This window comes from Stenotrophomonas sp. PFBMAA-4 (assembly GCF_030053215.1).
In the GTDB taxonomy this organism is placed as follows: Bacteria; Pseudomonadota; Gammaproteobacteria; order Xanthomonadales; family Xanthomonadaceae; genus Stenotrophomonas.
The window spans coordinates 1-56,363 of sequence record NZ_JASGBW010000024.1; the positions used below are offsets into that span (position 1 = coordinate 1).

47 protein-coding genes and 2 pseudogenes (1 of these 49 running past the window's edge) are annotated in these 56,363 nt (G+C 68.1%); 17 read left to right on the top strand and 32 right to left on the bottom strand.

Annotated elements, in window-relative coordinates:
• Positions 1-358: 358 nt before the first annotated feature.
• From QMZ26_RS14890 to QMZ26_RS14905, 4 genes are all read left to right on the top strand, one after another.
• A complete protein-coding gene (locus tag QMZ26_RS14890; protein WP_283221912.1) occupies positions 359-2,023 on the top strand; it encodes a diguanylate cyclase in 1,665 nt (554 codons plus the stop codon).
• A 34-nt stretch (positions 2,024-2,057) separates the two neighbouring features.
• Positions 2,058-2,780, top strand: a complete 723-nt coding sequence (locus QMZ26_RS14895) for a pseudouridine synthase (RefSeq protein ID WP_079221222.1) — start codon at positions 2,058-2,060, stop codon at positions 2,778-2,780.
• Positions 2,781-2,868: 88 nt separating this feature from the next.
• Positions 2,869-3,939 (top strand): sensor domain-containing diguanylate cyclase, encoded by a 1,071-nt coding sequence (locus tag QMZ26_RS14900; protein ID WP_283221913.1) that lies wholly within the window; start codon positions 2,869-2,871, stop codon positions 3,937-3,939.
• 120 nt (positions 3,940-4,059) lie between these two features.
• The gene (locus QMZ26_RS14905) at positions 4,060-5,220 is read left to right on the top strand and encodes an AAA family ATPase (protein ID WP_283221914.1); all 1,161 of its coding nucleotides are present in this window, start codon (positions 4,060-4,062) and stop codon (positions 5,218-5,220) included.
• A 9-nt stretch (positions 5,221-5,229) separates the two neighbouring features.
• Here QMZ26_RS14905 and QMZ26_RS14910 read toward each other — a convergent pair whose 3' ends face one another.
• On the bottom strand, positions 5,230-6,177 hold the full coding sequence (locus tag QMZ26_RS14910) for a DMT family transporter (protein ID WP_108746275.1): 948 nt from the start codon (positions 6,175-6,177) through the stop codon (positions 5,230-5,232).
• A 79-nt stretch (positions 6,178-6,256) separates the two neighbouring features.
• Here QMZ26_RS14910 and QMZ26_RS14915 point away from each other — a divergent pair, with 79 nt between their 5' ends.
• Positions 6,257-6,871, top strand: a complete 615-nt coding sequence (locus tag QMZ26_RS14915) for a Pr6Pr family membrane protein (RefSeq protein WP_283221915.1) — start codon at positions 6,257-6,259, stop codon at positions 6,869-6,871.
• Here QMZ26_RS14915 and QMZ26_RS14920 read toward each other — a convergent pair.
• Both QMZ26_RS14920 and QMZ26_RS14925 read right to left on the bottom strand, forming a co-directional pair.
• Positions 6,792-7,655, bottom strand: coding sequence for a DUF72 domain-containing protein (locus QMZ26_RS14920; protein ID WP_283221916.1), 864 nt, complete (start codon positions 7,653-7,655; stop codon positions 6,792-6,794). The genes QMZ26_RS14915 and QMZ26_RS14920 overlap by 80 nt on opposite strands.
• Positions 7,652-8,095 (bottom strand): VOC family protein, encoded by a 444-nt coding sequence (locus QMZ26_RS14925; protein ID WP_283221917.1) that lies wholly within the window; start codon positions 8,093-8,095, stop codon positions 7,652-7,654. Before QMZ26_RS14925 ends, QMZ26_RS14920 begins: the two co-directional genes overlap by 4 nt.
• 110 nt (positions 8,096-8,205) lie before the next feature.
• On the opposite strand from QMZ26_RS14925, the gene QMZ26_RS14930 reads away from it, so the two are divergent.
• From QMZ26_RS14930 to agp, 3 genes are all read left to right on the top strand, one after another.
• Positions 8,206-9,780, top strand: a complete 1,575-nt coding sequence (locus tag QMZ26_RS14930; protein ID WP_283221918.1) for a serine hydrolase — start codon at positions 8,206-8,208, stop codon at positions 9,778-9,780.
• A gap of 84 nt (positions 9,781-9,864) precedes the next feature.
• Positions 9,865-11,697, top strand: a complete 1,833-nt coding sequence (gene smrA / locus QMZ26_RS14935; RefSeq protein WP_200734325.1) for a multidrug efflux ABC transporter SmrA — start codon at positions 9,865-9,867, stop codon at positions 11,695-11,697.
• 65 nt (positions 11,698-11,762) lie between these two features.
• Entirely contained in the window at positions 11,763-12,983 is a 1,221-nt protein-coding gene (gene agp, locus QMZ26_RS14940; protein ID WP_283221919.1) for a bifunctional glucose-1-phosphatase/inositol phosphatase, read from the top strand.
• A 392-nt stretch (positions 12,984-13,375) separates the two neighbouring features.
• Here the strand turns inward: agp and QMZ26_RS14945 are convergent, their stop codons facing one another.
• Complete coding sequence (locus QMZ26_RS14945) at positions 13,376-15,184, bottom strand: DUF885 domain-containing protein (RefSeq protein WP_283221920.1); 1,809 nt, start codon at positions 15,182-15,184, stop codon at positions 13,376-13,378.
• 159 nt (positions 15,185-15,343) lie between these two features.
• On the opposite strand from QMZ26_RS14945, the gene QMZ26_RS14950 reads away from it, so the two are divergent.
• Positions 15,344-16,138: a DUF4349 domain-containing protein gene (locus tag QMZ26_RS14950; RefSeq protein WP_283221921.1), complete on the top strand. Its 795-nt coding sequence runs from the start codon at positions 15,344-15,346 to the stop codon at positions 16,136-16,138.
• Positions 16,139-16,194: 56 nt separating this feature from the next.
• Here the strand turns inward: QMZ26_RS14950 and QMZ26_RS14955 are convergent, their stop codons facing one another.
• Both QMZ26_RS14955 and QMZ26_RS14960 read right to left on the bottom strand, forming a co-directional pair.
• Positions 16,195-16,488: a hypothetical protein gene (locus QMZ26_RS14955; protein WP_200732357.1), complete on the bottom strand. Its 294-nt coding sequence runs from the start codon at positions 16,486-16,488 to the stop codon at positions 16,195-16,197.
• Positions 16,489-16,556: 68 nt separating this feature from the next.
• On the bottom strand, positions 16,557-17,501 hold the full coding sequence (locus QMZ26_RS14960) for a LysR substrate-binding domain-containing protein (RefSeq protein ID WP_200732356.1): 945 nt from the start codon (positions 17,499-17,501) through the stop codon (positions 16,557-16,559).
• A 115-nt stretch (positions 17,502-17,616) separates the two neighbouring features.
• On the opposite strand from QMZ26_RS14960, the gene QMZ26_RS14965 reads away from it, so the two are divergent.
• Positions 17,617-18,489 (top strand): DMT family transporter, encoded by an 873-nt coding sequence (locus tag QMZ26_RS14965; protein WP_108746284.1) that lies wholly within the window; start codon positions 17,617-17,619, stop codon positions 18,487-18,489.
• Positions 18,490-18,556: 67 nt separating this feature from the next.
• On the opposite strand, the gene QMZ26_RS14970 is transcribed toward QMZ26_RS14965, so the two are convergent.
• Positions 18,557-19,459, bottom strand: a complete 903-nt coding sequence (locus QMZ26_RS14970) for a peptidylprolyl isomerase (RefSeq protein WP_283221922.1) — start codon at positions 19,457-19,459, stop codon at positions 18,557-18,559.
• 136 nt (positions 19,460-19,595) lie between these two features.
• Between QMZ26_RS14970 and QMZ26_RS14975 the strand changes: the two genes are divergently transcribed.
• Both QMZ26_RS14975 and QMZ26_RS14980 read left to right on the top strand, forming a co-directional pair.
• Complete coding sequence (locus tag QMZ26_RS14975) at positions 19,596-19,961, top strand: PadR family transcriptional regulator (RefSeq protein WP_079221238.1); 366 nt, start codon at positions 19,596-19,598, stop codon at positions 19,959-19,961.
• Positions 19,958-20,935, top strand: a complete 978-nt coding sequence (locus tag QMZ26_RS14980) for a sensor domain-containing protein (RefSeq protein ID WP_108746287.1) — start codon at positions 19,958-19,960, stop codon at positions 20,933-20,935. The genes QMZ26_RS14975 and QMZ26_RS14980 overlap by 4 nt, the downstream gene beginning before the upstream one ends.
• 109 nt (positions 20,936-21,044) lie before the next feature.
• Here the strand turns inward: QMZ26_RS14980 and phaZ are convergent, their stop codons facing one another.
• Both phaZ and QMZ26_RS14990 read right to left on the bottom strand, forming a co-directional pair.
• Positions 21,045-22,352, bottom strand: coding sequence for a polyhydroxyalkanoate depolymerase (gene phaZ, locus QMZ26_RS14985; protein WP_283221923.1), 1,308 nt, complete (start codon positions 22,350-22,352; stop codon positions 21,045-21,047).
• A 93-nt stretch (positions 22,353-22,445) separates the two neighbouring features.
• Positions 22,446-23,036, bottom strand: a complete 591-nt coding sequence (locus tag QMZ26_RS14990) for a class I SAM-dependent methyltransferase (RefSeq protein WP_079221241.1) — start codon at positions 23,034-23,036, stop codon at positions 22,446-22,448.
• 375 nt (positions 23,037-23,411) lie between these two features.
• On the opposite strand from QMZ26_RS14990, the gene QMZ26_RS14995 reads away from it, so the two are divergent.
• The gene (locus QMZ26_RS14995; RefSeq protein WP_079221242.1) at positions 23,412-23,867 is read left to right on the top strand and encodes a CopD family protein; all 456 of its coding nucleotides are present in this window, start codon (positions 23,412-23,414) and stop codon (positions 23,865-23,867) included.
• 133 nt (positions 23,868-24,000) lie between these two features.
• Here QMZ26_RS14995 and QMZ26_RS15000 read toward each other — a convergent pair whose 3' ends face one another.
• The 23 genes and pseudogenes from QMZ26_RS15000 to QMZ26_RS15110 form a co-directional block, all read right to left on the bottom strand.
• Positions 24,001-24,960 (bottom strand): acetyl-CoA carboxylase carboxyltransferase subunit alpha, encoded by a 960-nt coding sequence (locus QMZ26_RS15000; protein WP_283221924.1) that lies wholly within the window; start codon positions 24,958-24,960, stop codon positions 24,001-24,003.
• 131 nt (positions 24,961-25,091) lie between these two features.
• The gene (gene dnaE / locus QMZ26_RS15005) at positions 25,092-28,691 is read right to left on the bottom strand and encodes a DNA polymerase III subunit alpha (RefSeq protein WP_200732352.1); all 3,600 of its coding nucleotides are present in this window, start codon (positions 28,689-28,691) and stop codon (positions 25,092-25,094) included.
• A 238-nt stretch (positions 28,692-28,929) separates the two neighbouring features.
• Positions 28,930-29,592, bottom strand: a complete 663-nt coding sequence (locus tag QMZ26_RS15010) for a ribonuclease HII (RefSeq protein ID WP_283221925.1) — start codon at positions 29,590-29,592, stop codon at positions 28,930-28,932.
• Positions 29,589-30,752: pseudogene (gene lpxB / locus QMZ26_RS15015) on the bottom strand (lipid-A-disaccharide synthase); the annotation flags it as partial. The pseudogene lpxB and the gene QMZ26_RS15010, both read right to left, overlap by 4 nt.
• A 92-nt stretch (positions 30,753-30,844) precedes the next feature.
• Complete coding sequence (lpxA, locus tag QMZ26_RS15020; protein ID WP_200732349.1) at positions 30,845-31,636, bottom strand: acyl-ACP--UDP-N-acetylglucosamine O-acyltransferase; 792 nt, start codon at positions 31,634-31,636, stop codon at positions 30,845-30,847.
• 19 nt (positions 31,637-31,655) lie between these two features.
• On the bottom strand, positions 31,656-32,111 hold the full coding sequence (fabZ, locus tag QMZ26_RS15025; RefSeq protein ID WP_200732348.1) for a 3-hydroxyacyl-ACP dehydratase FabZ: 456 nt from the start codon (positions 32,109-32,111) through the stop codon (positions 31,656-31,658).
• Positions 32,108-33,130, bottom strand: a complete 1,023-nt coding sequence (lpxD, locus tag QMZ26_RS15030) for a UDP-3-O-(3-hydroxymyristoyl)glucosamine N-acyltransferase (RefSeq protein ID WP_283221926.1) — start codon at positions 33,128-33,130, stop codon at positions 32,108-32,110. Before lpxD ends, fabZ begins: the two co-directional genes overlap by 4 nt.
• A 394-nt stretch (positions 33,131-33,524) precedes the next feature.
• Positions 33,525-35,927, bottom strand: a pseudogene (gene bamA, locus QMZ26_RS15035) (outer membrane protein assembly factor BamA); the annotation flags it as partial.
• 74 nt (positions 35,928-36,001) lie between these two features.
• Positions 36,002-37,360 carry an RIP metalloprotease RseP gene (rseP, locus tag QMZ26_RS15040; RefSeq protein ID WP_200732346.1) on the bottom strand — a complete coding sequence of 453 codons (1,359 nt, stop codon included), beginning with the start codon at positions 37,358-37,360 and terminating at the stop codon, positions 36,002-36,004.
• A gap of 55 nt (positions 37,361-37,415) precedes the next feature.
• Positions 37,416-38,606 carry a 1-deoxy-D-xylulose-5-phosphate reductoisomerase gene (locus QMZ26_RS15045; protein WP_283221927.1) on the bottom strand — a complete coding sequence of 397 codons (1,191 nt, stop codon included), beginning with the start codon at positions 38,604-38,606 and terminating at the stop codon, positions 37,416-37,418.
• 2 nt (positions 38,607-38,608) lie between these two features.
• Positions 38,609-39,445: a phosphatidate cytidylyltransferase gene (locus QMZ26_RS15050; RefSeq protein WP_283221928.1), complete on the bottom strand. Its 837-nt coding sequence runs from the start codon at positions 39,443-39,445 to the stop codon at positions 38,609-38,611.
• Positions 39,442-40,209 (bottom strand): polyprenyl diphosphate synthase, encoded by a 768-nt coding sequence (gene uppS / locus QMZ26_RS15055; protein WP_079221254.1) that lies wholly within the window; start codon positions 40,207-40,209, stop codon positions 39,442-39,444. Before uppS ends, QMZ26_RS15050 begins: the two co-directional genes overlap by 4 nt.
• A 5-nt stretch (positions 40,210-40,214) precedes the next feature.
• Positions 40,215-40,769, bottom strand: a complete 555-nt coding sequence (frr, locus tag QMZ26_RS15060; RefSeq protein WP_053449214.1) for a ribosome recycling factor — start codon at positions 40,767-40,769, stop codon at positions 40,215-40,217.
• A gap of 97 nt (positions 40,770-40,866) precedes the next feature.
• On the bottom strand, positions 40,867-41,595 hold the full coding sequence (pyrH, locus tag QMZ26_RS15065; RefSeq protein ID WP_079221256.1) for a UMP kinase: 729 nt from the start codon (positions 41,593-41,595) through the stop codon (positions 40,867-40,869).
• A 119-nt stretch (positions 41,596-41,714) separates the two neighbouring features.
• Positions 41,715-43,253 (bottom strand): GGDEF domain-containing protein, encoded by a 1,539-nt coding sequence (locus tag QMZ26_RS15070; protein WP_079221257.1) that lies wholly within the window; start codon positions 43,251-43,253, stop codon positions 41,715-41,717.
• A gap of 321 nt (positions 43,254-43,574) precedes the next feature.
• Entirely contained in the window at positions 43,575-44,450 is an 876-nt protein-coding gene (gene tsf / locus QMZ26_RS15075; protein ID WP_108760042.1) for a translation elongation factor Ts, read from the bottom strand.
• 126 nt (positions 44,451-44,576) lie between these two features.
• On the bottom strand, positions 44,577-45,383 hold the full coding sequence (gene rpsB / locus QMZ26_RS15080; protein ID WP_079221259.1) for a 30S ribosomal protein S2: 807 nt from the start codon (positions 45,381-45,383) through the stop codon (positions 44,577-44,579).
• Between the two features lie 219 nt (positions 45,384-45,602).
• On the bottom strand, positions 45,603-46,319 hold the full coding sequence (locus QMZ26_RS15085; protein WP_283221929.1) for a fimbria/pilus periplasmic chaperone: 717 nt from the start codon (positions 46,317-46,319) through the stop codon (positions 45,603-45,605).
• Positions 46,319-46,594 carry a hypothetical protein gene (locus QMZ26_RS15090; protein WP_283221930.1) on the bottom strand — a complete coding sequence of 92 codons (276 nt, stop codon included), beginning with the start codon at positions 46,592-46,594 and terminating at the stop codon, positions 46,319-46,321. Before QMZ26_RS15090 ends, QMZ26_RS15085 begins: the two co-directional genes overlap by 1 nt.
• Positions 46,595-46,661: 67 nt before the next feature.
• Positions 46,662-47,678 (bottom strand): spore coat U domain-containing protein, encoded by a 1,017-nt coding sequence (locus QMZ26_RS15095; RefSeq protein WP_283221931.1) that lies wholly within the window; start codon positions 47,676-47,678, stop codon positions 46,662-46,664.
• Positions 47,675-50,020 carry a fimbria/pilus outer membrane usher protein gene (locus QMZ26_RS15100; RefSeq protein ID WP_283221932.1) on the bottom strand — a complete coding sequence of 782 codons (2,346 nt, stop codon included), beginning with the start codon at positions 50,018-50,020 and terminating at the stop codon, positions 47,675-47,677. The genes QMZ26_RS15095 and QMZ26_RS15100 overlap by 4 nt, the downstream gene beginning before the upstream one ends.
• Before the next feature lie 28 nt (positions 50,021-50,048).
• Positions 50,049-50,783 carry a molecular chaperone gene (locus tag QMZ26_RS15105; protein ID WP_283221933.1) on the bottom strand — a complete coding sequence of 245 codons (735 nt, stop codon included), beginning with the start codon at positions 50,781-50,783 and terminating at the stop codon, positions 50,049-50,051.
• A 10-nt stretch (positions 50,784-50,793) separates the two neighbouring features.
• The gene (locus QMZ26_RS15110; protein WP_108746297.1) at positions 50,794-51,321 is read right to left on the bottom strand and encodes a spore coat U domain-containing protein; all 528 of its coding nucleotides are present in this window, start codon (positions 51,319-51,321) and stop codon (positions 50,794-50,796) included.
• A 239-nt stretch (positions 51,322-51,560) separates the two neighbouring features.
• Between QMZ26_RS15110 and map the strand changes: the two genes are divergently transcribed.
• The 4 genes in view from map to QMZ26_RS15130 are tightly spaced (at most 2 nt apart) and all read left to right on the top strand, a layout consistent with a single transcriptional unit that may run on beyond the window.
• Complete coding sequence (map, locus tag QMZ26_RS15115) at positions 51,561-52,337, top strand: type I methionyl aminopeptidase (protein ID WP_108747792.1); 777 nt, start codon at positions 51,561-51,563, stop codon at positions 52,335-52,337.
• 2 nt (positions 52,338-52,339) lie between these two features.
• Positions 52,340-54,967 (top strand): [protein-PII] uridylyltransferase, encoded by a 2,628-nt coding sequence (locus QMZ26_RS15120; RefSeq protein ID WP_079221261.1) that lies wholly within the window; start codon positions 52,340-52,342, stop codon positions 54,965-54,967.
• Positions 54,967-56,016, top strand: coding sequence for a 2,3,4,5-tetrahydropyridine-2,6-dicarboxylate N-succinyltransferase (dapD, locus tag QMZ26_RS15125; RefSeq protein ID WP_200732340.1), 1,050 nt, complete (start codon positions 54,967-54,969; stop codon positions 56,014-56,016). The genes QMZ26_RS15120 and dapD overlap by 1 nt, the downstream gene beginning before the upstream one ends.
• A gap of 2 nt (positions 56,017-56,018) precedes the next feature.
• A protein-coding gene (locus QMZ26_RS15130; RefSeq protein ID WP_283221934.1) for a hypothetical protein crosses the window boundary here: on the top strand, positions 56,019-56,363 show its start. It continues 522 nt past the right edge of the window; only the first 345 of its 867 coding nucleotides appear in the window; it begins with the start codon at positions 56,019-56,021; the stop codon falls past the right edge of the window.

The window sequence follows — 56,363 nt, forward strand, 5'->3', positions numbered from 1 at the left end:
CATGACGTCTGCCGTGCCGACCAACGGTCGGCACCCACCAACAGCAGCGGGTGCCAACAGCCGCGTGAACCTGTCGAAGGCGGGGTGGGTCCGGTTGAGGGGGTGTGAGCGGCATGGATGCCGCGACCAAGCCTACATGGACGTATTTACGGCGTCCCCCTCAACCGGACCCACCCCGCCATCCCACGGATAGCGCGCTTTTGCTGTTGCTTCCGCAGGTGCAGGGCTGCAAGCCCTGCCAACCAACACCCCCCACCTACCACCATTGGCCTACACATTCCTGGCGCATTCCGCTGCGATAATGCCCGCCAGGGGCGACGCGCAGCGGGCGCGGGCGTGAGCAGAAACAGGATGTAGCGTGGTCGGCAGGCAGTGGCGTTACGGAACGGGGGCGGTGCTGGTCGTCCTGCTGATGGTGCTCGCCGCACCCTGGCTCGGCCATGCGCGCACGGTCGAGAACGGCCGCGATTACCTGCTGGTCGGTGCCGCCACCGATGAACCCACCCCCCATCGTGCCTGCACGCCGCAGATGCTGTCCGGCGACCGCCAGCAGGTCACCGTCGAAGCGCCGCCCGGAGGGTGGTCCGGCGAGCCGCAGGCGCTGGACGTGTTCAACGTGTTTGCCGGCGAAGTGCGCCTCAAGCACGGCGACCGCGAGATCTGCGGCAACATGCATGACGCGCGGACCCGGGATTCGCGCTTCCGCGCCGGCATCGGCATGGTCGCCGTGCCGCCGGCCGGCAGCCATGAACCGTTCGTGGTGTCCTGGCAGCGGCCATTGAAGGCACGCTGGGTGCCGACGCTGCTGCTGGGCGCGCCCAGCCCCGTGCAGCAGAACGACACCGCGCGCCTGCTGGTGCGCGCGGCCTGCATCGCGGTGGCCATCGCCCTGGCACTGTCGGCGCTGATGGCCTACCTGACCACGCGTGATCGCAGTTTCCTGTTCTACATCGCCGCCACCGTGGTGCTGGTGCTGTGGCAGTCCATCCTCGGCGGCCTCAGTGGCTACCCCGAGCCGTGGTTGCCGGTTGGCCAGCGCGGCCCGTGGTGGTTGCTGTCGCTGACCGCGGCCACCCTGGCGCTGGTGTTGCCGGCGCTGTGGCGGCTCAACGGCGGTGACCGCGTGCTGCCACGCTCGCGGCTGGCCCAGCAGCTGCTGCTGTGGGGCCTGATGGGCGTGGCCGTGATGGTGCCCTGGCTGGAGCGGGAGACCCTGGCGCCGGTAGCGCGGGTGCTGCAGGCCTGCTTCATCGGTGGCTGCCTGCTGTCGCTGGCCATGGGCGTGTGGGCGCGCCTGCGCGGGGACGCCTGGGCCGTGGCCGGGCTGGCGTCGCTGTCGCCGATGCTGGTGCTGGTGGTGGCCGATGCGACCCGCGCGCAATGGCTGTTCGAGTACCGTGTGGAGGCACTGCAGCTGGCGGTCACCTGGCTGCTGATGATGGCCGCCTACGCGCTCAACCTGCGCCTGGGCCGGCTGCGCCAGCAGCGGGACGAGATGCGCCAGCTGGCCGAGACGGACATGCTGACCGGCCTGCCCAACCGCCGCGCCGGCCTGCAGCAGCTCGCCCAGCAGCTGGAACGGGTGCAGCGCGACGGCGGCCCGCTGGTGATCGGCTTCCTCGACATCGATCTGTTCAAGGACATCAACGACCGCCACGGCCATGCGGTCGGGGACCAGGTGCTGGTGGCCGTGGCCCAGGCCCTGCGCGCGGCCGTGCGCAACCAGGACGAAGTGGTGCGCATGGGCGGGGAGGAGTTCCTGCTGCTGCTGCCGGGCATGCCGCGCGACGCGGCCGCCGCCCGCCTGGAGCAGCTGCGCCAGCGCATCACCCAGCTCTGCCAGGACCTGCAGGTGCCGGGCCTGGAGGTGACCGCCAGCATCGGCCTGGCGCAGTGGCGCCCGGGCGAGGACGACCTGGCCGCGCTGCTGCGGCGGGCCGACCATGCCATGTACGTGGCCAAGCGCAGCGGCCGCAACCGGGTCTTCGACGGCGAAACCGTCGATCCATTGCTGCCGGCGTGACCCGGGCGGGGCGGGGATGGCCGATAATGGGGCCATGACCACCCGACTCAACAAATACATCGCCGAAACCGGCTTCTGCTCCCGCCGCGAGGCCGATCGCCTGATCGCCGCCCGCCGGGTCACCGTCAACGGCCACCCCGGCGGTACCGGCGCCGTCGTCGGCGAGGGCGATACCGTCCTGGTCGACGGCCAGCCGCTGCAGGTGCGCGTGGCCCGCAAGCCGGGCGCCCGCCGCCACGTCTACATCGTGCTCAACAAGCCGGTGGGCGTGACCTGCACCACCGAAAGCTCGGTCAAGGGCAACATCGTCGACTTCGTCGGCCACGAGCAGCGCATCTTCCCGATCGGCCGCCTGGACAAGGATTCCGAGGGCCTGATCCTGATGACCAGCAACGGCGACATCGTCAACCAGATCCTGCGTGCCGAGAACGGCCACCAGAAGGAGTACCTGGTGGCGGTCAACAAGCCGGTCACCGATGAATTCCTGCGCGGCATGGCCCGCGGCGTGCGCGTCCACGACCAGATGACCCTGCCGTGCCGCACCTCGCGCATCGCCAAGTTCGGCTTCCGCATCACCCTGGAGCAGGGCCTGAACCGGCAGATCCGCCTGATGGCCGCCGCGTTCGATTACCGCGTCACCCAGCTGCGCCGCGTGCGCATCGACAACATCAAGATCGGTGCGCTGAAGCCGGGCCAGTGGCGCAACCTGACCGAGCAGGAACTGCGCGGGCTGCTGCCCAAGCAGCAGGACTGGTAAGCGACGCCTGTAGAGCCGAGCCCATGCTCGGCTGGCGGGCGGCATCATCGGCTAGACTCGGCAGTGACCTGCCGGAACATGACGCTGCATGATCAAGCCCGACAAGCCTGCCAACGAGGCCCAGCGCCTGGACGCGCTGTACCGCTACCGCATCCTCGATTCGGAGCGCGAGAAGTCCTTCGATGACCTGGTGGTCATCGCCAAGGCGGTGTGCGGCACGTCGATGGCCGCCGTCACCCTGATCGACGTTGAACGGCAGTGGTTCAAGTCGATCCAGGGCATCGATGCCGCCGAGAACCTGCGCAGCGAATCGATGTGTGGCCACGCCATCCTGCAGCCGCGCGAGCTCATGGTGGTGGAGGATGCGCGGCAGGACATCCGCTTCCACGACAACCCGGTGGTGACCGGCGATCCGCACGTGCGTTTCTACGCCGGTGCGCCGCTGATCAGCAGCGACGGCCTGCCGCTGGGCACGCTGTGCGTGTTCGATCCCACCCCGCAGCACCTGGCCCCGGACAAGGCCGAGGCGCTGGCCGCGCTGTCACGCCAGGTCATGCTGGTGATGGAACTGCGCCGCTTCGCGCTGGATATCCAGAGCCACATGGTGCAGCGCGATGACTACGAGCGCCTGCTGTCGGAGTACCACGACGTGCTGCTGGCGCAGAACGCCGACCTGACCGAACAGAGCCGCACCGATGCGCTGACCGGGCTGCCGAACCGGCGCGCGATGGCCGCTGCCCTGCAGGACGCGGTGGCCAGCGCCGACGGCCAGCCGCGGCAGACCTGCGTGGCCCTGGTGGACATCGACCACTTCAAGCACATCAACGATTTCCAGGGCCATGCCACCGGCGACCGGGTGCTGGCCGAACTGGGCGTGCTGCTGCGTTCGCACTTCGCCGGCCGCGGCCTGGCCGCGCGCTATGGCGGCGAGGAATTCGTGGCGCTGATGCCGGACGTGGACCTGCGCACCGCCGAACTGCAATGCGAGTTCCTGCGCATGGCGGTGGCCGACCTGCCACTGGGCTTCCCGGTGACGGTCAGCATCGGCGTGGCCCAGCATCAGGCCGGCGAAACCACCGACCAGACCCTGGCGCGCGCCGACGCGGCGCTGTACCGGGCCAAGGCCAACGGCCGCGACCGGGTGGAGCTGGCGCCGTAACCCGCTGCGCGGCACGGGGGGGCCATGACCTGACGGGCGCCTGCCTCTGGCGGGCCGTCTCAACCACTGCGATGTCATTGCCACATCATGGCGTCCTCCCCCTCTGCAAGGACGCCGCCCATGCTGCAGACCCTGGCCGTTGCCCACTACCGTTCGTTGCATGACCTGGTACTGCCGCTGCAGCGGTTGAACGTCGTCACCGGGGACAACGGCAGTGGCAAATCCAGCCTGTACCGCGCGTTGCGCCTGCTGGCTGAAAATGCACAGGGAGGCGTGGCCGCCGCGCTTGCCCGCGAAGGCGGGCTGGGTTCGGCACTGTGGGCTGGTCCGGAAAAGATCGATGCGCGCGTGGTGCGCGGTGAAATTCCCTTGCAGGGCACCGCGCGGCAGGAATCGGTCAGCTTGAAGCTGGGCTTTGCCACCGACGAGTTCGGCTACGCCATCGACCTGGGCTACCCGCCGCCCAGCCTGTCCGCGTTCGCGTTGGACCCGCAGATCAAGAGCGAGGCGATCTGGGCCGGCCCGTTTCTGCGCAGTGCCACTCAGCTGGTTGACCGGCGCGGCGTGCTGCTTCGCCGGCGGCGTGGGACAGGGTGGGGCGTGGTTGACGATCGCCTGTCCGTGTTCGACAGCCTGTTCACCCAGGCCGGTGATCCGCAGCGCATGCCTGAGGCCATCGCGTTGCGCGAATACATCCGTCGCTGGCGTTTCTACGATCACTTCCGCAGCGATGCTGAGGCACCCGCGCGGCAGCCGGCGATGGCCACGCGAACGCCGGTACTGCACCACGATGGGCACGATCTTGCCGCCGCCTGGGTGACGATCCTTGAAATCGGCGATCCACAGGCACTTGCCTGTACCGTCGACGATGCGTTCCAGGGCGCGACGGTGAGATTCGAGCAAGGCGATGGAAGGCTGGCCCTGCGCTTCCATCAACCCGGCCTGCTGCGTCCGCTGTCGATGGCCGAACTGTCCGACGGTACGCTGCGCTTCCTGTTGCTGGCCGCTGCGCTGCATACGCCGCGGCCACCGCCGCTGCTGGTACTCAACGAGCCGGAAACCAGCCTCCATCCTGACCTGCTGCCCGCGCTCGCGCGTTTGATCATCGCCGCCAGTGCGCGCAGCCAGGTCTGGGTGGTGTCCCATTCCAGCCGGCTGATCGCAGCCTTGGAGCAGGCGCCGGACTGCCACTCGCTGCACCTCCACAAGGAACAGGGCCGCACGTTGTTGAGTGGTCAGGGGTTGCTTGACGCTCCCGCATGGCATTGGCCGCGGCGTTGACGCCCCGCCTCACTCGGCGATATTGCGCGCCTCGGCCGTGCCCAGGATCTCCGGATGCTGCACCGGCTTGCGGCGGTTCAGCAGCGGATGCAGGAACACTGCACCGACGATGATCGCCACGCCCAGGTAGAACCACGGCGTCACTTCATGCTGCTCACGCAGCAGCACCACCGCCAGCAGCACGGCATAGACCGGCTCCAGGTTGGTCACCAGCTGCACGGTGTAGGCGCTCAGATGGCGCAGCGCGACCAGCGCCAGGGCGAACGGCAGCAGCGTGCAGGCGCCCGCCAGCACCAGCAGCAGGATGCCATCGTGCAGGTCGGGCACCACCCACAGGGGGCTGGCCAGCGCCGGCAGCAGGTACGGCAGCACCGGCGCCAGCAGGGTGAGGGTGAGCGTGCCGGCGCCCAGTTCCAGCGCGGTCACCGTCAGCGGATCGGCATGGCTGACCATGCGCTTGTTGAGCGAGCCGAACACCGCAACCAGCAGCGCCGACAGTGCGCCGACCAGCACGCCCAGGCGCATGCCATCGGGCACGCCGCCGACCACCAGGGCCACGCCCGGCAGCACCGCCAGGCCGAAGGCCAGCTCGCGCACCTGGAAGGGCCGCTTGGCCACCCACGGTTCGATGATGGAGGTGAACACCGGCGCCAGTGCGATGCAGGTGGCGGCCACCGAGGCATTGGCCAGCTTCACCGCGCCATAGAACGTCAGCCAGTGCAGGGCGACCAGTGCACCGATGCCGGCATAACCGGCTACCAGCCGCAGCGGCAGGGTGCGCAGCCCGCGCCAGACCCGCGGCAGCAGGGCCAGCATGGCCACCACCAGCAGCATGCGCCACCACACCAGCGGCAGCGCCGGCAGGGTGATCAGCTTGCCGAGGATGGCGGTGACGCCCCACAACAGGACACAGAAATGGATCTGCCAGAGCGCTTTGCGGGTGTCGGGGGTCGTCATCGGTGTATTGTGCGGCAAGCGCAGGGCGGCCGGCGATGCCGGTGGCCTGCCCGCTGCATCCTGTCCCTGGAGCCCGTGCATGCCTGCCGACCGTTCGCTGCTGCGGGGTTGGGCCGCGCTGACCGCGCTGGTCGCCGCCGCGTCACTGCTGCTGCAGTACCTGTTGCTGGTGACCGGCCCCGGCGGCAGCGCGGGCATTGCCGCGGCGACCCTGCGCTTCTTCGGCTACTTCACCATCCTCAGCAACCTGGCGGTTTGCGTGGGCTGCCTGTGCCTGGCGTCGGGACGAGCGCTGCGGGCGACCCCGGCGGCGGTGCTGGCGCTGTGCATCGGCGTGACCAGCCTGGTCTATGCGGTGGCCCTGCAGGGGCTGTGGCAGCCCACCGGCCTGCAATGGTGGGTCGACATGGGCCTGCACTACGCGGTGCCGCTGCTGTACCTGGGCGGCTGGCTGCTGCTGTTGCCGCACGGGCACCTGCGCTGGCGCGCGCTGGGCAGGGTGCTGCTGGTGCCGGTGGCGTACCTGGGCTGGGCGATGGCGGTGGCCGCCCTGCTCGGCCAGGCGCCGTACCCGTTCCTGGAATGGCAACGGATCGGTGCAGCGGCATTCGCGCTCAACGTGCTGCGGGTGGCCGGCGTGTTCGTGCTGGGCTGGAGCCTGCTGTGGGCGCTGGATCGCTGGCGCCGTCGCTGAGCCGCTGCAGGGCCATCGCTGCCGCCGGGTTGCGTGCCTTGCCCGCGCCGATGCACAGCAGGTAGACCTCGCGTGGCTGCGGCACGGCGGGCTCGGCCAGGCAGGGCAGGTCGTCCACGGGTTCGCCGCGTGACCAGCGCTGCGCGCGTTCAGCCCAGCGTTGTTGCTGCGGTCGCGGCAGGCCCTCGCGCAGGCGCGCCTGGCTGCGCTTGATGCGCGCGTAGACGAAGCCGGCGCTGACATCGCCGTGCAACGGTGCCTCGTCGCTGTCTTCGATCACCAGGGCCACGCCATGGCGGCGCGCGGCGGCCACCAGCTCCGGCCCGTGCACCTGCGCGTTGCGCACTTCCAGCGCGTGCTGCAGCGGTACGCCCTGCAGGGTCTGCGGCAGCGCAGCCATCAGTACTTCCAATGCCACCGCGTCAGCGGGGTGCCTGGGGTCGAACTGCCACAGCAGCGGGCCCAGCCGGTCACCCAGCGCCAGCGCGGCCTGCAGGAAGGGTGTGGCCGCTTCGACGGTGGACGACAGATCGCGGCGCTGCACGAGGTAGCGCGGCGCCTTCATCGAAAAGCGGAAACCGTCCGGCGTCTGGGCAGCCCACTGCGCGCACTGCGCTTCGGTGGGCGTGCGGTAGAAGGTGCCGTTGATCTCGATGCAGCGCAGCGCGTGGCTGGCGTGGGCCAGCTCTTCGCGCTGCGGCAGGCCGTCGGGGTAGAACACCCCGCCGCGCCACGCCGGAAACACCCAGCCGCCAATGCCGCAGCGGATCGCTGCGGCTGTCACTGGCCGTGGTCCGCGCGCCAGGGATCGTAGCTGCCGAACCACCACAGGTAGCCTTCCGGATCGGCGCAGGCGTAGCCCCGGCCGCCGTAGTCCTGGTCGGCGATCTCGATGACGATGCGCGCGCCGGCGGCCTTGGCCCGCGCGTAGTGGGCGTCGGCATCGGGAACGATGACGCACGCGCTCTGCGTCTGCCGCCCGTCGACCTCGTCGGGCATCACCGCCAGCTTCGACCATTCACCGCTGTTGCTGGCCGAGCCGAGCATGACCATGCCCTGGCCGAACACCAGTTGCGCGTGGAAGACCGTTTCGCCTTCGGCATACACCGCCTGCGCATGGAAGCCGAACGCGCGCTGCAGCCAGTCGATGGCGGCCAGTGCGTTGCGGTAGCGCAGGGACGGAATGATGGTGGAACCGGTGCTGGATGGATCGCTGTGGGCCATGACACCCCTCCTATGGCACAGGGCAGGATCGGACGCTGGCCGTTACCATCGCGCGAAACCCCGGTGATGGCCTGCACACGGCCGCAACCCCCGTTCGGAGATGGTGCTGGATGAACAACTGGATTGGAGGCGCCGTGCTGCTGGCCTGCGCGACGATGGCACATGCGGCTGAAACCGCGCCGACCCCGGCGCAGCTGCAGGACCTGGATGCGACCGTCGAGCGCGTGCGCGCGCAGTTCGACGTGCCCGGCGTGGCCGTGGCCGTGGTCAAGGACGGCAAGGTGGTGCTGGAGCGCGGCTGGGGCGTGCGTGAGCTGGGCAAGCCGGCGCCCGTGCAGGCCGACACCCTGTTCGCCATCGCCTCCAACACCAAGGCGTTCACCGCCACCTCGCTGAACCTGCTGGCCGAGGACGGCAAGCTGAAGATGGACGACAAGGTGATCGACCACCTGCCGTCGTTCCGCATGTCCGACCCGTTCGTGACCGGGCAGATGACCCTGCGCGACCTGCTTTCGCACCGCAGCGGCCTGAGCCTGGGGGCCGGCGACCTGCTGTTCTGGCCGACCACGTCCTACAGCAATGCCGAGGTGGTGCAGCGGCTCGGCCAGGTGCCGCTGAAGGGTGGTTTCCGCGAGCGCTACGCCTACGACAACATCCTCTATGCGGTGGCCCAGCAGGTCATCGAGAAGGTGTCGGGCATGAGCTACCAGCAGTTCCTGCAGACGCGCATCTTCGACAAGGTGGGCATGGCCGGCACGCGCTACAACGCCGACCATCTGCAGGCAGGCGACAACGCAGCGGTCGGTCACGCCAAGTACGATTTCAAGGATCTGCGCACCGTTGCGCCGCTGACCTGGTCGAACAACGCCGGTGCCGGTGGCATCTATTCCAGCGCACATGACATGGCGCGCTGGATGCAGGTGCAGCTGGCCGAGGGCACGCTGGCCGACGGTACGCCGCTGTTCAGTGCCAAGACCCAGAAAGAGATGTGGCAGATGATCACGCCGCAGGCCATTGCCGCGCCGAGCGTGCCCGAGCTGGAGCCGGCGCGCGCCAACTTCGCCGGTTACGGCGAGGGCTGGAGCCTGAGCGACTACCGCGGGCAGAAGCTGGTCTGGCACACCGGTGGCTGGCCGGGCATGGTTTCGCGCCTGACCCTGGTGCCGGGGCACAAGCTGGGCGTGGTGGTGCTGACCAACCAGGAAGCGGGCGCGGCATTCAATGCCATCACCCTGAGCGTGCTCGATGCCTACCTGGGCGGCGAAAAGCACGACTGGGTGGACGCCTATGCCAAGGGCGTGGCCAAGGGGCAGGACAAGGCTGATGAAGCCTGGGCCAAGCACCAGGCCGAGCGCGCCAAGGGCAGCACGCCGTCGCTGCCGCTGGTGCGCTATGCCGCCACGTACCGCGACCGCTGGTATGGCGACATGGTGGTGTCTGCAGAGGGCAAGGGCCTGCGCCTGCGTTTTGCCAGAACCGCGCAGCTGACCGGCCGCCTGGAGCACTGGCAGCACGATACGTTCATCGTGCGCTGGGATGACCGCTCGCTCAACGCCGATGCCTTCGTCAACTTCAGCCTGGACCCGGACGGCAAGGTGCGCGAAGTGCGCATGCAGCCGATCTCGGACCTGACCGATTTCAGCTTCGACTTCCAGGACCTGCTGTTCACCCCGGTCAGCCCGTAACGGTAGCGCCGGGCCATGCCCGGCGAACGCCGGGAACACACCGGCCATGGGATAATCCCCGCGCTGATATGGCGAGGGAATGTGATGTTTCGTTGGTTTGAATCCCTGATTCCGGTGTTCCCGCCCGTGGACGGCCGCATGCCGCCGCAGAAGGTGCTGCCGTTCTACCTGCACTACCTGCGCCCGGTGTGGCCGGTGCTGCTGGCCACCCTCATCGCCGGCCTGCTGCTGGCGCTGGTGGAAGTGGCGATGTTCGATTACCTGGGCCGCATCGTCGACATGGTCGCCGAGCAGCCCGGTGCCGGTTTCTTCCAGCGCCACGCCAACGAACTGGGCTGGATGCTGTTCATCACGGTCATCGCGCGGCCGATCCTGGTCGGCCTGCACAACCTGCTGGTCAACCAGGCCATCGTGCCCGGCCTGAGCAACCGCTCGCGCTGGCTGATGCACAACTACGTGGTGCGGCAGAGCCTGAGCTTCTTCCAGAACGACTTTGCCGGCAGCGTCGCCAACCGGGTGATGCAGACCGGTACCTCGCTGCGCGAATCGGCCGTGCAGATGGTCGATTCGCTCTGGTACATCGTGGTCTACACCGGCACCGCGCTCTACCTGTTCGCGCAGGCGGACTGGCGCCTGATGGTGCCGCTGATCCTGTGGCTGCTGGCCTACGCGGTGATCCTGGCCTACTTCGTGCCGCGCGCGAAGGAACGGGCCTGGATTGCGTCGGAGGCACGTTCCAAGGCGATGGGCCGCATCGTCGATGGTTACACCAACATCCCCACGCTGAAGCTGTTCGCCCACGGCGGGCGCGAGCAGGCCTACGTCGCCGAGTCGATCCAGGAGCTGGCGGTCAAGCACCGCGCGCAGACCCGCATCACCACCGGCATGGACCTGACCATCGCCATCGTCAACGGCTTCCTGATTGCCGGTACCTGCGGCCTGGCGCTGTGGCTGTGGAACGGCGGGCACATCACGGTGGGCGCGATCACCCTGGCCACCGGCCTGGTCATCCGCATCCACAACATGTCCGGCTGGATCATGTGGACCATCAACGGCATCTTCGAGGACATCGGCACGGTGCAGGATGGCATCACCACCATCGCCCAGCCGCTGACCGTGCAGGACCGCGAAGACGCCGTGCCGCTGCAGGTGGCCCACGGTGGCGTGCACTTCCAGGACATCCACTTCCACTACGGCAAGAAGGGCGGGGTGATCGCCGGGCTGGACCTGGTGGTGAAGCCCGGCGAAAAGATCGGCCTGGTCGGTCCGTCCGGTGCCGGCAAGTCGACCCTGGTCAACATCCTGCTGCGCCTCTATGACTTGGAAAGCGGACGCATCCTGATCGACGGCCAGGACATCGCCCGCGTCACCCAGGAAAGCCTGCGCCAGCAGATCGGCGTGGTCACCCAGGACACCTCGCTGCTGCATCGTTCGATCCGCGACAACCTGCTGTACGGCCGCCCCGACGCGACCGATGAGCAGCTGCGCGCGGCCGTGGCCAAGGCACGTGCCGAAGCCTTCATCGACACGCTGGTGGACGGGCAGGGGCGCCGCGGGTATGACGCGCATGTCGGCGAGCGCGGCGTGAAGCTGTCCGGTGGCCAGCGCCAGCGCATCGCCATTGCCCGCGTGCTGCTGAAGGACGCGCCGATCCTGGTGCTGGACGAAGCCACCTCGGCGCTGGATTCGGAAGTGGAAGCGGCGATCCAGGACAGCCTGGACGAGCTGATGGGCGGCAAGACGGTCATCGCCATCGCGCACCGCCTGTCGACCATCGCGCGCATGGACCGCCTGGTGGTGATGGACCAGGGCCGTATCGCCGAAACCGGCACCCATGCCGAACTGATCGCCGCCGGTGGGCTGTACGCGCGCCTGTGGGCGCGGCAGACCGGTGGGTTCGTGGCTGCCGACCAATGATGGGATCGGGGTCGGAGCCCTGCCTGCGGGAGGGCTCCGACCCCAGCATGTTTCTGGAGACCCGCATGATCCGTTCTCTACCCCCCCTGGTGCTGGCGCTGGCACTGGTCGCCACGACCGCAGCCGCTGCATCGCCATCCGTGGAAGGCGAAGCCCTCGAGCAGGTCGTCCTGCTCAGCCGCCACAACCTGCGCGCACCGCTGGTCTCTTCGGGCGCGCTGGCCGACGCCACGCCACACGCGTGGGCCACCTGGGACGTTGCCGCTGGCGAGCTGAGTACCAAGGGCGGCGTGCTGGAGATCTACCTGGGCCGCTACCTCGGCCAATGGCTGCGCCAGCAGCAGGTACTGCCGGCAACGGGTTGCCCGCAGGAGGGCGATTTCCACGCGCTGGCCAACAGCCTGCAGCGCACCCAGGCCACCGCGCAGTTCTTCGTTGCCGGGGCGTTTCCAGGCTGCCACGTCACGGTGCAACAGCGCAGGCCGCTGGGCACGATGGACCCGCTGTTCGACCCTGTGATCCACCGCGACGACGCCGGCTTCCAGCGCCGCGCGCTGCGGGCCATGCAGAAGGCCGAATCGCAGGCACGGCTGGGCCCGGACCTGCAGATCGTCGAGGGCGTGGTGGAACACGCATCCTCGCCGGCCTGTGCCGGGCGCAGCCCGTGCGCGCTGCAGGCCGGCGACAGCCGTTTCCGCGTCGAAGCGGGCAGGGAGCCGGGGGCCTCCGGTTCATTGGCGCTGGCCAACGGCATGGTCGATGCGCTGCTGATGCAGGATTACCAGAACGACGGCGGAACACCGGCAGGCTGGGGCCGCCTGCACGGCGACGCCCAGTGGCAGGCCCTGGCGCGGGTCCGCAACGGCTACCAGGACATCCTGTTCGGCACCCCGGAGGTGGCACGCGACGTGGCCGCGCCGCTGCTGTCGCACATTGATGGCCTGTTCGCCGATCCGCAGTCGCCGAAGGTGAGCCTGCTGGTCGGCCACGATTCAAACATCGGCGCCGTGCTGGCGGCATTGGGTGCCGCGGATTACACGCTGCCGGGCCAGCTTGAGAAGACGCCGATCGGCGGCCTGCTGCAGTTCGAGCGCTGGCGCGTGCACAGCGGCGAAGCGCGCTATCGGCTGGTGTATGTCTATCCCACCCGTACGCAGTTGCGTGATGCGCTGCCGTTGAGTGATGCACAGCCGCCCGGACGGGTGGAGCTGGCGCTGCCCGGATGTGGGCAGGACGGATGCAGTGACATGCAATTCAAGCGCCTGCTGCATCGCGCGGTGGATTGAATGCCATCCACGCCATGCGTGGATGGGGGGCAGTAGATCCACGCCATGCGTGGATGAACCCATCCGCAGTGCGGACCAACGGTCCGCACCCACCACCGGGGGCAGTAGATCCACGCCATGCGTGGATGAACCCATCTGCAGTGCGGACCAACGGTCCGCACCCACCACCGGAGTGCAGTAGATCCACGCCATGCGTGGATGAACCTATCCGCAGTGCGGACCAACGGTCCGCACCCACCACCGGGGTGCAGTAGATCCACGCCATGCGTGGATGAACCCATCCGCAGTGCGGACCAACGGTCCGCACCCACCACCGGGGTGCAGTAGATCCACGCCATGCGTGGATGAACCCATCCGCAGTGCGGACCAACGGTCCGCACCCACCTTCCAACTCACTCGATCGGCTGGTCCAGCATCAGCTGCCGTGCGAAGCGCACCGGCGGCGCGCCGTAGGACAGCATCTGGTCGTGATAGGCCTTCAGGTTGAACTTGTCGCCCAGCTTGTCCTGCATCGCCTTGCGGGTGTCGAAGTGTTCCTGTGCACCGACGAAGTAGGTCGGCAGCTGCGCCGAGGTCAGCTGTGCGCGCACCCACTTGCCCGAGGCTTCGCTTTCCTGCTGGAACGCGTCGTGGGTCATCAGGTGCATCGCCTTCTCGCGATCCCAGTTGTCCACGTGCACGCCCTGGTCGAGGATCGCGTTGGAGATCGTGCGCAGGTAGAACTTCAGCTGCACCAGGTGGAACAGCGGGTCGTTGTTGAGGTAACCCTGCTCCTGCATCATGCGCTCGGTGTAGACCGCCCAACCTTCGGCGAACAGGCCCGAACGCAGTACCGCACGCAGGGTCGACGGGAACTTGGCCGAGTGCCAGCCTTCCAGGTAGTGGCCCGGGGTGCCTTCGTGGATGCTCAGCAGGTGGATCATGCGCGAGTTGTACTCACGCAGGAACGAATCGACCTGCTTGTCGCTCCAGTCGTCCGGAATCGGCGAGACGGCGTAGAAGGTCTTCAGGTTCTTGTCCAGCGGGCCCGGCGAATCGCAGTACGCCACGGCCACGCCGCGCTGGAACTCGGGCATCAGGATGATGTCCACCGGCGCATCGGGCAGGGTCATCAGGTCGTGTTCGCGCACGAACGCGGTGGACTGCTCCAGCGCGGCCTTGGCATCGTCGACCACCTTGTCGCGCGCCGGCTTGTCGGCGTACGCCAGCTCCAGCGCGGCCTCGATGGCCTTCTGCTGCTGCTCGTCGGTCGGCTGCGCCGGCATCTCCGGTGCGCCCGGCTTGTCCTTCAGCACGGTCTGCGCGATGCGGTACATGTCCTCGCGCACGCGCTTGAGTTCGGCGCGTGCACGCTCGCCGATCTCCTGGCGCGACAGCGAGGAATTCAGCGCGAACTTCAGCTTCTGGTCGTACTTTTCCGCACCGATGCGGAAGTCACCCTTGGCGTTCGGCACCAGGGTCTTGTCCAGCCAGGCCTGCTGTTCGTCCACGGCCTTCTTCAGGCCGTCGATGGCAGCCTGCAGGCGCTGCTGGTCGGCCTGCGGCAGTTCGCCGATATGCGGGGTGATGAAGGTATCGACGATGCTGAGGATGCCCTTGTTCTGCTTGGCCACCGTCTCGGCGTGGATCTTCGGCACGCGTGCCGGGTCGAGGTTCTCGCGGGCCTGGGCGAAGATCGCCGGCAGCTTTTCCATGCGCGCGGTGGCCGATTTCAGGCGGTCGGGCAGCGGTGCGAACTCGCGGGCCATCAGGCCGTACAGGGCGCTGCCGGCCAGGCCGTTGTAGAGCTGCGGGTCCCACTTGCCGGACTGCAGCACCTCGCTGTTCCAGATTTCCGACTGCAGCTGGTTGCGCAGGATCGCCGCGTCGACCTGGTTCTCGCGGCCCAGCTTGGCCACGTCGATCTTGTCCAGCTCGGCGAGCAGGCCCTTGTACGCGTCCACGGTCTTCTGCTGGCCGGCCGCGCTCAGGTCGTCGATCTCGCTGTCATAGCGGTGGTCGCCGATCTGGGTGGCGCTGACCGGGGACAGCTGCATCCAGGTGTCCAGTGCACGCTTGGACAGGTCGGCGAAGGCGGCATCGACCGCCGCGTCGCCGGCCTGCTGGCTGGCGGCCGGGGTGGAACCGTTGGTCGGGGCGTCAGCCGGCTGGCAACCGGCCAGGGCGGCGACCAGGGCAAGGGCAAGGAGATGCGGGCGCATCGGCGTTCCTGTACTGGGATCAATCCCCGAGCATAGGGCGCGCGGGGCGCTTTGTCCCCCTGCCATAGGATTACCATGGGCGCTGGCAGGAATCCCACGCCCCAGGAGGGCAACGAGATGCAGGTTCAAGGAAGAAGCGTTTTCCCCGGGCGGGGCGCGATGATCGCGCTGTTGGCACTGGTGGTCCTGGCTGGCACCAGCTGCGCCAACAAGGAGCGCGCACCCGGTGGTGGCGCGCCCGCACCCATGGCCGCGATCAAGCAGGGCGAGGGTCAGTTCCTGGCCTACACCCACGAGGTCCGCGTTGAACTGGACGGCGAACGCATCGGCCCGCGCCTGCAGGCCCTGGCCGAGTCCTGCCAGAAAGCCCAGTTTGGTGACTGCACGCTGCTGGAGATGAGCGAAGGCGATTACACGCCACGCCCCGACGCGCTGCGTCACGAGGCGCGCATCCGCGTCCGTCTCGCGCCCGACGGGGTGGGGCCGTTCATTGCACTGGCCGGCCGCGACGGGCACGTTGCCAACCGCTCCACCGATGCCGAAGACCTTGCCGAGCAGGTGGCCGACACCCGCCGCACGCAGGACCGCCTGCAGCGCGAATACGAAAAGCTGTCGGTGATGCAGCAGCGGGCCGACGTCAAGGTGGCCGACCTGCTGGCCATCTCGCAGCGCATGTCGGAAATCGAGGCCGGCCTGGAAGCCGCCAACCGCGAGGCTGCACAGCAGCGCCGCCGCATCGATACGCAGCTGGTGACCGTGCAGCTGGAACCGCCGTCAGGCGAAACCGGGCGCAGCGAGATCGGCGCCGCGGTACGCGACTTCGGCGGCGTGTTCACCAGCAGCGTGGCCTTCGTCATCCGCGCCGTTGCGGCACTGGTGCCCGTAGGCGTGGTGCTGTGGCTGCTGGGTTGGGTGGGGCTGGCGCTGTGGCGCAGGCGGCGCCGCAAGGCGTAAGCGCCGGCAACGGGTAACGGGTAACGGGTGACGCCGGGCCAGGCCCGGCGAAGCCCTCAGCCCTCGTCGGTCTCGTACTCGACGAACACGTCCAGTTCCAGTGCCAGCTCCTGCACCGCATCGCGCACCTTCTGCGCGGTGGTTTCGTTGCCGACTTCCACTTCCAGTTCGTGGATGCCCGGGCCGATGTCATCGGACAGGCCGGCCGAGCTGGAATCATCGTCGTCCATGTGCGGCATCAGGTCGTCGGTTTCTTCGACATGTTCGATGCCTTCCAGGCCCAGCAGCAGGTCGCTGATGGCGCGGGCGTCGTCTTCGGTTCCGGTGATGCGCAGTCGCAGCATTGGCATGGCGGGTACACAGAGTGGGGTTGCCTGCAGCCTAGCCAGCCAAGGGAAAAGACCGGGTGAGGGCGCAGTCAGCCGGCCGTGGGCGGGCGCCCCAGCAGGCTGTCGGGCAGGGCGGGGATGGGCGTGCGCTCGTCCTGCGCCTGGGCCAGCAGCCAGTCGATGAACACGCGTGCGGCCGGGCTGGGCGGCTGCGCTTCGGCATGCACCACGTAGTAGGCGTAGCGCGCCTTCAGGGCCGGGCCGGGCAGTCGCACCACTTCATAGCGCTGCAGGTAGGGCTGGGCGACGTGGGTACGCGCCAGCACCGCGCCCATGCCGTACACCGCCGCGCGCATCGCATCGGTGCTGTCGGCGAAGGTGTGCATGGGCGGCAAGGGCGAGGGCGGCCGCACGCCGGCATGGCGGAACCAGTCGCGCCAGCCCTGCGGCGAGAGATCGGTCAGCAGGGGCAGCTCGGCGATGCGCGCGGGGTCCTGCAGTGCTTCCACGCCGGGCAAGGCGGGCGACGCGACCGGGAACAGGTTGTCGTCCATCAGGTGCTGCGCATGCAGGCCCGGCCACTGGCCCAGCCCGTAGCGGATGCCGACCTCCGGCCCGTTCTCGTCGTAGCGGTCCAGGCCACTGCCGGTGTGCAGTTCGATGCGGATGTGCGGGTGCGCCTGGGTAAAGCGTGGCAGGCGTGGCAGCAGCCAGCAGTACGACAGCGAGCGCAGGGTGGTGATGCGCAGCGGCACGCTGTCCGCATCCGGCTGCAGGTGGTGGGCAACGGCGGCGACATCGGTGAACGCGGCACTGGCGGCGTCGGCCAGCTGCCGGCCCTCGGCGGTCAGGCGCACGCCGCGCGCATGGCGCAGGAACAGGCGAACCTCCAGCACCTCCTCCAGGCGGCGCACGTGGTGGCTGACCGCGCTGGCAGTCAGGTGCAGCTCCTGGGCGGCCTGGGCGAAGTTCTGGTGGCGTGCGGCCACCGCGAACACGGCCAGTGCGGGGAGCAGGGAAGGGCGTAGCTGCATGTCGAGCCTCAAACCATATTTGTGGCTGGCAGCGATACTACGCGCTTGTGCAGCGGGCGTCTGCGGATGATCCTGTCGGCCCAGACACAGCGCAGGCGCAGGACGGAGGCAGGGCATGAACGCGGTACCGCAGGTGGCTGAGCGCGATTGGCGCACCCCATTGGAGCTGACCCTGCTGGGTGCGATCTGGGGCTGCTCGTTCCTGTTCATGCGCGTGGCCGTGCCCTCGTTCGGCCCGTTCGCGCTGGTAGAGGTGCGGCTGGTGCTGGGCGCGCTGGTACTGATGCCGTTCCTGTGGCGTGCCCGCGCGCAGTTCCCGCCGCGCCGCTGGCTGTGGCTGGCGCCGATCGGCCTGATCAACTCGGCGTTGCCGTTCGTGCTGTTCGCCTATTCGGCCGAGCAGGCGCCAGCGGCCATCGGCGCCATCTGCAACGCGATGACGGTGCTGTTTGCCGCGTTGATCGCCTTCCTGTTCTTCGGCGAGAAGATCGGCGTGCGCCGTGCCAGCGCGCTGCTGGTCGGGTTTGCCGGTGTGGTGGTGCTGGCGACGGCCAAGGTGTCGGGCCTGAGCATCGGCATGGCGGTGCTGGCGGGTGCTGCGGCCTCGCTGCTGTACGGGTTGGGCGTGAACCTGGTGAAGCGGCACATGACCGGCCTACCATCGGCCGCTGCCGCTGCAGCGACGCTGGGCTGCGCCTCGCTGTGGATGCTGCCGATGGCGGTGACGCACTGGCCGCAGGCGGCGATTCCGGGCAAGGCCTGGGGCGCAGCGATCGCGCTGGGCGTAGCCTGCACCGGGCTGGCCTTCCTGATGTTCTACCGCCTGATCGGCCGCATCGGCCCCTCGCGTGCGTCGACGGTGACCTACCTGATTCCGCTGTTCGGCGCCGCCTTCGCGTGGCTGTTCCTCGACGAACCGGTGACCCTGCAGATGCTGATTGCCGGCGGCCTGATCCTTGGCAGCGTGGCCGTCAGCCAGAAGGGCTGACGGCTCTGCAGTAGATCCACGCCACGCGTGGATGCTCTCCGCTGCGCTCGCCGGGCATGGCCCGGCGCTACCGCACCGGCACCGGAATATTGCACAGGTCGATATGCCCGGCCGGGCGCTTGTAGAAGTCATCCACGCGGTTGCGGCGTGCTTCCACCGTATCGGCGAAGGTCTTCGAATCGGTGCGCAGCACCTGGATCGGCGTGCGCTCTGCAGCCGGCACATCGCTCGCCCGGCGGATCGAGACGATCGGCGTGCGCAGCTTCGGGTCTTCATAGAAGCCCATCGGCGCCGGCCCGCGCGGGATCGCGCTGAGCAGTTCCATGCCCTTCAGCACGCGGCCGACCAGGGTGATGTTGCGGTCCAGCTGGCGCGGCGACTGCCCGGTCACCACGTACAGTTCGGCGCCGATGCTGCTGTCTTCTTCATTGCTGCGGCCCGCGCCCAGCATGCCGTAGCAGTGCGCCAGCCAGGCCTTGCCGGCCTGCGGGTCCTGGCCCACCGGGAAGCCATCGACGAAACCGGTCTGCGCGGCCCAGCCATCGCGGTCGGGCAGCACGCCTACCTTCAGGCCGGCGCTGGCGCGTTCGAATTCGGCCGGCAGCTTGCGCGCGGCACTGCCGAACGGCTTGGCCTTGGCCGCGTCATCGGCGTCGGCATCGCCGAACTGCACCACGAAATTGTCCTGCGAGCGGTAGATGCTGGTGCCATCCCAGAAGTGCTCATGGGCGAAGGTCTGGATGTTGGCGACATGGCGCGGAGCAAACTGCGGCGCCAGCTCGATGATGACCCGCCCGGCCGGCAGGTCCATGTACAGCAGGTTGGCCGGGTCCGGCGTACGCCAGTCGCTGGCCGCCGACGCATCGAGGATCTGCTGGGGGCTGCGGTACGGCGTGGCCGCGCTGGCCAGGGCCGGCAGCAGACAGGCGAGGGCGAGGGTGGTCAGGGCAAGGCGACGACGGTGCGACATGGAAACCCCGGAACATGAACGAGGCTTCGATTCTGCGCGACCGGCTCGTCCACGCCAACCTGCAGGGTGACTAACGACACATTCGCTATACCGGACTTCACACTACTGTTGACTCCAACATAGTGGAGGGCCGGTCATGACCGAAGACGACGTCCACCTGAAGAAGTTCCAGAAGGAGCTCAGTGCCGGAACGGTGTCGCTGGCCCTGCTGGCGGTGCTGGCCCGGGCGGGGGAGCCGCTGTACGGGTACCTCATCGCCAAGGAGCTGGAGCGCGTGGGTGAGGGCGTGCTGAGCGGCAAGCAGAGCGCGCTGTACCCGGTGCTGCGCAACCTGGAAGGCGCCGGCCTGCTCGAGAGCCATGTCGAGCCGTCCAGCAGCGGGCCACCGCGCCGCTACTACCGCATCAATGAACGTGGCCACGAGGTGCTGGCGCAGTGGCGCCAGGCCTGGCAGGCCACCCGCGATTCCGTCGATTCCGTGTTGGAGGGGGTACCGCAATGAACGAGCAGAACCTGGCAGGCACTGGCCTGCCCACCACGATCACCCAGTACCTGGCGCAGCTGCGTGCGGCGCTGCAGGGCGCCGACGCGGCGATGGTGCAGGACGCCCTGTACGACGCCGAGGAATACCTGCGCTCGGAACTGGCCGCACAGCCGGGCCGCAGCGAGGCCGAGGTGATCGCCGACGTCGCCAGCAGCTACGGCGCACCAGCGGAAGTGGCGGAGATCTACCGCGAAACCGAGGTGACCGTGAACCGCGCGCTGCGCACGCCGCGTGCCGACACCAGCCCGGTGCTGCGCGCCGCCGCCGAAGCCAGCGGCGTGGCACCGGCCGCGCCGACACCCGCACCGGTGCAGCGTTCGCTGGCGGCACGCTTCTTCGGCGTGGTGATGGATCCGCACACCTACGGCGCACTGTTCTACATGCTGCTGTCGCTGGCCACGGGCACCTTCTTCTTCACCTGGGTGGTGACCGGCCTGTCGCTGTCGCTGGGCCTGCTGATCCTGATCATCGGCATACCGCTGACGGTGCTGTTCTTCGGCTCGGTGCGTGGGCTGGCCTTGCTGGAAGGGCGCCTGGTGGAAGCGCTGCTGGGCGAGCGCATGCCGCGCCGGCCGCGCTACACCGACCGCAGCCGCACCTGGCTGCAGCGCATCGGCGACATGTTCACCGACGGCCGCACCTGGCTGACGCTGCTGTATTTCCTGCTGATGCTGCCGCTGGGCGTGGTCTACTTCACGATTGCGGTCACCCTGCTGTCGGTGTCGCTGGCCTTCATCTGGTCGCCGGTGGCGGCGCTGCTCGACTTGAGCGTGCCGAGCATCTACATCGACGGCACCAACGTGCTGCCGCTGGCTGCAACCCCGGTGCTGGCGGTGGTGGGCGCGCTGCTGCTGCTGCTGACGATGCACCTGGCCCGCGGCATCGGCAAGCTGCATGGACTGCTGGCCAAGCACCTGCTGGTGCGGCTGTAACAGCCTGGGGTCGGATCCCTGTTCGCAGAACAGGGCTCTGACCCCGGATTTGATCGCGCTGGGGTCGGAGCCCTTTCCGTTGGAAAGGGATCCGACCCCGGGCGGGGAATCAACCCGCCTTGCGCCGCAACGGGGTGACGTTGCTCTTCTTCTTCGTGGCCTTGGCAGCCGGTGCTTCGGCATGGGCGGCGAAGAAATCGCGCACCTTCGGGTACACCACTTCGCGCCAGCGGCGGCCGCTGAAGATGCCGTAGTGGCCGGCGCCTTCGACGATGAAATGCTCGCGGCGGTCAGCCGCGATGCCGGTGCACAGCGCCTGCGCGGCTTCGGTCTGGCCGAGGCCGGCGATGTCATCCAGCTCGCCTTCGATGCTCAGCAGTGCGGTATCGCGGATGGCCGACGGGTCGACCTTCTCGCCATTGACCACCCACTCGCCACGCGGCAGCAGGAAGTCCTGGAACACCACCGAAATGGTGTCGAGGTAGTACTTGGCCGGCATGTCCAGCACCGCGTTGTACTCGTCGTAGAACGTGCGGTGCGCGTCGGCGTCTTCCAGGTCGCCCTTGACCAGGTCGGTGTAGAAATCCCAGTGCGAACTGAAGTGGCGGCTGGGGTTCATCGACAGGAAGCCGGCGTGCTGCAGGAAGCCCGGATACACGCGGCGGCCGGCGCCGGGGTAGCTGGCCGGCACGGTGTGGATGACGTTGTTTTCGAACCACGACAGCGGGTTCTGCGTGGCCAGGTTGTTCACTGCGGTCGGGCTGCAGCGCGCATCGATCGGGCCACCCATCATCACCAGCGAGCGCGGGGTCGGCTCGCCACGGCTGGCCATCAGCGAAACCGCGGCCAGCACAGGCACCGTCGGCTGGCACACGCTCACCACGTGCAGGCGCTCCACGCCGAGGTGGCGGATGAATTCCTGGATGTAGGCGATGTAGTCGTCCAGCCCGAACTCACCCTCGCTGGCGGGCACCATGCGCGCATCCACCCAGTCGGTGACGTACACGCGGTGGTCGCGCAGCAGCGTGCGCACGGTATCGCGCAGCAGCGTGGCGTGGTGGCCCGACAGGGGCGCCACCACCAGCACGAACGGCTGGTTGAGCATCGTGTGCAGCTGGTCGGCTTCGTTGCTGTGGCGCTTGAAGCGCAGCAGCTTGCAGAACGGCTTGCTCACTTCCTCGTGCACGACGATCGGCACGCGCTCGCCTTCGACCTCGATTTCGTTGATGCCCCATTCGGGCTTCTCGTAATCCTTGCCGATGCGATGGAAGAGTTCATTGACCGCCGCCAGGCGATCAGCGCCCGGCATCTGCGACCACCAGTGGCCCTGGTTGGCGAAGAACTTGGCGTTGGCCTGGGCCTGGTGCACCCAGGGGGCGAGCAGGTTGCGGGTCAGTTCGTGTAGTTGATAGAGCATGACGACCGAATATGTATGGTCATATGTTGCCGCGCAGCATATCCCATCCGGGCGTCCCACAGGTTAAGTGGGGCAAAAATAATGAATCCGGATTCACATCTTTTCCAGCGCGGCGGCCTCGCTGGCCAGGCCCGGGCCCAGCCACAGGTGTGAACCGATGGCCTGCAGGCCCTGGCGGGCCAGCTCACGGCGGTACCAGCGCGCCGGCCGGGCCTGGAAGCCCTCATGGTCGCCGTCGAACGCATCCTCGGCCGCGAAGGTCTCCAGGAAGGCCACCCCGGCGGTCAGCTCGCCCACGCCGGCCAGCCCAGCGCGCAGCTCGCGGTCGGGCACGTAGTGCATCACGTCCGAACACACCAGCAGGTCGACCGGGGCGCAGGGCCGCAGCCAGGCGAAATCGCCGAAGCTGGCCATGTGCAGGTTGCGGGTGCGGCCGTAACGGCGCACAGCGTACTCGCTGCTGTCGAAGCCGAGGTATTGGACCTTCGGACGCAGCTTCAGCAGCGGCGCGCGCCAGGCGCCTTCGCCGCAGCCGATGTCGAGCACGCTGCGCACCGGCCGCTCCAGGTAGTACTCGGCCGTGGCCACGGCCAGGGCGACCTTGCGCGCCAGGCGGGCGCTGCCGCCGATATCGGCCCGGCGGTACCAGCGTTGGAAGTAGGCGGCGTCGTAGGTCTTGTCCATGGGGCAGGGCACGTAGAGGGTGAAAACGGCGCCTATCGTACGGCGTCGCGGCCGTGATGCGGCAATTGGCCGCGGCATCCACCCACGGGGTGGCTCTACTGCGACCGGCGGGCGAACCGGCAGTAGAGCCACGCCATGCGTGGCTGCAATGGTGCGGTAGGCAGCCATCCATGGGATGGCTCTACTGTGGTGCGGCAATTGGCCGCGGCATCCACCCATGGGGTGGCTCTACTGCGACCGGCGGGCAAACCGGCAGTAGAGCCACGCCATGCGTGGCTGCGATGGTGAGTGCGGCAATTGGCCGCGGCATCCACCCATGGGGTGGCTCTACTGCGACAATGGGCGCCCATCCCCGCCAGCCGCCGGAGCGAGCGCATGCAGAGCTACTACTGGGTCAAGACCTTCCACATCGTGTTCGTGGTGGCGTGGATGGCAACCGTGTTCTACCTGCCGCGCATCCTGGTGAACCTGGCCGAGACCGCGGGCCAGCCGGCGGTGGGCGAGCGCCTGCAGCTGATGGGCCTGCGCCTGTACCGTTTCGGCCATTCGATGTTCGGGCTGGCCTTCGTGCTGGGCTTGGTGCTGTGGCTGGGCTACAAGGTCATCCCGGATTTCCCGACCATGGTCGCGCCCGGTGGTGCCGGCTGGCTGCACGCCAAGCTTGGGTTGGTGGTGCTGCTGCTGGTGTATTTCATCTGGACCGGGCGCCTGCTGAAGGGCGTGGCCAAGGGCCGCACGCTGCCGTCCTCGCGCGCGCTGCGCTGGATCAACGAGATTCCGCTGCTGGCTTTCATTCCGATTGTCTGGCTGGTGCTGGCCAAGCCGTTCTGAGGCGTGGATGTCCTCAACGCGCAAACGAAGAGAGCCGGGCATCTGCCCGGCTCTTTCGTATCTGCAATCGCCTGCATGTTGCCGGCCAGCGGCCGGCACTACCGGGTTTGGCCAGCGGCCGGCACTACCGGGCTTACGCGGCTTCGTAGGTGCCGTAGCTGCGCAGGCGCGCGTAGCGGCGCTCCAGCAGCTGCTCGGTGGACAGGCCGTCCAGTGCTTCCAGCTCGTTCAGCAGCACGGCCTTCAGGCGCTTGGCCATCTGGGTCGGATTGCGGTGGGCGCCGCCGGTCGGCTCACGCACCACCTTGTCGACCAGGCCCAGGCTCTTCAGGCGCGGGGCGGTCAGGCCCAGCTGCTCGGCAGCGTCCTTGGCCTTGCCGGCATCCTTCCACAGGATCGAGGCGCAGCCTTCCGGGGTGATGGTCGAGTACACCGCGTATTCCAGCATCATGGTGCGGTCGCCCACGCCCAGCGCCAGCGCGCCACCGGAGCCGCCTTCGCCGATCACCGTGCAGATCACCGGCACCTTCAGCTCGGCCATCTCCATCAGGTTGCGGGCGATCGCTTCGGACTGGCCGCGCGATTCGGCGTCGATGCCCGGCCAGGCACCGGCGGTATCGATCAGGGTCAGCACCGGCAGGCCGAAGCGTTCGGCCATCTTCATCAGGCGCAGGGCCTTGCGATAGCCCTCCGGCTTGGGCATGCCGAAGTTGCGCTTGATCTTTTCCTTGGTGTCGCGGCCCTTCTGGTGGCCGATCACCATCACCGAACGGCCGTTGATGCGGGCCAGGCCACCCATGATGGCCTTGTCGTCGGCGAAGGCGCGGTCACCGGCCAGCTCCTGGAATTCATCGAAGATGATGCGCAGGTAATCGGCGGTGTACGGGCGCGACGGATGGCGGGCCAGCTGCAGCACCTGCCAGGAGGTCAGATTGCGGAAGATCTGCGCGGTGCGCAGGCGCAGCTTGTCCTGCAGGGCGTGAACCTCGGCCTCGACATTGACCGCCGGTCCGGCACTGGCGTTGCGCAGTTCCTGGATCTTGGCTTCCAGGTCGGCGATGGGTTGCTCGAAGTCGAGGTAGTTCGGATTCATCGGAAGCCGTCGTGTAAAGAAGAGGGGAATTCTAGCCGAATGCGCAGCAATGGCCCGTACGCCTTCGTCTGGAAGGCGACGGTACCCCAGCCGGGCAGGGGGCGCCAGTCAGCCCGGGGCGTGGGCCAGCCTCAGTTGGCCCACGGCGGGCTGTAGCGCACTTTCAGCGTGCGCACGGCCGGGTCGGCGCGCAGCGCCTCCATCAGCTTGGAGTCGATGCGCACCGCGCTCTGCCCGGAGACATCGAGCATGCCGGCCACGCCGCCCTGCGGGCCCTTCAGCAGCAGGTCCAGGCGCAGCGGCGTGCGCCCGGGGCGGTGGCGGTCGAGCACGGCATTGACGCGTTCCCAGACCGGCCGCTGCTGGCGCAGGTCCAGGCGCAGCGACAGGCGCGTGGCGTAGTTGGCGCAGACCTCGTCGAAATCCCAGCACTGGCGGATGCGCAGCGCATAGCCGCCGTTGAACTCGTCCTCGCGCAGGCCGCCCTTGACCACCAGGATGCGGTCCTTGGTCATCAGGTGGCCGAACTCGGCCATGGCATCGGAGAACGCGCTGCACTCGACGCGGCCGCGACCGTCCTCGAGCTGGATGAAGATCTGGCTTTCGCCCTTGCGGCGCACGCCGACCACCTGGCCGGCCAGCACGGTCGGCACTTCCGGGCGCCAGCGCTTTTCACCGCCGTTGCCACCGCCGCCACCACTGTTGCTGGAACTCCAGATCTTCTCGACCGAGCCCAGGTCGTTGCCGACCAGGTCGCGCACATCGTCGCGCCACGGATCGAACGGGTGGCCGCTGAGGTAGAAGCCGAGCGTGTCGCGCTCGCCGTTCAGGCGCTGCAGCAGCGGCCATTCCTCGGCTTCGACCAGGTCCAGCTGGATGGTCACCGTGCTCGGGTCGGGGCCGCCGAACAGCGAGTTCTGGCCCGAGGCACGCTCGCGCGCCATCTGCTCGGTGGCCTTGATCACTTCCGGCAGCTGCAGCATCAACGAGGCGCGGTTGTGGCCAAGCTCGTCCAGCGCGCCGCAGTTGATCATCGCTTCCAGCGTGCGCCGGTTGAGCTTGGCCGAACCGACGCGGGTGCAGAAGTCGAGCAGGTCCTTGTAGTCGCCGCCCTTCAGGCGCTCGTCCACCACCGCTTCGCAGGCACCCTGGCCGACGCCCTTGATCGCGCCCAGGCCGTACTGGATGGTGTCCGGCGTGGCCGCTTCGAACATGAAGGCGGACTGGTTCACCTTCGGCGGCAGCACGGTCAGGCCGAGGTTGCGCACCTCGTCCAGGAAGCCGACCACCTTGTCGGTGTTGTCCATGTCCGAAGACAGCGTGGCCGCCATGAACTCGGCCGGGTAATGGCGCTTGAGCCAGGCGGTCTGGTAGCTGACCAGCGCGTAGGCGGCAGCGTGCGACTTGTTGAAGCCGTAGCCGGCGAACTTCTCCATCAGGTCGAAGATCGCGTCGGCCTTGGCCTCGTCGACGCCATCCTTGGCCGCACCTTCGCGGAAGATTTCGCGGTGCTTGGCCATTTCGGCCGGCACCTTCTTGCCCATCGCACGGCGCAGCAGGTCGGCGCCGCCCAGCGAGTAGCCGCCGACGATCTGCGCCATCTGCATCACCTGCTCCTGGTACACCATGATGCCGTAGGTGTCCTTCAGGATCGCTTCGGTGCGCGGGTCGGGATAGATGATCTCCTCCTGGCCGTGCTTACGCGCGTTGAAGGAGGGAATCAGGTCCATCGGGCCGGGTCGGTACAGCGACACCAGCGCGATGAGGTCTTCGAAACGGTCGGGCCGCGCGTCCTTCAGCAGGCGGCGCATGCCCGAGGATTCGAACTGGAACACCGCACCGGTGTTGCCGTTGGCGAAGATGTCCTTGTAGGTGGGCGCATCGTCCAGCGGGATCGCGGCGATATCCACCGGCGGGATGCCGGCGCGCTCGTGGCGCTTGTTGATCGCCTTCACCGCCCAGTCGATGATCGTCAGCGTGCGCAGGCCGAGGAAGTCGAACTTCACCAGGCCGACTTCTTCCACGTCGTTCTTGTCGAACTGGGTGACCGGGTTCTTGCCCAGGCCGTTCTCGTCGTGTTCGGCGTACAGCGGGCAGAACTCGCTCAGCGGCTCGGGCCCGATCACCACGCCACCGGCGTGCTTGCCGGCGTTGCGGGTCAGGTCTTCCAGCTGCAGCGCCAGGTCGATCAGGTCGCGGACATCGTCCTCGGTCTCGTAGCGCTGGATCAGTTCGGCCGAGGCCATTTCCGAGCTCGGGCCTTCCTTGCCCTTGCCCAGCGCATCCTTCAGGTGGATGCCCAGGATGTTCGGGATCAGCTTGGAGACGCCGTCGACCAGGCCGTACGGGAAGCCCAGCACGCGGCCGGAGTCGCGCACCACGGCCTTGGCCGCCATGGTGCCGTAGGTGATGATCTGGCTGACGCGCTCGCGCCCGTACTTGCGCGCGACGTAGTCGATCACTTCATCGCGGCGGTCCATGCAGAAGTCGATGTCGAAGTCGGGCATCGACACGCGTTCCGGGTTCAGGAACCGCTCGAACAGCAGGTTGTACGGCAGCGGGTCCAGGTCGGTGATCTTCAGCGCCCACGCCACCAGCGAACCGGCACCCGAACCACGGCCAGGGCCGATCGGGATGCCTTGGTTCTTGCCCCACTGGATGAAGTCGGCAACGATCAGGAAGTAGCCCGGGAAGCCCATCTTGATGATGGTGTTGAGTTCGAACTCCAGGCGTTCGAAGTACTCCTCGCGGGTCTTGCCCGGCGCCAGCGGATTCTTCTCCAGGCGCTCTTCCAGGCCATCGCGCGACATCTTCTGGATCCAGGTGTCCAGGGTCTCGTCGTCGGGCACCGGGTAGTTGGGCAGGAAGTAGGTGCCCAGCCGCATCTCGATGTTGCAGCGCTCGGCCAGCGCCAGCGTGTTGTCGATGGCATCGGGGATGTCGGCGAACAGCGCGCACATCTCCTCGGCCGACTTCAGGTACTGCTGGTCGCTGTACTCGCGCGGGCGCTTGGGGTCGTCCAGCACGCGGCCGGTGGAAATGCACACGCGCGCTTCGTGTGCGCTGAAATCGGTCGGCGCCAGGAAGCGCACGTCGTTGCTGGCTACCACCGGCAGGCCGCGCTGGCCGGCGGCCATCAGCGCGAAGCGGTTGAAGGTTTCCTCGCCTTCGCGGCCGGTGCGGGTCAGTTCCAGGTGCAGGCCGTCACCGAACGCGCGCTGCCAGTCGGCCAGCTGCTGCTCGGCAAGGTCGTGCTTGCCGTCCAGCGCCAGGCGGCCGGCCAGGCTGTCACGGCCGGCCAGCGCGAACAGGTTGGCATTGCCGGCCTTCAGCCAGTCCGGGTGGATCGCCACGCCGCCTTCGGGCCGGTGGCCTTCCATCCAGGCGCGGGTCAGCAGCCGCGACAGGCTCAGGTAGCCCTCGCGGTCGCGGCACAGCAGGGTCATCCGCCACGGGTCCTGGCCTTCCTCGGCGATCATCACGTCGGCACCGGCGATGGGCTTGATGCCCACGCCTTCGGCGGCCTTGTAGAACTTCACCAGGGCGAACAGGTTGTTGAGGTCGGTTACCGCCAGCGCGGGCAGGCCGAGTTCGACCGAGCGCGACAGCAGGTTGGCCTGCTTGGCCTTCTTCGGGTCGGCCTGGTCCGGCTTGGCCGGCACGCGGATGGTCGAGTCCGCCAGCGAGAACTCGGTGTGGACGTGGAGATGTACGAAGCGGGAGTTGGACATGCCGGACCAGGTTGGAGCGCGCGGGCCCCGGGTGCTGACGGGGAAATCGTCACCGGGGTCGGGAAGCGCTGGAGTGCCCGGTCAGGGTAACGAGGGCAGGGGGTGGCGACAAGCTCTTGACATGCCCGGGAACACAGCCGGGTTCAGCCGTGCCGGAGGCCGCTTCCTGTAGAGCCGAGCCCATGCTCGGCTGCTGCGGACAGCCGAGCATGGGCTCGGCTCTACAACGCCTGCAGGCTCAGGCGATCGCCGCCACAACCTGCGGCGCTTCCAGGCATTCACGCACCGGCGCGAAGCTGCGGCGGTGCTCGTCGCAGGGGCCGTGGCTGCGCAGCGCGGCCAGGTGGGCGGGGGTGCCATAGCCCTTGTGCTGGTCGAAGCCGTACTGCGGGTGCCGCACGTGCAGTTCCTGCATGTAGCGGTCGCGCGAGACCTTGGCCAGGATCGAGGCCGCCATGATCGCGCGGTCGATGCCATCACCGCCCACCAGCGCCTGTGCCGGCAGCACCAGGCCCTTGGGCACGACGTTGCCATCGATGCGGGCGAAGCCGGCCACATGGGCCACGGCCGCCACCACATCGCGCATGCCCTGCAGGGTGGCCTGGTAGATGTTCAGGCGGTCGATGGCGTTCACGTCCACCAGCACCACCTTCCAGGCCAGGGCCCGTTCGATGATGCGGTCGTGCAGCTGCTCGCGGCGCGCGGCGGTCAGCTGCTTGGAATCGTCCAGGCCGTTGATGCGCGGCCGCGACGGGTCGAACACCACCGCGGCCACGGCCACCGGGCCGGCCAGCGGGCCACGGCCGGCCTCGTCGACGCCGGCCACCAGCCGTTCGGGCTCGACCACCGTCGCGCCGTCGAACAGGGCCAGGCTGGCCGCAGCGGCCGCGCGACGGCTCATGCGGTTTCCTGCTTGCTGACCAGCAGCTCGCCCACCGCATCGGCGGCGCGTGCCGAGGCATTGCGGCGCAGGCGCTCGTGCAGGCGCTCGTAGGTGCCCTGCAGGTCGGCGCTGCGCTGCGGGTGGTCGAACCACTGCTGGATGGCCGCGGCCAGCTTGTCCGGCGTGCAGTCGTGCTGCATCAGTTCCGGGGCAAGATCCTGCGCAGCGAGGATGTTGGGCAGGGCGAAGCGGTCGACCTTGATCAGCCCCAGCGCCTTCACCAGGCGGTAGGTCAGCTCGTTGACCCGGTAGCCGACCACCATCGGCCGCTTCACCAGCATCGCTTCCAGCGTGGCCGTGCCGGAGGCCAGCACCACCACGTCGGCGGCGATCATCGCCGTGCGCGCCTGGCCATCGAGAACATGCGAGTACGCCACCGGCAGCGCCGAGCGTGACAGCTGTTCCTCGATCAGGCGGCGGCAGGCGGCGTTGGCCGCCGGCACCACCACGTGCAGGCCGGGGATGCGTTCGGAGACCTGCCAGGCGGCCTCGAAGAACGGTTCGCCCAGGCGTGAGATCTCGCCCAGGCGGCTGCCCGGCAGCACCGCCAGCACCTTGGCTGAGGCGGGCAGGCCGAGCGCGGCGCGGGCCGCATCGCGGTCACCGTGCAGCGGAATGTCATCGGCCATCGGGTGGCCGACAAACCGCGCATCGATGCCGTGCTTGGCATAGATGGGCGGTTCCATCGGGAACAGGCACAGCACCAGGTCGGCACTGCTGCCGATCTTTTCCGCGCGCTTCTCGCGCCAGGCCCAGACCGAGGGGCTGACGTAGTGCACGGTGGGGATGCCGCGCTGCTTCAGCCAGCGCTCGATGCCCAGGTTGAAATCCGGCGCATCGATGCCGATGAAGACATCCGGCTGCCACGCCAGCGCCCGCTCGCGGAACGCCGAGCGCAGCTTGAGCAGGCGCGGCAGGTGGCGCAGGACTTCGGTCAGGCCCATCACCGCCAGCTCGCTGGCATCGTGCCAGGTCTGGCAGCCCGCATTGCGCATGGCGTCGCCGCCGATGCCGGCGAACTCGGCATGCGGGAAGCGCGCCTTCAGCTCACGCACCAGGCCTGCACCGAGCAGGTCGCCGGAGGCTTCGCCCGCCACCAGCGCGATCCGCAACGGGCGCTCGCTGAGCACCCGCTGCGCAGGCACGCTGCCGGCCATCGAGGCCAGCGGGATGACGGCGGCGCCGGCCGGCGCCTGGCCGGTCGTGGCGCTCATCGCAGCAGGTGCCTCTCGGTGTGCTCGATGAAGTCCAGCATGGAGCGGACGTCATCGCTGGCCTGTGCCTGCTCGGCCAGCTGCTGCTTGGCTTCGGCCAGCGGCAGGCCTGCCACGTACAGGGTGCGGTAGGCGCGCTTGATGGCGGTGATGCGTTCGGCATCGAAGCCACGGCGCTTGAGGCCTTCGCTGTTGATGCCGCGCGGGCGGCCCAGCGAATCGGTGCCGACCATGGTGAACGGCGGCACATCGCCATTGGTCAGTGCGCCCATGCCGAGGAAGGCGTGGGCACCGATGCGGCAGAACTGGTGGGCACCGGCGAAGCCGCTGATGATCACGTAGTCGCCGACGGTGACATGCCCGGCCAGGGTGGTGTTGTTGGAGAACACGCAGAAATTGCCGACGTGGCAGTCATGCGCCACGTGCGTGTAGGCCAGCATCCAGTTGTCGTTGCCGATGGTGGTGATGCCACCGCCGCCGCCGGTACCGCGGTTGAGGGTGACGAATTCGCGGAACACGTTGCGGTCGCCGATCACCAGTTCGGTGCGTTCACCGGCGAACTTCTTGTCCTGCGGCTCGCCACCGACCGCGACATGGCCGATGAAACGGTTGTCGCGGCCGATCCGGGTCGGGCCATGGATGCTGCAATGCGGACCGACCTCGGTGCCGGCGCCGATCTCGACGTCGGGCCCGATGATCGTGAACGCGCCCACGCGGACGTCGTCGGCCAGTCGTGCCGACGGATCGATCACGGCGGTGGGATGGATCAGGGGAGCGCTATCGGTCATCTCGGTCCTCCGTACAGGGTCAGTCGCGGGTGCCGGCGCACAGCACCTCGGCGCAGGCGACGACTTCGCCGTCGACCTTGGCCACGCAGTCATACACGGCCATGTTGCGGATCACGCGCTTGATCTCCACGTGCATTTCCAGCACGTCGCCCGGCACCACCTGCTTGGTGAAGCGGGCCTTGTCGACCTTGACCATGTAGAACAGCTTGGACTGTGAATCGCGGCCCAGGGTGAGCTGGGTCAGCACGCCGCCGGCCTGGGCCATGGCTTCGATGATCAGCACGCCCGGCATGATCGGCTGGTTGGGGAAGTGGCCCTGGAAGAACGGCTCGTTGATGCTGACGTTCTTGGTGGCGACGATCTTGCGGGCCTCGTAGTCGATCGACAGAACCTTGTCGACCAGCAGGAACGGGTAGCGGTGCGGCAGCAGCGACTGGATCTGCGCCATGTCCGGCAGGGTCTGGGGCTGGCTCATTCTTTCTCCTTGCTCACAGACAGGATGCGACGGGCCAGTGCATCGAGCTGCTTGAAGCGCGCGGCGTTCTTGCGCCACGTGCGGTTGTCGGTCAGGGGCGTCCCGGACGAGTATTCGCCCGGTTCGGTGATGGAGTTGCGGACCACCGATTTGCCGGTGATCACGACCTTGTCGCAGATTTCCAGATGGCCGACGACGCCGACGGCGCCGCCGAGCAGGCAGTAACGGCCGATCTTGGCGCTGCCGGCGATGCCGGTGCAGCCGGCGATGGCCGAATGGGCGCCGATCTGCACGTTGTGCGCGATCTGCACCAGGTTGTCGAGGCGGACGTCTTCGGCCAGCACGGTGTCTTCCAGCGCACCGCGGTCGACGCAGGTATTGGCGCCGATCTCGCAGTCATCGCCGATGCGGACGCCGCCCAGCTGCGGCACCTTGATCCACTTGCCGGCGTCCATCGCCAGGCCGAAGCCATCGGCGCCGAGCACGGCACCGGGATGGATGCGCACGCGCTTGCCAAGCTTCACGCGGGTGACCAGGGTGACGCGGGCAATCAGCTCGCAGCCGGTGTCCAGGGTGCAGTCTTCGCCGATGATGCTGCCGGCGCCGATGATGCAGTTCTCGCCGACCACGCTGCGCGCACCGATGGTGACGAACGGGCCGATGTGGGCGCTGGCGGCAACCTGGGCCTGCGGGTCGATGACCGCGCTGGGGTGGATGCCCGGCTCACGCACGGGTGCGACGTCGAACAGCGCGGCGATCTTGGCGAAGGTGGTGTAGGGATCCTTGGCGACGAGCGCGGCGCCGGGGGCGGCTTCGGCGTCCTCGGCACGCAGGACCACCAGCGAGGCCTGGCTGTCGGCCAGCTGGGCGCGGTAGCGCGGGTTGGCGAGGAAGGTCAGCTGGCCGGCACCGGCATGGGCGAGGGTAGCCACGCCATGGATGGCGGTGGCGGGGTCGCCATGGACCTGCAGGCCGAACTGATCGGCGAGTTGCTGGGCGGTGTAGGTAGGAGTATTCACGGCGGGAGTTTAACGTGTGACGCCAGTCCGGTCATGCGGGGGCTGAAGCGGCGCCTGCCTGCTATCGCGGGGCGATGGCGCAGGGGGCTGCCCAGGACACGCCGTAAACCCATCCCTGGGGGCTCGATGGCGCCATCCATGGCGCCAACGGTCCTGGTCAGCCCCCTGCGCCATCACCAGATGATTTCACGCGGTGGCGGGAAGAAGCAGCCAGCATCCGTCCTGCAAAACGAAAACGCCGGGCAGAGCCCGGCGCTTCGTAACCCGTCTGGTGGAGAGCCCCCCTTCTGTTAAGGGGGGCGCGCCCCTGGGAATCGCAGGAGCGATTCCCAACGTTGCTACGCAACGGCCCGAAGGGCGCATGCCATGGATGGCATGCGTAACGGCGCGGGGGATAGGTGAACTGCAGGCGCTCGATTTCGTCGCCGTCCTTCTTCTTCAGCGGGAACGCGTAGCTGATCGAGATCGGGCCGACCGGGGCGCGCCACAGCAGGGCCACACCGGTGGATACGCGCAGTTCGTTGGCCTTGAAGTTATCCACGCCGTTGTAGACGTTGCCGAAGTCGACGAAGGCCGACACGCGTGCCGACGGGCTGTCGAACAGGCGCGGGAAGTAGGCTTCCACCGAACCAACGGTCTTCACCGAGCCACCCAGCGGCTGGCCGTTCGGGTAACCCGGAGTTGCCTCGCGCGGACCCAGCGTGTTGTCCTCGAAGCCGCGCACCGAGTTGGTACCGCCGGCGTAGAAGTTCTCGTAGAAGGGCAGGCCGGAGGCCTTGACCGTCTTCTGGTAGTCCGAGGAGTTCGGGTTGCAGTCGACGGTCTGCGTCGGGTTCGGGTTGGCTTCGCTCGGGGCGGTGTAGCACAGGTCGCGGATGTAATCCTTGCCATAGCTGTCGCCGTAGCCGATTTCCGCGCGGGTGTTGATGACCAGCGACGGCATGATCGGCCAGTACTTGCTGATCTGGTAGTTCAGCTTGAAGTACTCGACGGTCGAGCCCGGCAGGGTGGTTTCCAGGCCGATGCGCTGGTAGGTACCGCGGGTCGGCATGAAATAGTCGTTGCGCGAGTCGCGGGCCCAGCCCAGTTCGGTGCGCCAGGCGTGGAACGTTCTGGTGCCCAGGGCATTGATGTAGTCGACGATCGACTGCGGGGTGGACGAATACGTCGAGATCTGGTTGCTGTCGATACCGAACATCAGCGAGACGCTGTCGGTCTCGGTCAGCGGCACGCCGAACACCACCTGCGCAGAACCATTGGTGCTGTTGTACTGCGCGGTGTTGAAGTCGGAGTAATCCAGCTCGCGCCAGGACAGGTTGTAGCCCAGCGACACGCCGTCATCGGTGAAGTACGGGTTGGTGTAGCTGAAGCCGTAACGCTGCAGGTAGCTGCTGCGCGAGGCTTCGACCGACACGCGGTTGCCGCCGCCGAGGAAGTTGTTCTGCGACAGCTGCACCGAGGTGGTCATGCCGTAGGACTGCGAGTAGCCCAGGCCGAACACGAAGCTGCCCGACGTGGTCTCCTTGACGTTGTACACCACGTCGACCTGGTCGTTGCTGCCACTGACCGGCGGGGTTTCAACGTCCACCGACTCGAAGTAGCCCAGGCGCTGCAGGCGGATCTTGGAACGATCGATCGCCGCCTGCGAGTACCAGGTGTTCTCGAACTGGCGCATTTCGCGACGCAGCACTTCGTCGGAGGTGCGGGTGTTGCCCTTGAAGATGATGCGGCGCACCGACACGCGGGGGCCGGGGACGACCTGCATGTTCACCGCGACCGTCTGCTCGGCACGGTTGGTGGTCGGGATCGGGTTCACTTTGGCGAACGCGTAGCCGATGTTGGACAGCGAGTTGGTGATCGCGTCGGAGCTGAACTCCAGCAGCGCACGCGAGAACGTGTCGCCGGCGCGCTGCACGACCATGCGCTCGACATCTTCCTGCGGGAGGATGGTGTCGCCGCTGACCTTGATGTCGGAGATCTTGTATTGGTTGCCTTCGGTCACGCCGGCCGTCACGAACATGTCGCGCTTGTCCGGGCTGATCGAGACCTGGGTCGAGTCGATGCTGAAATCGACGTAGCCGCGGTCCAGGTACCAGGAGTTGAGCTTTTCCAGGTCGCCGGACAGCTTTTCCTTGGAGTACTGGTCATCGCGGCGGTACCACGACGCCCAGTTGTGCTCCTTGGATTCCCAGATTTCCAGGATGTCCCTGCTGTCGTACTTTTCGGTACCGACCAGGTTGACGTGCTGGATCTTGGCGGCCTTGCCTTCCTTGATCGCGATGGCGATGTCCACGCGGTTGCGGTCCAGCGGGCTCACCGTCGGGGTGATCTCGACGTTGTACTTGCCACGATCGTTGTACTGGCGGCGCAGTTCCTGCGTCACGCGGTCCAGGCTCAGGCGGTCGAAGGTGCCGCCTTCGGTCAGGCCGATGTCGGACAGGCCCTTCAGCAGCTGGTCGGACTTGATGTCCTTGTTGCCGGTGACGGTGAGCTTGTTGATCGCCGGCCGTTCCTTGACGGTCACGACCAGGATGTTGCCCTGGCGGTCCAGCTGCACGTCTTCGAAGAAGCCGGTCTTGTAGAGGGCGCGGATGGTCTCGCCGACCTTGCTGTCGGTGACCGTCTCGCCACGTTCCACCGGCAGGTAGGTGAACACCGTACCCGAGCTGATGCGCTGCAGGCCGTCGACGCGGATGTCGCTGACAGTGAAGGGCTCGGCTGCCTGGGCCAGGGCGGGAGCGCCGGTGACGGCGGCGAGGGCGAGGGCCAGCAGGCGGCGATTGGGGAGTCGCGTCATGTCACGTCCGGTAGGAAGGTCGATTTCATTGGTACGGGGTGCCGGCGCTGTAGACGCCAAAAACGTGGAAAAGTTCATCGCGTGGCCAGGCCGAGGATGTCGTTGTAGAACGCCAGCCCCATCAACCCGGCCAGCAACGCCAGGCCGATGTACTGACCCGCGGCGATGGCACGCTCGCTCAGCGGGCTGCCCTTGACCAACTCGATAAGGTAATACAGCAGGTGCCCGCCGTCCAAGATGGGAATCGGCAGCAGGTTGATGATGCACAGGCTCAGCGACAGCAGCGCGAGGAACTGCAGGAACCAGTCGAGGCCGCGCTTGGCCGAAACATTGGCCACGCGGGCGATGGTGACCGGGCCGGAAACGTTCTGCAGCGAGGCCTTGCCGGTGACGATGCGGGCCATCATGCCCAGCGAATCAGAGGCCAGGCGGCCGGTTTCGCGCACGGCCACGGTCACCGCGTCGAGCGGGCCGTAGCGCATCAGGGTGTCATAGGCGGGGCTGAAGGCGCCCGAGAAGCCCACGCCGATCTGCCAGACCGGCTTGCCCTGGCCGTCCTTGCCCTGGCGCGGGGTCACTTCCAGCGCCAGGCGCTCGCCACCGCGCAGTACTTCGATCATGCCGGGCCCGCCACGGCGGCCCAGTTCCTGGATCTGCGGGCTGACCTGGTCGGCCCCGTCGATGCGCTGGCCGTCGATGGCCACGATCACGTCGCCCGCCTGCAGCAGGCCGGCCACGGCCGAATCGGCCGTCAGGCTGTCCACCTGCGCGGGCTGCAGCGCGGCCTGCCACTGCAGGCCCGCCAGGCTGGGCACGCGGCGTTCATCGAAGCCGGCCGGCAGTTGCGACAGCGGCAGGGTGCGGTTGCGCACCTGGTCGCTGCTGTCCAGCACTTCGAGGGTGACGTCGCGCCGGTCCATCGCCGCGGCGGTCAGGGCCATGCTGGCATCGCCCAGGGTGACCACGTCGCGGTCGTCCACGCGCAGCACACGGTCGCCGCTGGACAGGCCGGCGCTGGCGGCAATGCCGGTGGTGCGGCCGATGGTGGCCGAATAGTCCTGCTTGCCGATCACGAACATCGCCCACAGCAGCAGGATGCACAGCAGCAGGTTGGCGATCGGCCCGGCAGCGACGATGGCGATGCGCTGCCAGACCGTCTTGTGGTTGAAGGCCTGCCCCCGCTCGTGCGGGTGTACCTCCACCTCGCGCTCGTCGAGGAACTTCACATAACCGCCCAGCGGCAGGGCGGCGATGGCGAACTCGGTGCCGTGCCTGTCGCGGCGCGACCACAGCGGGCGGCCGAAGCCGACCGAGAAGCGCAGCACCTTGACCCCGCAGAGGCGGCCCACGGCGTAGTGCCCGAACTCGTGGAAGGTGACCAGCAGCCCGAGGCTGACGATCATCCACCAGACCGATCCGATGAAGTCAGTCATGCAGGCTCACGGTGGCGGGCAATGGCAGCGGCGTCATGCGGTATGGGCGTGGCGTTCAGGCGGCGTCGATGGCGTTCAGGGTCAACTGGCGGGCCCGCTGGTCGGCGGACAACAGGCCGTCCAGTGTATCGGCTGCTTCGGTCGGCAGTGTTGAAAGAGCGTTAGCAACCAGCGCGGGAATGCTCAGGAAACCGATCCTGCCCTGAAGAAACGCTGAAACCGCCTCTTCATTGGCGGCATTCAGCACCGCCGGAGCAGTGCCGCCGGCCTGCATCGCCTGCCAGGCCAAGGCCAGGCAGGGGAAGGCGTCGGTATCGGGCGCTTCGAAATCGAGCCGGCCCTGGGCCAGCAGGTCCAGCCCGGATACGCCCGATTCGATGCGCTGCGGCCAGCCCAGGCCGACGGCCAGGGTGGTGCGCATGTCCGGCAGGCCCAGCTGGGCCAGGGTCGAGCCGTCGACGAACTCGACCAGCGAATGGACCAGGCTCTGCGGATGGACCAGCACCTCGATGCGCTCGCCGGGCACCTTGAACAGGTGGTGCGCCTCGATCACTTCCAGGCCCTTGTTCATCAACGTCGCCGAATCGACCGAGATCTTCGGGCCCATCGACCACTTCGGGTGGGCAACGGCCTGGGCCGGGGTCACCTGCTCCAGTTCGGCGCGGCTGCGGCCACGGAACGGGCCACCGGAGGCGGTAAGCAGGATCCGGCGCACGCCGGCCCCGTCCAGGCTGGCATCGCGCGAGCGCAGGCACTGGAAGATGGCGCTGTGCTCGCTGTCGATCGGGATGATCTCGGCGCCGCCGCGTTCGGCGGTGCGGGTCAGCAGCTCGCCGGCCAGCACCAGCGATTCCTTGTTGGCCAGCAGGATGCGCTTGCCGGCGGCGGCAGCGGCCAGGGTCGAGGACAGGCCGGCAGCACCGACGATGGCGGCAACCACGGTGTCACAGGCATCGCTGGCAGCGAGCTGGTCCAGCGCGGCAGCGCCGGCGTGGGCTTCGGTGGCCAGGCCGGCGTCGCGCAGGCCGTCGCGCAGTTCGGCGTACAGGCTGTCATCGGCGATGACGGCATGGGCGGGACGATGCTGGCGGCACAGCGCCAGCAGCGCCTGCACCTGGCGGCCGGCGGCCAGCACAGTGGCCTGGTAGCGCTGCGGGTGGCGTGCGATCACGTCCAGCGTGGAGGCACCAATCGAGCCGGTGGCGCCGAATACGGCGACCCGGCGCAGGTCTGCAGCAGCATCCATGGTCAGAATCCGAAGATTTCCTTGCCCAGCGCAAACACCGGCAGGGCGGCCAGCACGCCGTCGACGCGGTCCAGCACGCCGCCGTGGCCAGGAATGAGGTGGCCCGAATCCTTGGCGCCGGCGTGGCGCTTGATCAGGCTTTCGTAGAGGTCGCCCAGCACCGATGCGAACACGGCCACCACCGAGGTGACCAGCAGGCCCGGCAGGTGCGCGACATCCACGCCGGCGAGCAGGCCCAGGCCCACGGCCACGGCGACACCGGCCAGCAGGCCGCCGAACAGGCCTTCCCAGGTCTTGTTGGGGCTGATGCGCGGGGCCAGCTTGTGCTTGCCGAAGTGGCGGCCGGCGAAATAGGCGCCCGAATCGGCGGCCCAGACCAGCGCCAGCGCGGCCAGCAGCCACAGGTGGCCCTGGTGGCCCGGCGGATCGCCGCCAGCATGGATCAGCACCAGCGACGCCCACGCCGGCACGATGGCCAGGGTGCCGGCCAGCAGCTTGAGGATGCGTGCCGGGCTGCCCGGCTGCGCGCCGAAGGTGAAGAAGCGCAGCCAGACCAGGGCGGCCAGCCACCAGGCCACGCCGACCAGGGTGGCCAGCTGGAACAGCACCAGCGAGCTGCCATCGGCCCACACCATCAGCACCATCAGCAGCAGGTTCAGCACCAGCAGCACGGTACGGGGCAGGGTGTCTTCGATGCCGGCCAGCTTCAGCCATTCCCACAGGCCGATCAGGAACACGGCGGCGGCGGCCGCAGCCAGCCATTGGGTGGGCAGCAGCAGGATCGCGGCAATGGCCACCGGCGCCATGATCAGCGCGGCGAGGACTCGGGTCTTGGTCATGGGCTGGGCGTCTCGGTGGCCAGGGCGGCGATCTGGGCGCTGGTCAGGCCGAAGCGGCGTTCACGATTGGCGTAGGCGTCCAGCGCCTGCTGCAGCTGCGCGGAATCGAAGTCCGGCCACAGTGCCTCGGTGAACCACAGCTCGGTATACGCCAGCTGCCACAGCAGGAAGTTGCTGATGCGGGTATCGCCACCGGTACGGATGAACAGGTCCGGCGGCGGCAGGTCGGCCAGGGCGACCTGGCGGCCCAGCAGCGATTCGTCGATCTGCTCGGGAAGCAGGCGCCCGGCGGCCACTTCCGCCGCCAGCGCACGGGCGGCGCGGGCGATGTCCTGGCGCCCGCCGTAGCTGGCGGCGATCGACAGGGTCAGGGTGGTGTTGTCGGCGGTGCGCTGTTCGGCCAGCTGCATGCGGCTGACCAGCCCTGCACCGAAGCGGTCGCGTTCGCCGATGAAGCGCACGCGCACGCCACGACGGTGCAGCTCGTCCACTTCACGGTCGAGCGCGCCGAGGAACAGCTTCATCAGGGCATCGACTTCTTCCTGCGGGCGGCCCCAGTTCTCGCTGGAGAACGCGAACAGGGTCAGCGCCGGAATGCCCAGTTCAAGGCAACGGTCGATGGTACGGTTGACCGCGCGCGCGCCGGCACGGTGGCCGATCACGCGCGGACGGCGGCGCTGCTGTGCCCAGCGCCCGTTGCCATCCATGATGATGGCAAGGTGGCGGGGCAGGGCGGCCGGCAACGGAGGCGGGACTGAAGGCATCGACTTCAGACCGACAGCAGTTCTTTTTCCTTGTCGGCAACGACCTTGTCGACGTCCTTGATGTTGGCGTCGGTCAGCTTCTGGATGTCGTCTTCGCCGCGCTTCTTCTCGTCTTCGCTGATCGCCTTGTCCTTGACCAGCTTGGCGATTTCCTTGTTCGCGTCCTGACGGATGTTACGGATCGCGATCTTGGCGCCTTCGCCTTCCTTCTGCACCTGCTTGGCCAGCTCCTTGCGGCGCTCTTCGGTCGGCGGCGGCATGTTGATGCGGATGGCGGCGCCCAGCGTGTTCGGGGTGAACTCGTGGTTGTAAAGGCCCTTCTCGATTTCCTTGATCATGCTCTTGTCGAAGGGCGTGACCAGCAGCGAGTGGGCATCGGCGTTGGAGATCGACGCGACCTGGTTCAGCGGGGTGCTGGCGTTGCCGTAGGCATTGACCGTAACGCGGTCCAGCAGGGCGGGAGTGGCACGCCCGGTGCGGATCGAGGTGAGGGTGTGCTTCAGAGCGTCGATGCTCTTGGCCATGCGCGTCTGCGCGTTGTTCTTGATGTCGTTGAGCATCGCCCGGGTCCTGGATGTAACTGGAATCGGGCGATTATAGGCGAATACGGGACGCTGCCGGGCCTGAATCGGCCCGGAGCACGCCTGGCGCTCAGGCTCAGGCCGGGTCGCGGCCCTGGACCAGGGTGCCGATGTTGGCGCCGCCGAGGATCTTCAGCAGCTCGCCCGGCTGGCCCATGTCGAACACGCGCATCGGCAGGTCGCTGTCGCGGGCCAGCGCGAAGGCGGCCGTATCCATCACTTCCAGGCCGCGGCGGATCACTTCGTCGTAGCTCAGGCTGTCGAAGCGGACCGCATCGCTGTGCTTGTTCGGGTCCTTGTCGTACACGCCATCGACCTTGGTGGCCTTCAGCAGCAGGTCCGCGCCGATCTCGATCGCACGCAGGGCCGCGCCCGAGTCGGTGGTGAAGAACGGGCTGCCGACGCCGGCGGCGAAGATCACCAGGCGGCCCTTTTCCAGGTGGCGGATGGCGCGGCGGCGGATGTAGTCCTCGCACACGTCATTGATCTTGATGGCGCTCATCACGCGGGCCTTGGCGCCCAGCTTCTCCAGCGCGTCCTGCATGGCCAGGGCGTTGATGACCGTGGCCAGCATGCCCATCTGGTCGCCGGTGACGCGATCCATGCCGCCTGCGGCCAGGCCGGCACCGCGGAAGATGTTGCCGCCGCCGATCACCAGCGCCACTTCGGCGCCCGCCTGCTGGGCCTCGATCACTTCACGGGCCAGGCGGTTGATGATCTTCGGGTCGATGCCGTAGTCCTCATCTCCCATCAGCGCCTCCCCGGACAGTTTCAGAAGGATGCGGCGATAGGCGAGCTTGGACATATGGACCTCGTGAGCGTGGAAATCGCGGGGGATTCTACGCGCATGCGGCGCGCGGCCAAAGCATTTTGTGCACTGCGGCGCAGAAAGCTTCACCGCCCCGTTCAGCCGGGGCGGCGGGTTCAGCCCAGTTCGGCGCCCGCCGTGGCAGACAGCTCATCATGCCCCAGTTCGCCGGGAGAGCGTGCGATGACGCGGTTGCGGCCCAGGTTCTTGGAGCGGTACAGCACGTCATCGGCGGCGCGCAGCAGGTCCTGCACGCCGGCAAAGCGCTCGTAACCGCCCTGGGTGGCCACGCCGGCGGAGAAGGTCACGAACAGCGGCCCGCTCTCCAGTTCGACCATCGGGGTGGAGACGATGTTGGCCAACACCCGGCGGATCACGTCCAGGGCGACCGCTTCGCTGGTGTTGGGCAGCAGCGCCACGAACTCCTCGCCGCCGAAGCGGGCGACGGTGTCGCTGTTGCGCAGCTGGCCCTGCAGCTTGTTGGCGAACACGCGCAGCACTTCGTCACCGGTCAGGTGGCCGTGGGCGTCGTTGATCTTCTTGAAATCGTCCAGGTCGATGAAGGCCACCGACAGCGGCCAGCCATGCCGGCCGGCGCGCTGGAACTCCTGGTCGAGCACGGTTTCCAGCTGGCGGCGGTTGAGCACGCCGGTCAGGGCGTCGCGGTGGGCCTGGTCGGCCAGGCGCTTGGCCCGTGCCTCGAATTCGTCGGCGCGGCGGCGCGCCTGTTCGGCATCCTGCATCTCGCGCAGGTTGCGCAGCGTGGTCAACTCCTGTGCGTGGTCGATCAGCTCGCGCACGCGCGACGGCGAGCTCAGGCCGGTCTCGAACAGGCTGGCGATGTCCGGCAGCGCGTCGCTGATGCGGGCGAGCACCTGGTCGAAGCGGGCACTGTCCAGCTGCAGGCGCTCGTGGACCTCGTGCAGGGCGCGTTCGCGGGCGGCGTCGGCATCCGCGTCCAGCCAGATGTCGGCGACCGCGCCGGACAGCTGCACGCAGGCCTGGAACGCATTGTCGGTGGCAGGCTCGGACTCGCTCAGGCGGATGCTGTCCACCAGGTAGCGCGGCAGGCCCCATTGTTCGGCCACCCAGGCGCCGACGTCGGCGTGGGTGCAGCCCAGTTCCTCGCGCTCGCGGGCGATCAGGTCCAGGTTGTCACCGGCTTCGCGCAGCAGCGGCAGGTAACGCTCCGATTCGGCCTGGGCCAGGCACAGCACGCCCATGTCCTGCAGCAGGCCGGCCAGCATCAGTTCTTCCAGCCGGCGCAGGCCGCGGGCCTGGCCCAGCTGGCTGGCGGCCAGGGCGCTGAGGATGCTGCGCTTCCAGGCGCGCTGGCGCAGGTCGTGGTCGGCACCGCTGCCGCCGGTCAGGCCCTGGGTCACGGTGAAGCCCAGGGCGAGGCTGATCGTGGCGTTGAGCCCGAGCATGGTCAGGGCCTGGCCGAGGTTCTCGATGCGGCGCCGGCTGGCGTACAGCGGCGAATTGGCGATGCGCAGCATGCGAGCGCTCAGTGCCATGTCGATGGCGATGATGTCGGCGGCGGTGGCGATGTCCGCTTCCGGATCCTGGGCCAGTTCGATGATGCGCAGGGCAATACCGGGGGGCGAGGGCAGGTTGCGGCACAGCGCCAGGGCAGCAGTCAGCTCAGGAGGCATGTCGGATCGTTCAATTCCATTAGGACAAGAATACCTAGGAATGCATCACAGTCTGCGACTTCTGTTCCTGTTACGTGATTGCGTATTCCCCTATGCCGAGTATCGGCTTGAATGGGCGATAACGCAAAGATCCTTGTTTGGGATGTGCGCACCAACGGTGCGCACCCACAGGGGGGGAGTGGTGCGCACCCACAGGGGGAGAAGGTGTGCGCACCAACGGTGCGCACCCACAGGGGGAAGTGGTGCACACCTGCGGGCACAAAAAAAGAGCCGCGGTTTCCCGCGGCTCCTTCTGGTCGTTTCGCAGCCGGTGGGCTGGAATCAGACCTGCATCGCCTTGGCAACTTCGGCGGCGTAGTCTTCAACCACCTTCTCGATGCCTTCGCCGACGACCAGCAGCTGGAAGCCAGCCACGTCGGCGCCGGCGGCCTTGACCACCTGCTCGACGGTGGTGTCGCCCAGCACGTAGGTCTGGCCGTACAGGGTCACTTCGCTGACGATCTTGTTGATCTTGCCGCTGATGATCTTTTCCAGGATGTCGGCCGGCTTGGACTTGTCCTTCTCGGACATCTTGGCCAGTTCGATTTCCTTTTCCTTTTCCACGAACTCGGCCGGCACGTCGGCAGCCTTGTTGTGCGGCGGCTTCAGTGCAGCCACGTGCATGGCCAGGCCGCGGGCCAGCTCGGCGTCGCCGCCGATCAGGTCAACCAGCACGCCGACCTTGCCGTTGGTGTGGACGTAGGCACCGACGTTGCCGGTGGTGTCGACCTTGACCAGGCGGCGGATCTGGATGTTTTCACCCAGCTTCTGGATCGCGGTGGCGCGGGCTTCTTCGACGGTCTCGCCGGAGGCCAGCTTGGCGGTCTTCAGGGCTTCGGCGTCAACGGCGCCCGATGCCAGGGCGGCAGCGGCGACGGAATCGACGAAGTTCTTGAAGTTGACGTCGTTGGCAACGAAGTCGGTTTCCGAGTTGATCTCGACCAGCACGGCCTTGCCGCCGTCCTGAGCCAGGCCCAGACGGCCTTCGGCGGCCACGCGGTCAGCCTTCTTGTCGGCCTTGGCGGCGCCCGACTTGCGCAGGGCTTCAGCAGCGGCGTTGATGTCGCCGCCGGCTTCGGTCAGCGCCTTCTTGCATTCCATCATGCCGGCGCCAGTGCGCTCGCGCAGTTCCTTGACCAGGGAAGCAGTGATTTCCACGGGATTACCTCACGAAAGAAAGGGGTAGGGCCGGCATGTTGGCCGGCCCGTGTGACAGTGTCCGGTCGCCGCGCCATTGGCAGCGGTCAGGACAGGTGGGCGCTGGGCGCCCACCGGGGGCCTGGATCAGGCCTGGGCTTCGCCCTTGTCAGCAGCGGCCTTCTTGGCCGGTGCGCGGCGAGCCGGCTTGCCTTCTTCAGCAGCAGCGGCGTCGGCGAAGTCTTCTTCACGCACCGAAGCAGCGTGCGGAGCAGCAGCCTTGCCTTCCAGCACGGCGTCGGCAGCGGCGCGGGCGTACAGCTGCACAGCGCGGATGGCGTCGTCGTTGCCCGGGATCGCGTAGTCGACCAGTTCCGGGTTGTAGTTGGTGTCGACCACGGCGATGACCGGGATGCCCAGCTTCTTGGCTTCCTTGATCGCGATGTCTTCGTGGCCGATGTCGATCACGAAGATGGCGTCCGGCAGGCGGTTCATGTCCTTGATGCCGCCCAGCGAGGCTTCCAGCTTGTCGCGCTCGCGACGCAGGCCCAGCACTTCGTGCTTGACCAGCTTCTCGAAGGTGCCGTCGGTTTCACCGGCTTCCAGTTCCTTCAGGCGGGCAACCGACTGCTTGACGGTACGGAAATTGGTCAGGGTGCCGCCCAGCCAGCGCTGGTTCATGAACGGCATGCCGCAACGCTCGGCTTCTTCACGGATGGTTTCGCGGGCGCTGCGCTTGGTGCCCAGGAACAGGACGGTGCCGCGCTTCTGGGCAACCGACGAGATGAAGTTCATCGCGTCGTTGAACAGCGGGACGGTCTTTTCCAGGTTGATGATGTGGATCTTGCCGCGGGCGCCGAAGATGTACGGAGCCATCTTGGGGTTCCAGTAGCGGGTCTGGTGGCCGAAGTGGACGCCGGCTTCCAGCATCTGACGCATGGTGACCTGGGGCATTGCAAAACTCCTGATGGGGAACCGGCGATTCCGCCCGCGGGATAGGTATGCGGGACGCGTGGAAGCGCTGATGGTTCCGGGGTTGGGCTTCCCTGTTGCCTCCGTGGCCGAACTCCTTGCGGAGCACCCCGGCACGGATGGGGGCAGCAGGTGTGGATTCGCCGATGACGTACGGCGTGGACGGCGTTCCGCGCACGGGGCGGCAGAACATCCGGCGGATTATAGTCCGGAGAGTGCCGGCGGTGCAATGGCAGGGGCGGGCGTGAGCACCGCTTCGCTGCCATCGGCCAGGCGGGCGCGGAACCCGCCGCCGGCATAGCCCCCGTCGCGGGGCGGCAGCGGCCAGCTGCGCCCGCTGCCGGCCAGCACGTAGCCGGCCAGCCCCGGCAGCACGGGGACGGTGCGCCCCTGGGCGTCGATGAACGTCAGGTCGGCCAGGCGCGCGTGCAGGCTGCCGCCATTGTAGAGCCACAGCCGCGGCTGCTGCCCGGGCCCTGCCAGCAGGGCGGCCTGCAGAGGCAGCGGGCGGGCCGATGCCGCCGGCTGCAGGAAGACCGGCAGGGAGTGTCGTTCGGCGCGGCCCGGGGCGGTTCCTGGCTGGGGCGCGATCAGCAGCCGGTACGCACGTTCGTCCCGTTCAGGTGCCGGCCCCAGCCGCACGATCCGCAGCCGTTGCCGCTGGCCGGGCAGGATGTGCAGCCGCGCGGGGCTGACCGCAAGATCGTCCGCCGGGTCCAGGGTGTCCCCCTGGCCAGGCTGGTTCCAGCGGTAGACGGTGGCCTGGCCGGTCCATTCAGTGGCCTCGTCGTTGGTCAGCCACAGCGCGTCGTGGCTGGTTCCGGCCGGGATCTCAACGCCGCTGCGCGACAGTTCCAGGGCCTGGGCAGGGGTGGCCAGCAGCCCGCACAGCAGCGCCCGCAGCACGACCTTCCCCATCAGTAGGTAATCGTCACCAGGCCAGGCGTTGCATCGCCTTCCTGTACGGGTGGGCTGAGGGCCCGGATCTGCTCCGCATGGCCCCCGGCCGAGTCGCTGCGCTGCAGTGGTGCCTGCGCCGTGCCGGGTGCGCGGATCTGCAGGGTCACCCCGACACCGGCCTGCGCGGGAGCGGGGTCAGCCGCCGCAGCGTCGGGCAGGGGAGTGTCGCTGGCTGCCGCGGCAAAAACGGACAGGGCGGCACAGGCCAGGCAGATCAGGCGCAGGGAGGACATGGGCGGCACCAGGGCAATGTAGTCGATATCGGCGGCACTGCCCCGGTCTGAAGCCTGTCGCGCCGCCTCAGTAGGTGATGGTGACCGTGATGGTGTCCGAATAGGCGCCAGGCGGCGTGGATGTGCCCGCCGCAGGGGGCACGCGGCCATAGATGATCAGGTTCTGCGCTGCGCCGGTGCCCGTGCCGCTGGCCGTGGTGCTGTTCAGCACGTTGCCCCAGCGCTGGGTGCGTGCCGGGTCGCGGTACAGCTCGTAGGGCAGCAGGGCGCCGCTGCCGACCCGCATTCGCCGGTTGCCGGATCCATCGGCGTGGGTGCCGTTGTCCAGCCCGATCTGGAACGGACTGCGGTTGACGCAGGTCAGGCTGAAGACGGCGGTGCGGTCGATGTTGGCGGCAACCGTGCCGGTGTTCACGCCGAAGTCCATCGGTGCAGTCACATAGGCGCCGCATGCCGGGTTGACCGTCGCCGTGGCGGTGAGGGTCATCGCCGCCGCCTGCAGGTTTGAATTGCCGGTGGCCGCCGGAGGCTGCAGCAGGCAGGTCGCGGGGTAGTTGGGCGTGCCCAGCAGCGGCTCGTTGTACGCGTACTGGAAGGTGGCGGCCAGGGCGCTGGTGAACGCGCCTGCTGACAGCACCTGGTTGGCCGGGTAGCGCCCGTACAGCGTGAATGATGCGGTGCCCGAGCCGCCCAGCAGTGGCACCGGATACTGCATCTGCCAGCTCACCCATGTCGGGCTGGTCGCCGCGCCGCTGCCGATCGCGATGGTTCGCGAGGGGTCGCTGTAGATCTGGTAGTTCAGCCGATCACCAAAGCTGTTGGCCAGGGTGCGCCAGGGGGCGATGCTGGTTCCACCGGTGCCGGCGGGCAGCCCCAGGCAGAACGTCACCCGCGCGTTGGCGAGCAATGCGACCGCGCCGGTGGTGCAGGTCACGCTGAAGGTCGTGCTGGTGTCGACCAGCCCATTGGAGACGGTGCCGAAGGCCAGCGTCGGGCTGGACAGCGTGCAGGTGGTGGCCGCACGCGCGGGCAGTGCCAGCATGGCCAGCCCGCACAACAGCAACAGCAGCAGCACCCGGTTCACGGCACAGGCTCCGGCAGGCAGCGCAGCGGCGGCGAGCGGCGCGAGGTGCTGGCCGGCATCTGCACATGGCAGCGCCCGCGCTCGCTTTCGATCAGCAGCCGTGGCGGCTCGCCGCTGAACTCGACCCAGGCCTGGCCATCGTGGCCGACCACCGTCGGGGTCACGCCCGTACCGCTGATCCGTGCGCCCAGCGGCAGCGGCTGGCCTGCTTCGTCGAGCAGGGTCAGCAGTGCGCCGCGGCTGTGCACCAGCTTGAAATCCACCCGCATGCCAGCGCCCTGGCGTGGCGTGGCGAAGGTCTCGACACGCTCGGCGCGCATGTCGGCAGGAAGATCGAGGGTATCGATGCCCAGCCGGTTGCGCTGCCAGGACAGCAGTGGCGTGACCAGCAGCAGCCCGTTCCGGTTGGTCACGCCAACCGGGCGGTTTTCCAGCATCACCGGAATGCCGGGGCGACCGGTGGACACCACCGCGAACGCATCGGGTACTTCGCGGGCGACAAACACGCTGCCCGCCATCCACACCAGGCTGCCGCTGGCGTTGCCGTAGGCGAAGGTCTGGCCGGCATCGCGCGAAAGCCCGGCCGAGTAGCGACCGTGGCTGCCCAGCGCGCCGATTTCCGCCAGGCCGCCGTCGTCGCGGGCCTGCAGGCGCCAGCCCGGGCCGCTGCGGCTGCCATCGCCGGGTACCGGCCGCATCACTTCGGCACTGGCTCGATCGACGTCGCCATTGCGCTGCACCGCCAGGGTGGCCTGCCTGTCCTCGCCCAAGCGGGTGCCCAGCGACAGGTAGATGCTGCGGTTCTGCCGCTGGTCGATGTCCTGGGTGGCCGACAGGTAGGCATTCCAGCGGCCGAAGCTGCGCGACCAGAACAGGCTCAGGTAGCGGGTGCGGGTATAGGGCAGGCCGGGGCCGGGCGCCGGTTGCGGTGCATCCAGCACCAGTACGGCCTGGTCAAGCCGCAGGTAGCTCAGGCTCACCGTGCCCAGCCGCTGCAGGTCCACGCCGAAGCTGGCCTGCTCGCTGATGCGCGGCGGCAGGCTGTCCTGCAGGCTGCCCAGGTCGCGGTAGTCGCCGGATGTGCGGCGGCTGGCCAGGTTCACGTTGAACCGGCGGTTGTTCCAGTTGTAGCCCATCCCGTACTGCCGGCCCCGGCGCTGGTCATCCCGGCTCTCGCTCCAGTTCGCACTGAGCACGCCGGCCCGGCCCAGCAGCCATGCACCGCCCAGGCCTGCATTGAGGACGCCGCCACCGCCTTCGGCATGTGCTTCGAGGGTGAACTGGTTGCTGATGCCGCGGCGCAGGGTGGCGCTGGCGACCGTGTCACTGTCGTAGCGGAACGAGTGGATGCCGAAATCACGCCGCAGCCGGCCGATGCCGGCGGACCAGTCGGACAGGCCGGCGGCCAGCAGCTGCTGCGTGCCGTAGAACGAAAAGTCCAGGGTCTGCATGCGGCCGAAGGCATCGGTGACCACCACCTGCGCGGTGCCGGTGCCACTGATGCCCGGCTGCGTGGCCAGCTGGAACGGGCCCACGGGAACCTGGCCGCCGTACTGGCGCAGGCCATCGACATACAGCTCGACGTTGGATGGGACGACAGCTTCGCCCAGGAACGACGGGGTGGGGGTGAGCACCCGGTACGGCTGCAGCCCGTAATTGCGCCCGATCTGGATGCCGGCCATGCGCGCAGGACGCGACCATTCCAGGAATCCGCTGTAGAAATCGCCCACGGTCAGGCTGAGTGCCTGGTCGGGAAGATCCAGGCGCCAGCTTGTGTCCAGCCGCACCGACTGGTGCTGCCAGCCTTCGCCGGGCAGCTGGTAGGTGCGCATCAGGCCGGTGCTGCGCAGGCTGCCGCGGCCGACGCCGAACAGGCGCAGGTCGGTATTGAGGCTCAGGTTGCCCAGCCCGTCGCTGTGGCTGGCATACAGGTCGTAGTTCAACGCCATGCCGGGAGAGGACTGCGCGGCCGGGGTGCCCTGCGCGCTGCGCCCGAGCTGGGCGGTGGGCAGCTGCAGCAGCTGCAGCGGAACCTGCAGGTCCAGGATCTGCAGGCCGGCGTCGTAGTGCACGACAACGCCGGCGAGCTGGTCCAGGTAGACCGGACTGTCGCCCTGCACGGGGAAGCCGAGCTGGCGCAGGGTCGCGGCGGGGGCCAGCAGCCGTCCGCCCAGCTCATCGAAACGCAGCAGCCCGCGCGGGGCCTGGTTCAAGGTGGTCTCCAGGTACAGCGCCTGGCTGGCGGTCAGTGGCGTCGGGGGCGGCAGCAACGCGTCGGCAGCGACGTCCATCGCCTCGGCGCCCACCTCGCGCGCCAGGGCCTGCCCTGAAAGCGACGCCATGCCGCTGCAGCAGGCCAGCACGCAGGCCTCAGCGAGCCGGCGGCGTGGCGGGCAATGGAATCGGCTCCGAGCCACCGTTGACCCTCGCGCTGAAGGTGCCGCCCTGCAGTTGCGCAGGGGGCTGCTGCAGCGGCCAGCGCATGGTCTGGCCGGGCAGTACGTATCCCACCAGCCCATCCATCACCGGTGTCCTGTGGCCGCGCACGACCAGGCCGAGATCGGCAATCTGGGCCTGCCCCTGCCCGCTGTTGCTGACCTCCAGCTGCGCCTGCGCGGCGCCGGCTTCCACCAGCCGCGCGGACAGCCGCGGTTCGGGCGGCTTGCCGGCCGGCTGCACCACGACGGGTATCGAATAGCGCAGGACGAACTGCATGCCTTGCCGGGTGGGGTCATACGCCGGTATTTCATCGACGATCACGCGGTATGCCTGCTGCGTGGCGGGCGCGCCTTCTTCGGCCCGCACGAGCCGGATCAGCTGGCGCTGGCCGGCGGCCAGGGCCTGCATCGGCGGGCTGGGCAGCAGCGCCTGCGTGGGCGTCAACTGGTCACGGCCGTCGGCCTGCTGCCACTGGAAGACGCGCACCTGCACCTGCACCGTTTCGGTGCCGCTGTTGCTGATCCACAGCGCCTCGGCCTTCTGCTCCGGCCGCAGCTCGAACTGGGTCGGGGATACCTGCAGGCTGGCGGCCAGGCAAGGGCTCGCGGGCAGGGCCAAAGCAACCCACGCCAGCGTTCGCAGCCAGCGGTCGGTACGCAGCACCATCAGCGCCACCTCAATAGGTGATCGTGGCGGTGATGGTGTCCTGGTAGGCGCCCGGCGCGGCGTTGTTGACGCTCGGGTTGGCCACCTGGCCGTAGACCTGGTAGACCTGGTTGGCGCCCGTGCCGGTGCCTGCCTGGGTGTTGGTGCCGGTGGTGGAGCCCCAGACCACGCTGTGCCCAGCATCCTGGTACAGCTGGTAGCCGACGAAGTTGTTGGCGGTCACGCCGGTATCGGTATTGCGCATGCGCCGCGTTGTCACGTCGGCTGCGGTCCCCGCGTTGAGGCCGGCATTGAGCGCGATCGTGTAGGGGGTGGTCACGCTGCACTGGGCGGTCAGCGTGCCCTGGGCATTGAGCGGCGTGGTCGAACTGGCGTCTGCGTTGCCGAAGTTGACGTTGGTCGCGGCGGCAGCGGTGATGGTGCAGGCCTTGTTGATGGTCAGCAGGACATTGAATGTCGTGGTGTCGGCCGCCGATGCGGGGCCGGCCAGCAGCAGGGCCGCGGCCCAGGTGATGGGGGAACGCAGTGCAGATCGCATGTACAACCTCCCTGACCCGAGGGTCTGTTGGACAGGTCGGAGCGGCACGTTCTGCACCGCGTTGACGACGGTCCTGTTCAGCCTAGAGTGGGTAAGTGTCTGTATTCAGTGATAATTACGTCTGACAAAGCGTGGGGCGGGTCACGTTTCCGGGCTCCTTGCCGGATCCGTGCATCGTCGATGCGCCCAGTTGGGTGGCGTTCGTTCAGATTGTGGCCGGATCGGCGATAATGGGTGCCATGAGCGTGAATCTGAAAACCCCGCAGGAAATCGAGGCGATGCGCATCGCCGGCCGCCTGGCCAGCGAAGTGCTCGACATCGTCACCCCCCACGTCAAGCCCGGTGTCACCACCGAGGAGCTGGACCGCATCTGCCACGACCACATCGTGAACGTGCAGGGCGCCACGCCGGCCAACGTCGGCTACCGCGGCTTCCCCAAGAGCGTGTGCACCTCGGTCAACAATGTCATCTGCCACGGCATCCCCAGCGAAGGGAAGGTGCTCAAGGATGGCGACATCATCAACATCGACGTCACCGTCATCAAGGACGGCTGGCACGGCGACACCAGCCGCATGTACTTCGTCGGCACGCCGTCGGTGATGGCCCGCCGCCTGGTGGAAGCCACCTACGAAGCCATGTGGCGCGGCATCCGCGCGGTGCGTCCGGGCGCCACCCTGGGCGACATCGGCCATGCCATCCAGAGCTATGCCGAAGGCGAGCGTTTCAGCGTGGTGCGCGAGTACTGCGGCCACGGCATCGGCAAGGTCTACCACGATGAGCCGCAGGTGGTGCATTACGGCCGCCCGGGCCAGGGCCTGGTGCTGCAGCCGGGCATGACCTTCACCATCGAGCCGATGATCAACGAGGGCACCCGCTACAACAAGGTGCTGCCGGATGGCTGGACCGTGGTGACCAAGGACCGCAAGCTGTCGGCGCAGTGGGAGCACATGATCGCGGTCACCGAGACCGGCGTGGACGTGCTGACCCTGTCGCCGGGCGAATCGCAGGTCTCCTGACGATGCTGCCGGCGGGTTCACTGCTGGACGCGCCGGCCGATTCGCTCGACGATCCCGAATGGGCGTCTGCCGCACGGCAGGCGCTGCAGCAGGCCGATGCGCGCCTGTACCGCCGCTTCGACCAGGGCGACAACATCGAGCGCTTGATCGCGCTGCGCGCACGCGCGGCCGACCACCTGATCCGGCTGGCCTGGCAGCGCTGCGTGCCGGCCGGCAGTGGCCTGTCGGTGTTCGCGGTGGGTGGCTACGGGCGTGGCGAACTGTTCCCGCGCTCGGACATCGACCTGCTGGTGTTCGGCGATGCGCCGGCGCAGCTGGCCCATGAAGCCGGGCTTTCGCGCTTGTTCGCGCTGCTGTGGGACTGCGGCCTGGCGGTCAGCCATGCCGTGCGTTCGGCGGCGCAGTGCCGCGAGGCGGCCGCCGACCAGACCGTGCTGACCGCACTGATCGAAGCGCGCCCGATCGTGGCCGACGAGGCCGCGCGGCGCGCGCTGCGCGGGGCCATCGATGACCGCGAGCTGTGGCCGGCGCGCACGTTTTTCCTGGCCAAGCTGGAAGAACTGCGCAACCGCCACCAGCGCTTCGGCGATACCGCCGACAACCTGGAGCCGGACCTGAAGGACGGCCCCGGTGGCCTGCGCGATCTCAACACCCTGGGCTGGATGGCGCTGCGCGCCTTCGGCGTGCGTGACCTGGAAGCACTGGTCGGGCTGGGCCACCTGGGCGCCGATGAAGCCGCCGCGCTGAAGCGCGAGCGCGCGGTGCTGGCACGCCTGCGTTTCGGCCTGCACCTGGTGGCGCGGCGCCCGGAAGAACGCCTGCGCTTTGATTACCAGAAGACCCTGGCCGCGCGCCTGGGCTTCGAAGACGACGCCGAGAACCTGGGCGTCGAGAAAATGATGCAGGGGTTCTACCGCGCCGCTTTGGTGGTGCGCCGGATCAGCGACCGCCTGCTGCAGCGTTTCGAGGAACAGTTCGACGGCGAGGCGCAGCCTGAACCCCTCACCGTGGGCTTTTCGCTGCGCCGTGGCTACCTGGCCGCCAACGATGCGGAGTGGCCGTGCGGTGATGTCGGCCAGGTTTTCGCCCTGTTTGCTGGCTGGGCCAACAACCCGCAGGTGCGCGGCCTGCATTCGCTCACCGCACGCGCGCTGGCCGAGGCGCTGCCGCTGCTGCCGGCCTACGACCGCGCCGACGCCAATGCACGCGAGCAGTTCATGGCCCTGCTGCGTGGCCAGCGCCCGGTCGACACGCTTTCGCGCATGGCGCGGCTGGGCGTGCTCGGGCAGTGGATTCCCGCCTTCGCCCAGGTCAGCGGGCGCATGCAGTTCGACCTGTTCCATGTCTATACGGTCGACCAGCACACGCTGATGGTCCTGCGCAACATCGGGCTGTTCGCCAGCAGCCGTGCCGATGAACGTTTCTCGATCGCCCACGAAGTCTGGCCGCGCCTGCGCAAGCCCGAGCTGTTGCTGCTGGCGGGCCTGTTCCACGACATCGCCAAGGGCCGCGGCGGCGACCATTCCGAGCTTGGCGCGGTGGACGCGCGCGCGTTCTGCCACGCCCATGCACTGAGCGGCACCGATACCGAGCTGGTGGCTTGGCTGGTGGAGCAGCACCTGCGCATGTCGGTGACCGCGCAGAAGCAGGACATCGCCGATCCGGTGGTGATCCATCGCTTCGCCACCCTGGTCGGCAGCCGTGATCGCCTCGACTACCTGTACCTGCTGACCTGCGCCGACATCGCCGGCACCAGCCCCAAGCTGTGGAACGCGTGGAAGGACCGGCTGCTGGCCGACCTGTACTTCGCCACCCGGCGCGCGCTGCGCGAGGGCCTGGAACACCCGGTGCCGCCCGCCGAGCGCGTGGCCGAGGCGCGCGACAGCGTGCGCGCGCTGGTGCGCGAGCAGGGCTACGACGATGCCACCATCGACCGCCAGTTCGCGGTGATGCCCGACGAAGGGTTCATGCGCCTGCGCCCGGAGCAGCTGGCCTGGCAGGCCTCGGCGCTGGTGCCGATCAAGCAGGGCCACACCCTGGTGAAGGTGCGCCGGATCAGCGTGGACGACCCGGCACTGGAAGTGTTCGTGCACTCGCCGGACCGTGATGGCCTGTTCGCGGCGATCGTGATGACCCTGGACCGCAAGGGCTACGGCATCCATCGCGCACGCGTGCTGGACGGTCCGTCCGACACCATTTTCGATACCTTCGAAGTGAGCCCGGCCGATACCTTTGCCGATGGCAGCAGTGCCAACCTGGAAGCTGCGTTGCGCGAAGCGCTGAGTGGCGACCTGACCCGCCTGCGCCCGTCGCGGCGGGTGGTGCCACGGCAGCTGCGCCACTTCCGTTTCGCCCCGCGCATCGAGTTCCGCGATGAGCCCGGCGCAACCCGTTTTGCCCTGGTCGCGCCCGACCGCCCCGGCCTGCTGGCCGACGTGGCGTTCGTGCTGCGCAACCAGGGCCTGCGCGTGCATGACGCGCGCATTGCCACGTTCGGCGAACGCGCCGAAGACACCTTCGTGATCAGTGACGAACACGACCTCCCCCTGACCGAACCCGCCCGGCAGCAGCTGCATGACGCGATGCTGGCCTGCCTGGACCCTGATCGAAACGCCGGAGACCCCACCTGATGGCCACCAAGCCTGTGAAGAAGACTGCTGCGACCGCCAAGAGCGCAGCGGCGAAAAAGACTGCTGCACCGAAGAAGGCCGCCCCGGCCAAGGCGCCGGTGAAGAAGGCTGCCGCTGCGAAGAAGCCGGTCGCGAAGAAGGCCCCGGCCAAGAGCACCGAAGTCGCCCGCGCCGAAACCATCGCCCGCAAGTCGCTGCGCAAGCCGCCGGTGCCGGGCGTGGAAGAACTGAAGTTCGGCATCGAGAGCGCCTTCGAGCGCCGCGCCACGCTGACCCTGCATGAGCTGGAAGGTTCCACCCGGCCGCTGGTCAACCGCGTGATCGATGGCCTGGAAACCGGTGAATTCCGTGTCGCCGAGCCGGACGGCCACGGCGGCTGGAAGGTCAACGAGTGGTTGAAGAAGGCGGTGCTGCTGTATTTCCGCGTCAACGACATGGCCGTGGTCGACGCGCGCCCGGCGCCGTTCTGGGACAAGGTCGAATCGCGCTTTGCCGGCTATGACGAAGCGAAGTTCCGCCGTGGTGGCGTGCGCGTGGTGCCGGGTGCGATCGCCCGCCGCGGCACGTACTTCGGCAAGGACGTGGTGCTGATGCCGAGCTTCACCAACATCGGCGCTTACGTGGGCGAAGGCACCATGGTCGACACCTGGGCCACCGTCGGTTCCTGCGCGCAGATCGGCCAGCACTGCCACCTGTCCGGCGGCGCCGGCATCGGTGGCGTGCTCGAGCCGCTGCAGGCCAGCCCGACCATCATCGAAGACCACTGCTTCATCGGTGCGCGTTCGGAAGTGGTGGAAGGCGTGGTCGTCGGCCACCACAGCGTGATCGGCATGGGCGTGTTCCTCAGCCAGAGCACCCGCATCTACAACCGCGCCACCGGCGAGATCACCTACGGCTACATCCCGCCGTACAGCGTGGTGGTGTCCGGCTCGCTGCCGAGCAAGGACGGCACCCATTCGCTGTACTGCGCGGTGATCGTCAAGCAGGTCGATGCGAAGACCCGCAGCAAGACCAGCGTCAACGACCTGCTGCGCGGCCTGGCCGACTGAAGGTGACTGCGCTGGAAGACCTGGCGCAGTCCGCGATCTACCGGCATCCGTCCGACACTGTGTTCGGGCGGATGCTGCCGCGCCTGTTGCATGCCCCGCAGTGGACCCGGCTGCGCCGCGCGCTGTCGCGGCGCTGGCCCATGCCCGCGCTGGCCAGCGATGTGCGCGACGTGGTCTACGCCAGCTGGTGGGTGGACGTGCGGCACGCGCCGCTGCCACCCCCGGGCCACCATTACGTCGTGCATGAAGGGCGTACCCCGTACACCATCCTCAGCTATCGCCACGGCCACTTCGGCCCGCGTGCGGCCGGCCCGCTGCGTGCGTTGATGCCTTCGCCCCGGCAGAGC

What these genes read in the sequence shown, in the direction of transcription:
- rpsB (WP_079221259.1), bottom strand. Translation starts at nt 45,383, where the DNA reads ATGCCCCAGGTCACCATGCGTCAGATGCTGGAAGCCGGCGTCCACTTC.
- QMZ26_RS14965 (WP_108746284.1), top strand. Translation starts at nt 17,617, where the DNA reads ATGAACGCGGTACCGCAGGTGGCTGAGCGCGATTGGCGCACCCCATTG.
- QMZ26_RS14980 (WP_108746287.1), top strand. Translation starts at nt 19,958, where the DNA reads ATGAACGAGCAGAACCTGGCAGGCACTGGCCTGCCCACCACGATCACC.
- QMZ26_RS14900 (WP_283221913.1), top strand. Translation starts at nt 2,869, where the DNA reads ATGATCAAGCCCGACAAGCCTGCCAACGAGGCCCAGCGCCTGGACGCG.
- smrA (WP_200734325.1), top strand. Translation starts at nt 9,865, where the DNA reads ATGTTTCGTTGGTTTGAATCCCTGATTCCGGTGTTCCCGCCCGTGGAC.
- QMZ26_RS14925 (WP_283221917.1), bottom strand. Translation starts at nt 8,095, where the DNA reads ATGGCCCACAGCGATCCATCCAGCACCGGTTCCACCATCATTCCGTCC.
- QMZ26_RS15105 (WP_283221933.1), bottom strand. Translation starts at nt 50,783, where the DNA reads ATGGTGCTGCGTACCGACCGCTGGCTGCGAACGCTGGCGTGGGTTGCT.
- QMZ26_RS14975 (WP_079221238.1), top strand. Translation starts at nt 19,596, where the DNA reads ATGACCGAAGACGACGTCCACCTGAAGAAGTTCCAGAAGGAGCTCAGT.
- lpxA (WP_200732349.1), bottom strand. Translation starts at nt 31,636, where the DNA reads ATGACCGATAGCGCTCCCCTGATCCATCCCACCGCCGTGATCGATCCG.
- QMZ26_RS14995 (WP_079221242.1), top strand. Translation starts at nt 23,412, where the DNA reads ATGCAGAGCTACTACTGGGTCAAGACCTTCCACATCGTGTTCGTGGTG.
- QMZ26_RS14960 (WP_200732356.1), bottom strand. Translation starts at nt 17,501, where the DNA reads ATGCAGCTACGCCCTTCCCTGCTCCCCGCACTGGCCGTGTTCGCGGTG.
- phaZ (WP_283221923.1), bottom strand. Translation starts at nt 22,352, where the DNA reads ATGCTCTATCAACTACACGAACTGACCCGCAACCTGCTCGCCCCCTGG.
- fabZ (WP_200732348.1), bottom strand. Translation starts at nt 32,111, where the DNA reads ATGAGCCAGCCCCAGACCCTGCCGGACATGGCGCAGATCCAGTCGCTG.
- QMZ26_RS15090 (WP_283221930.1), bottom strand. Translation starts at nt 46,594, where the DNA reads ATGTCCTCCCTGCGCCTGATCTGCCTGGCCTGTGCCGCCCTGTCCGTT.
- QMZ26_RS14955 (WP_200732357.1), bottom strand. Translation starts at nt 16,488, where the DNA reads ATGCCAATGCTGCGACTGCGCATCACCGGAACCGAAGACGACGCCCGC.
- QMZ26_RS15000 (WP_283221924.1), bottom strand. Translation starts at nt 24,960, where the DNA reads ATGAATCCGAACTACCTCGACTTCGAGCAACCCATCGCCGACCTGGAA.
- QMZ26_RS14930 (WP_283221918.1), top strand. Translation starts at nt 8,206, where the DNA reads ATGAACAACTGGATTGGAGGCGCCGTGCTGCTGGCCTGCGCGACGATG.
- QMZ26_RS15050 (WP_283221928.1), bottom strand. Translation starts at nt 39,445, where the DNA reads ATGACCAAGACCCGAGTCCTCGCCGCGCTGATCATGGCGCCGGTGGCC.
- dapD (WP_200732340.1), top strand. Translation starts at nt 54,967, where the DNA reads ATGGCCACCAAGCCTGTGAAGAAGACTGCTGCGACCGCCAAGAGCGCA.
- frr (WP_053449214.1), bottom strand. Translation starts at nt 40,769, where the DNA reads ATGCTCAACGACATCAAGAACAACGCGCAGACGCGCATGGCCAAGAGC.
- QMZ26_RS15120 (WP_079221261.1), top strand. Translation starts at nt 52,340, where the DNA reads ATGCTGCCGGCGGGTTCACTGCTGGACGCGCCGGCCGATTCGCTCGAC.
- QMZ26_RS14950 (WP_283221921.1), top strand. Translation starts at nt 15,344, where the DNA reads ATGATCGCGCTGTTGGCACTGGTGGTCCTGGCTGGCACCAGCTGCGCC.
- QMZ26_RS15100 (WP_283221932.1), bottom strand. Translation starts at nt 50,020, where the DNA reads ATGGCGTCGCTTTCAGGGCAGGCCCTGGCGCGCGAGGTGGGCGCCGAG.
- rseP (WP_200732346.1), bottom strand. Translation starts at nt 37,360, where the DNA reads ATGACTGACTTCATCGGATCGGTCTGGTGGATGATCGTCAGCCTCGGG.
- QMZ26_RS14990 (WP_079221241.1), bottom strand. Translation starts at nt 23,036, where the DNA reads ATGGACAAGACCTACGACGCCGCCTACTTCCAACGCTGGTACCGCCGG.
- QMZ26_RS15110 (WP_108746297.1), bottom strand. Translation starts at nt 51,321, where the DNA reads ATGCGATCTGCACTGCGTTCCCCCATCACCTGGGCCGCGGCCCTGCTG.
- QMZ26_RS14945 (WP_283221920.1), bottom strand. Translation starts at nt 15,184, where the DNA reads ATGCGCCCGCATCTCCTTGCCCTTGCCCTGGTCGCCGCCCTGGCCGGT.
- agp (WP_283221919.1), top strand. Translation starts at nt 11,763, where the DNA reads ATGATCCGTTCTCTACCCCCCCTGGTGCTGGCGCTGGCACTGGTCGCC.
- dnaE (WP_200732352.1), bottom strand. Translation starts at nt 28,691, where the DNA reads ATGTCCAACTCCCGCTTCGTACATCTCCACGTCCACACCGAGTTCTCG.
- QMZ26_RS14895 (WP_079221222.1), top strand. Translation starts at nt 2,058, where the DNA reads ATGACCACCCGACTCAACAAATACATCGCCGAAACCGGCTTCTGCTCC.
- pyrH (WP_079221256.1), bottom strand. Translation starts at nt 41,595, where the DNA reads ATGTCCAAGCTCGCCTATCGCCGCATCCTTCTGAAACTGTCCGGGGAG.
- uppS (WP_079221254.1), bottom strand. Translation starts at nt 40,209, where the DNA reads ATGCCTTCAGTCCCGCCTCCGTTGCCGGCCGCCCTGCCCCGCCACCTT.
- QMZ26_RS15045 (WP_283221927.1), bottom strand. Translation starts at nt 38,606, where the DNA reads ATGGATGCTGCTGCAGACCTGCGCCGGGTCGCCGTATTCGGCGCCACC.
- QMZ26_RS15010 (WP_283221925.1), bottom strand. Translation starts at nt 29,592, where the DNA reads ATGAGCCGTCGCGCGGCCGCTGCGGCCAGCCTGGCCCTGTTCGACGGC.
- QMZ26_RS14905 (WP_283221914.1), top strand. Translation starts at nt 4,060, where the DNA reads ATGCTGCAGACCCTGGCCGTTGCCCACTACCGTTCGTTGCATGACCTG.
- QMZ26_RS15070 (WP_079221257.1), bottom strand. Translation starts at nt 43,253, where the DNA reads ATGCCTCCTGAGCTGACTGCTGCCCTGGCGCTGTGCCGCAACCTGCCC.
- QMZ26_RS14915 (WP_283221915.1), top strand. Translation starts at nt 6,257, where the DNA reads ATGCCTGCCGACCGTTCGCTGCTGCGGGGTTGGGCCGCGCTGACCGCG.
- QMZ26_RS15085 (WP_283221929.1), bottom strand. Translation starts at nt 46,319, where the DNA reads ATGGGGAAGGTCGTGCTGCGGGCGCTGCTGTGCGGGCTGCTGGCCACC.
- QMZ26_RS14970 (WP_283221922.1), bottom strand. Translation starts at nt 19,459, where the DNA reads ATGTCGCACCGTCGTCGCCTTGCCCTGACCACCCTCGCCCTCGCCTGT.
- map (WP_108747792.1), top strand. Translation starts at nt 51,561, where the DNA reads ATGAGCGTGAATCTGAAAACCCCGCAGGAAATCGAGGCGATGCGCATC.
- QMZ26_RS14910 (WP_108746275.1), bottom strand. Translation starts at nt 6,177, where the DNA reads ATGACGACCCCCGACACCCGCAAAGCGCTCTGGCAGATCCATTTCTGT.